This is a genomic window from Bacillus tequilensis KCTC 13622, assembly GCF_000507145.1.
Taxonomy (GTDB): Bacteria; Bacillota; Bacilli; order Bacillales; family Bacillaceae; genus Bacillus; species Bacillus tequilensis.
Map to the genome: position 1 here is coordinate 572,111 of NZ_AYTO01000034.1, position 53,664 is coordinate 625,774.

The 53,664-nt window shown below is 42.9% G+C and carries 74 protein-coding genes and 3 pseudogenes (2 of these 77 only partly in view); 55 read left to right on the forward strand and 22 right to left on the reverse strand.

From position 1 onward, the window contains the following. From dynA to exnP, 4 genes are all read left to right on the forward strand, one after another. Window positions 1–1,324 carry the final stretch of a dynamin GTPase gene (gene dynA / locus V756_RS0114590; RefSeq protein WP_024715305.1) on the forward strand. Its footprint begins 2,258 nt before the window's first position, so only the last 1,324 of its 3,582 coding nucleotides appear in the window; the start codon falls outside the window, past its left edge; it ends in the stop codon at window positions 1,322–1,324. Between the two features lie 66 nt (window positions 1,325–1,390). Next, window positions 1,391–1,648: a YpbS family protein gene (locus V756_RS0114595; protein WP_024715306.1), complete on the forward strand. Its 258-nt coding sequence runs from the start codon at window positions 1,391–1,393 to the stop codon at window positions 1,646–1,648. 73 nt (window positions 1,649–1,721) lie between these two features. After that, window positions 1,722–1,868 (forward strand): protein YpzF, encoded by a 147-nt coding sequence (gene ypzF / locus V756_RS01000000122455; RefSeq protein ID WP_081719868.1) that lies wholly within the window; start codon window positions 1,722–1,724, stop codon window positions 1,866–1,868. Window positions 1,869–1,968: 100 nt separating this feature from the next. Beyond that, the gene (gene exnP / locus V756_RS0114610) at window positions 1,969–2,859 is read left to right on the forward strand and encodes a 5'-3' exonuclease ExnP (RefSeq protein WP_024715307.1); all 891 of its coding nucleotides are present in this window, start codon (window positions 1,969–1,971) and stop codon (window positions 2,857–2,859) included. Between the two features lie 8 nt (window positions 2,860–2,867). Here exnP and sspL read toward each other — a convergent pair whose 3' ends face one another. From sspL to V756_RS0114625, 3 genes are read right to left on the reverse strand one after another with little or no spacing between them, the layout of a single operon-like run. After that, window positions 2,868–2,996: a small, acid-soluble spore protein L gene (gene sspL / locus V756_RS0114615; RefSeq protein ID WP_003218255.1), complete on the reverse strand. Its 129-nt coding sequence runs from the start codon at window positions 2,994–2,996 to the stop codon at window positions 2,868–2,870. A 39-nt stretch (window positions 2,997–3,035) separates the two neighbouring features. Further along, window positions 3,036–3,434 carry a reverse transcriptase-like protein gene (locus V756_RS0114620; protein ID WP_024715308.1) on the reverse strand — a complete coding sequence of 133 codons (399 nt, stop codon included), beginning with the start codon at window positions 3,432–3,434 and terminating at the stop codon, window positions 3,036–3,038. Further along, a complete protein-coding gene (locus V756_RS0114625; protein WP_024715309.1) occupies window positions 3,434–4,123 on the reverse strand; it encodes a queuosine precursor transporter in 690 nt (229 codons plus the stop codon). The genes V756_RS0114620 and V756_RS0114625 overlap by 1 nt, the downstream gene beginning before the upstream one ends. Window positions 4,124–4,205: 82 nt before the next feature. Here V756_RS0114625 and V756_RS0114630 point away from each other — a divergent pair, with 82 nt between their 5' ends. Together V756_RS0114630 and V756_RS0114635 are read left to right on the forward strand one after the other, a co-directional pair. After that, window positions 4,206–4,886 (forward strand): ribonuclease H family protein, encoded by a 681-nt coding sequence (locus V756_RS0114630; RefSeq protein WP_024715310.1) that lies wholly within the window; start codon window positions 4,206–4,208, stop codon window positions 4,884–4,886. After that, entirely contained in the window at window positions 4,879–5,061 is a 183-nt protein-coding gene (locus V756_RS0114635; RefSeq protein ID WP_024715311.1) for a zinc-finger domain-containing protein, read from the forward strand. The genes V756_RS0114630 and V756_RS0114635 overlap by 8 nt, the downstream gene beginning before the upstream one ends. 28 nt (window positions 5,062–5,089) lie before the next feature. Here the strand turns inward: V756_RS0114635 and V756_RS0114640 are convergent, their stop codons facing one another. Further along, window positions 5,090–5,359, reverse strand: coding sequence for a DUF2564 family protein (locus tag V756_RS0114640; RefSeq protein WP_024715312.1), 270 nt, complete (start codon window positions 5,357–5,359; stop codon window positions 5,090–5,092). 155 nt (window positions 5,360–5,514) lie between these two features. Between V756_RS0114640 and degR the strand changes: the two genes are divergently transcribed. Continuing rightward, on the forward strand, window positions 5,515–5,697 hold the full coding sequence (degR, locus tag V756_RS0114645; RefSeq protein ID WP_003218247.1) for a transcriptional regulator DegR: 183 nt from the start codon (window positions 5,515–5,517) through the stop codon (window positions 5,695–5,697). A gap of 51 nt (window positions 5,698–5,748) precedes the next feature. On the opposite strand, the gene cspD is transcribed toward degR, so the two are convergent. From cspD to metA, 4 genes are all read right to left on the reverse strand, one after another. Beyond that, window positions 5,749–5,949 carry a cold-shock protein CspD gene (cspD, locus tag V756_RS0114650; RefSeq protein WP_003153604.1) on the reverse strand — a complete coding sequence of 67 codons (201 nt, stop codon included), beginning with the start codon at window positions 5,947–5,949 and terminating at the stop codon, window positions 5,749–5,751. A gap of 15 nt (window positions 5,950–5,964) precedes the next feature. Then, on the reverse strand, window positions 5,965–6,132 hold the full coding sequence (locus V756_RS1000000123960; protein WP_142675240.1) for a hypothetical protein: 168 nt from the start codon (window positions 6,130–6,132) through the stop codon (window positions 5,965–5,967). 56 nt (window positions 6,133–6,188) lie between these two features. Then, entirely contained in the window at window positions 6,189–7,337 is a 1,149-nt protein-coding gene (locus tag V756_RS0114655; protein WP_024715313.1) for a diglucosyl diacylglycerol synthase, read from the reverse strand. 226 nt (window positions 7,338–7,563) lie between these two features. Then, complete coding sequence (gene metA, locus V756_RS0114660) at window positions 7,564–8,469, reverse strand: homoserine O-acetyltransferase MetA (RefSeq protein ID WP_024715314.1); 906 nt, start codon at window positions 8,467–8,469, stop codon at window positions 7,564–7,566. Between the two features lie 290 nt (window positions 8,470–8,759). Here metA and V756_RS0114665 point away from each other — a divergent pair, with 290 nt between their 5' ends. From V756_RS0114665 to V756_RS0114720, 11 genes are all read left to right on the forward strand, one after another. Further along, window positions 8,760–9,242 carry a glutathione peroxidase gene (locus V756_RS0114665; RefSeq protein ID WP_024715315.1) on the forward strand — a complete coding sequence of 161 codons (483 nt, stop codon included), beginning with the start codon at window positions 8,760–8,762 and terminating at the stop codon, window positions 9,240–9,242. Window positions 9,243–9,255: 13 nt separating this feature from the next. Continuing rightward, a complete protein-coding gene (gene hdhQ / locus V756_RS0114670; protein WP_024715316.1) occupies window positions 9,256–9,873 on the forward strand; it encodes an Mn(2+)-dependent (deoxy)ribonucleoside pyrophosphohydrolase in 618 nt (205 codons plus the stop codon). A gap of 59 nt (window positions 9,874–9,932) precedes the next feature. Continuing rightward, window positions 9,933–11,066: a conserved virulence factor C family protein gene (locus tag V756_RS0114675; RefSeq protein ID WP_024715317.1), complete on the forward strand. Its 1,134-nt coding sequence runs from the start codon at window positions 9,933–9,935 to the stop codon at window positions 11,064–11,066. 290 nt (window positions 11,067–11,356) lie between these two features. Continuing rightward, entirely contained in the window at window positions 11,357–13,033 is a 1,677-nt protein-coding gene (ilvD, locus tag V756_RS0114685; protein ID WP_024715318.1) for a dihydroxy-acid dehydratase, read from the forward strand. Window positions 13,034–13,139: 106 nt separating this feature from the next. Beyond that, window positions 13,140–13,574 (forward strand): bacilliredoxin BrxA, encoded by a 435-nt coding sequence (gene brxA / locus V756_RS0114690; RefSeq protein ID WP_024715319.1) that lies wholly within the window; start codon window positions 13,140–13,142, stop codon window positions 13,572–13,574. A 41-nt stretch (window positions 13,575–13,615) separates the two neighbouring features. After that, window positions 13,616–14,401 carry a class I SAM-dependent methyltransferase gene (locus tag V756_RS0114695; RefSeq protein ID WP_024715320.1) on the forward strand — a complete coding sequence of 262 codons (786 nt, stop codon included), beginning with the start codon at window positions 13,616–13,618 and terminating at the stop codon, window positions 14,399–14,401. Between the two features lie 263 nt (window positions 14,402–14,664). Then, the gene (locus V756_RS0114700) at window positions 14,665–15,279 is read left to right on the forward strand and encodes a YpjP family protein (RefSeq protein WP_024715321.1); all 615 of its coding nucleotides are present in this window, start codon (window positions 14,665–14,667) and stop codon (window positions 15,277–15,279) included. Between the two features lie 17 nt (window positions 15,280–15,296). Continuing rightward, a complete protein-coding gene (locus V756_RS0114705; RefSeq protein ID WP_024715322.1) occupies window positions 15,297–15,830 on the forward strand; it encodes a phosphatidylglycerophosphatase A family protein in 534 nt (177 codons plus the stop codon). A gap of 83 nt (window positions 15,831–15,913) precedes the next feature. Next, window positions 15,914–16,708, forward strand: a complete 795-nt coding sequence (locus tag V756_RS0114710; protein ID WP_024715323.1) for a thymidylate synthase — start codon at window positions 15,914–15,916, stop codon at window positions 16,706–16,708. Next, on the forward strand, window positions 16,705–17,211 hold the full coding sequence (gene dfrA, locus V756_RS0114715; protein WP_024715324.1) for a dihydrofolate reductase DfrA: 507 nt from the start codon (window positions 16,705–16,707) through the stop codon (window positions 17,209–17,211). Before V756_RS0114710 ends, dfrA begins: the two co-directional genes overlap by 4 nt. Then, on the forward strand, window positions 17,212–17,832 hold the full coding sequence (locus tag V756_RS0114720; protein ID WP_024715325.1) for a lysophospholipid acyltransferase family protein: 621 nt from the start codon (window positions 17,212–17,214) through the stop codon (window positions 17,830–17,832). A 32-nt stretch (window positions 17,833–17,864) separates the two neighbouring features. On the opposite strand, the gene trhA is transcribed toward V756_RS0114720, so the two are convergent. Together trhA and V756_RS0114730 are read right to left on the reverse strand one after the other, a co-directional pair. Continuing rightward, window positions 17,865–18,506, reverse strand: coding sequence for a PAQR family membrane homeostasis protein TrhA (trhA, locus tag V756_RS0114725; protein WP_024715326.1), 642 nt, complete (start codon window positions 18,504–18,506; stop codon window positions 17,865–17,867). 20 nt (window positions 18,507–18,526) lie between these two features. After that, window positions 18,527–19,522: a sigma 54-interacting transcriptional regulator gene (locus tag V756_RS0114730; protein ID WP_024715327.1), complete on the reverse strand. Its 996-nt coding sequence runs from the start codon at window positions 19,520–19,522 to the stop codon at window positions 18,527–18,529. A 246-nt stretch (window positions 19,523–19,768) separates the two neighbouring features. Between V756_RS0114730 and ilvA the strand changes: the two genes are divergently transcribed. From ilvA to V756_RS0114765, 7 genes are all read left to right on the forward strand, one after another. Beyond that, window positions 19,769–21,037: a threonine ammonia-lyase IlvA gene (ilvA, locus tag V756_RS0114735; RefSeq protein WP_024715328.1), complete on the forward strand. Its 1,269-nt coding sequence runs from the start codon at window positions 19,769–19,771 to the stop codon at window positions 21,035–21,037. Window positions 21,038–21,122: 85 nt separating this feature from the next. Next, a complete protein-coding gene (locus V756_RS0114740) occupies window positions 21,123–21,374 on the forward strand; it encodes a DUF2535 family protein (RefSeq protein WP_024715329.1) in 252 nt (83 codons plus the stop codon). Between the two features lie 152 nt (window positions 21,375–21,526). After that, window positions 21,527–22,108, forward strand: coding sequence for a cytochrome c oxidase assembly accessory protein ScuA (gene scuA / locus V756_RS0114745; protein ID WP_024715330.1), 582 nt, complete (start codon window positions 21,527–21,529; stop codon window positions 22,106–22,108). Between the two features lie 77 nt (window positions 22,109–22,185). After that, a complete protein-coding gene (locus tag V756_RS0114750; RefSeq protein ID WP_024715331.1) occupies window positions 22,186–22,953 on the forward strand; it encodes an SGNH/GDSL hydrolase family protein in 768 nt (255 codons plus the stop codon). Window positions 22,954–22,962: 9 nt separating this feature from the next. Next, window positions 22,963–23,526, forward strand: coding sequence for a YpmS family protein (locus tag V756_RS0114755; protein WP_024715332.1), 564 nt, complete (start codon window positions 22,963–22,965; stop codon window positions 23,524–23,526). 12 nt (window positions 23,527–23,538) lie between these two features. Beyond that, complete coding sequence (gene ypmT, locus V756_RS0114760) at window positions 23,539–23,733, forward strand: protein YpmT (protein WP_024715333.1); 195 nt, start codon at window positions 23,539–23,541, stop codon at window positions 23,731–23,733. 71 nt (window positions 23,734–23,804) lie between these two features. Beyond that, complete coding sequence (locus V756_RS0114765) at window positions 23,805–25,142, forward strand: MATE family efflux transporter (protein ID WP_024715334.1); 1,338 nt, start codon at window positions 23,805–23,807, stop codon at window positions 25,140–25,142. 50 nt (window positions 25,143–25,192) lie between these two features. On the opposite strand, the gene V756_RS0114770 is transcribed toward V756_RS0114765, so the two are convergent. Next, the gene (locus V756_RS0114770; RefSeq protein WP_003241533.1) at window positions 25,193–25,618 is read right to left on the reverse strand and encodes a MarR family transcriptional regulator; all 426 of its coding nucleotides are present in this window, start codon (window positions 25,616–25,618) and stop codon (window positions 25,193–25,195) included. Window positions 25,619–25,749: 131 nt separating this feature from the next. Here V756_RS0114770 and msrA point away from each other — a divergent pair, with 131 nt between their 5' ends. Beyond that, entirely contained in the window at window positions 25,750–26,283 is a 534-nt protein-coding gene (gene msrA / locus V756_RS0114775; RefSeq protein ID WP_024715335.1) for a peptide-methionine (S)-S-oxide reductase MsrA, read from the forward strand. Continuing rightward, a complete protein-coding gene (gene msrB / locus V756_RS0114780) occupies window positions 26,284–26,718 on the forward strand; it encodes a peptide-methionine (R)-S-oxide reductase MsrB (RefSeq protein ID WP_024715336.1) in 435 nt (144 codons plus the stop codon). A gap of 44 nt (window positions 26,719–26,762) precedes the next feature. Here the strand turns inward: msrB and V756_RS1000000124725 are convergent. Continuing rightward, window positions 26,763–27,637: pseudogene (locus V756_RS1000000124725) on the reverse strand (polysaccharide biosynthesis protein); the annotation flags it as partial. 124 nt (window positions 27,638–27,761) lie between these two features. Between V756_RS1000000124725 and V756_RS1000000123575 the strand changes: the two are divergent. Beyond that, window positions 27,762–28,063 (forward strand): annotated as a pseudogene (locus V756_RS1000000123575) (phytase); the annotation flags it as partial. A 3-nt stretch (window positions 28,064–28,066) separates the two neighbouring features. Here the strand turns inward: V756_RS1000000123575 and cgeB are convergent. Further along, window positions 28,067–29,020, reverse strand: a complete 954-nt coding sequence (gene cgeB, locus V756_RS0114795; RefSeq protein ID WP_024715337.1) for a spore maturation protein CgeB — start codon at window positions 29,018–29,020, stop codon at window positions 28,067–28,069. Between the two features lie 6 nt (window positions 29,021–29,026). After that, window positions 29,027–29,428 carry a spore crust protein CgeA gene (gene cgeA, locus V756_RS0114800; protein ID WP_024715338.1) on the reverse strand — a complete coding sequence of 134 codons (402 nt, stop codon included), beginning with the start codon at window positions 29,426–29,428 and terminating at the stop codon, window positions 29,027–29,029. Between the two features lie 187 nt (window positions 29,429–29,615). On the opposite strand from cgeA, the pseudogene cgeC reads away from it, so the two are divergent. From cgeC to yodN, 13 genes and pseudogenes are all read left to right on the forward strand, one after another. Next, window positions 29,616–29,937, forward strand: a pseudogene (gene cgeC, locus V756_RS01000000122480) (spore maturation protein CgeC). Between the two features lie 64 nt (window positions 29,938–30,001). Then, window positions 30,002–31,282 (forward strand): spore maturation glycosyltransferase CgeD, encoded by a 1,281-nt coding sequence (gene cgeD / locus V756_RS0114805; protein WP_024715339.1) that lies wholly within the window; start codon window positions 30,002–30,004, stop codon window positions 31,280–31,282. A gap of 28 nt (window positions 31,283–31,310) precedes the next feature. Next, window positions 31,311–32,090: a spore maturation N-acetyltransferase CgeE gene (gene cgeE, locus V756_RS0114810; protein ID WP_024715340.1), complete on the forward strand. Its 780-nt coding sequence runs from the start codon at window positions 31,311–31,313 to the stop codon at window positions 32,088–32,090. Between the two features lie 79 nt (window positions 32,091–32,169). Further along, window positions 32,170–32,283, forward strand: a complete 114-nt coding sequence (locus V756_RS1000000124830) for a YjcZ family sporulation protein (RefSeq protein WP_032682117.1) — start codon at window positions 32,170–32,172, stop codon at window positions 32,281–32,283. 130 nt (window positions 32,284–32,413) lie between these two features. Further along, complete coding sequence (locus V756_RS0114820) at window positions 32,414–33,736, forward strand: aspartate aminotransferase family protein (RefSeq protein WP_024715341.1); 1,323 nt, start codon at window positions 32,414–32,416, stop codon at window positions 33,734–33,736. Window positions 33,737–33,753: 17 nt separating this feature from the next. Further along, entirely contained in the window at window positions 33,754–34,443 is a 690-nt protein-coding gene (locus V756_RS0114825) for a CoA transferase subunit A (protein WP_024715342.1), read from the forward strand. Beyond that, on the forward strand, window positions 34,428–35,081 hold the full coding sequence (locus V756_RS0114830) for a 3-oxoacid CoA-transferase subunit B (protein ID WP_024715343.1): 654 nt from the start codon (window positions 34,428–34,430) through the stop codon (window positions 35,079–35,081). Before V756_RS0114825 ends, V756_RS0114830 begins: the two co-directional genes overlap by 16 nt. An 8-nt stretch (window positions 35,082–35,089) precedes the next feature. Next, complete coding sequence (locus V756_RS0114835; protein ID WP_081719869.1) at window positions 35,090–36,400, forward strand: peptidase; 1,311 nt, start codon at window positions 35,090–35,092, stop codon at window positions 36,398–36,400. Continuing rightward, window positions 36,378–37,205 (forward strand): putative beta-lysine N-acetyltransferase, encoded by an 828-nt coding sequence (gene ablB, locus V756_RS0114840; RefSeq protein ID WP_024715345.1) that lies wholly within the window; start codon window positions 36,378–36,380, stop codon window positions 37,203–37,205. The genes V756_RS0114835 and ablB overlap by 23 nt, the downstream gene beginning before the upstream one ends. Window positions 37,206–37,234: 29 nt before the next feature. After that, window positions 37,235–38,650, forward strand: coding sequence for a lysine 2,3-aminomutase (gene kamA, locus V756_RS0114845; RefSeq protein WP_024715346.1), 1,416 nt, complete (start codon window positions 37,235–37,237; stop codon window positions 38,648–38,650). Beyond that, window positions 38,647–38,925: a YokU family protein gene (locus V756_RS0114850; RefSeq protein ID WP_024715347.1), complete on the forward strand. Its 279-nt coding sequence runs from the start codon at window positions 38,647–38,649 to the stop codon at window positions 38,923–38,925. Before kamA ends, V756_RS0114850 begins: the two co-directional genes overlap by 4 nt. Window positions 38,926–39,011: 86 nt before the next feature. Then, on the forward strand, window positions 39,012–39,236 hold the full coding sequence (locus tag V756_RS0114855) for a YozE family protein (protein WP_010331315.1): 225 nt from the start codon (window positions 39,012–39,014) through the stop codon (window positions 39,234–39,236). Between the two features lie 149 nt (window positions 39,237–39,385). Continuing rightward, window positions 39,386–40,066, forward strand: coding sequence for a germination protein YodN (gene yodN, locus V756_RS0114860; protein ID WP_024715348.1), 681 nt, complete (start codon window positions 39,386–39,388; stop codon window positions 40,064–40,066). Here yodN and V756_RS0114865 read toward each other — a convergent pair. Next, on the reverse strand, window positions 40,063–40,206 hold the full coding sequence (locus tag V756_RS0114865; RefSeq protein ID WP_024715349.1) for a hypothetical protein: 144 nt from the start codon (window positions 40,204–40,206) through the stop codon (window positions 40,063–40,065). The two genes, yodN and V756_RS0114865, sit on opposite strands and share 4 nt — an antisense overlap. 121 nt (window positions 40,207–40,327) lie before the next feature. On the opposite strand from V756_RS0114865, the gene V756_RS01000000122500 reads away from it, so the two are divergent. The 3 genes from V756_RS01000000122500 to yodL all read left to right on the forward strand — a co-directional run bounded on the left by V756_RS01000000122500 (window position 40,328) and on the right by yodL (window position 41,566). Beyond that, the gene (locus tag V756_RS01000000122500; protein WP_032682118.1) at window positions 40,328–40,504 is read left to right on the forward strand and encodes a YozD family protein; all 177 of its coding nucleotides are present in this window, start codon (window positions 40,328–40,330) and stop codon (window positions 40,502–40,504) included. A 75-nt stretch (window positions 40,505–40,579) separates the two neighbouring features. Then, window positions 40,580–41,191: a phosphatase PAP2 family protein gene (locus V756_RS0114875; RefSeq protein ID WP_024715350.1), complete on the forward strand. Its 612-nt coding sequence runs from the start codon at window positions 40,580–40,582 to the stop codon at window positions 41,189–41,191. A gap of 60 nt (window positions 41,192–41,251) precedes the next feature. After that, window positions 41,252–41,566 carry a shape determination protein YodL gene (gene yodL / locus V756_RS0114880; protein ID WP_024715351.1) on the forward strand — a complete coding sequence of 105 codons (315 nt, stop codon included), beginning with the start codon at window positions 41,252–41,254 and terminating at the stop codon, window positions 41,564–41,566. A gap of 38 nt (window positions 41,567–41,604) precedes the next feature. On the opposite strand, the gene yoyE is transcribed toward yodL, so the two are convergent. Then, window positions 41,605–41,730 (reverse strand): protein YoyE, encoded by a 126-nt coding sequence (gene yoyE, locus V756_RS01000000122505; RefSeq protein WP_003218142.1) that lies wholly within the window; start codon window positions 41,728–41,730, stop codon window positions 41,605–41,607. A 203-nt stretch (window positions 41,731–41,933) separates the two neighbouring features. Between yoyE and deoD the strand changes: the two genes are divergently transcribed. Next, window positions 41,934–42,635: a purine-nucleoside phosphorylase gene (gene deoD, locus V756_RS0114890; protein WP_024715352.1), complete on the forward strand. Its 702-nt coding sequence runs from the start codon at window positions 41,934–41,936 to the stop codon at window positions 42,633–42,635. Between the two features lie 82 nt (window positions 42,636–42,717). Beyond that, the gene (gene ldcB, locus V756_RS0114895; RefSeq protein ID WP_024715353.1) at window positions 42,718–43,539 is read left to right on the forward strand and encodes an LD-carboxypeptidase LdcB; all 822 of its coding nucleotides are present in this window, start codon (window positions 42,718–42,720) and stop codon (window positions 43,537–43,539) included. A gap of 65 nt (window positions 43,540–43,604) precedes the next feature. Here the strand turns inward: ldcB and V756_RS0114900 are convergent, their stop codons facing one another. Both V756_RS0114900 and V756_RS0114905 read right to left on the reverse strand, forming a co-directional pair. Next, window positions 43,605–43,856: a hypothetical protein gene (locus V756_RS0114900; RefSeq protein ID WP_024715354.1), complete on the reverse strand. Its 252-nt coding sequence runs from the start codon at window positions 43,854–43,856 to the stop codon at window positions 43,605–43,607. A gap of 87 nt (window positions 43,857–43,943) precedes the next feature. Beyond that, window positions 43,944–44,645: a class I SAM-dependent methyltransferase gene (locus V756_RS0114905; protein WP_024715355.1), complete on the reverse strand. Its 702-nt coding sequence runs from the start codon at window positions 44,643–44,645 to the stop codon at window positions 43,944–43,946. Window positions 44,646–44,797: 152 nt separating this feature from the next. On the opposite strand from V756_RS0114905, the gene ctpA reads away from it, so the two are divergent. After that, window positions 44,798–46,198 (forward strand): carboxy-terminal processing protease CtpA, encoded by a 1,401-nt coding sequence (gene ctpA, locus V756_RS0114910; RefSeq protein WP_024715356.1) that lies wholly within the window; start codon window positions 44,798–44,800, stop codon window positions 46,196–46,198. Window positions 46,199–46,232: 34 nt separating this feature from the next. Here the strand turns inward: ctpA and V756_RS0114915 are convergent, their stop codons facing one another. Further along, window positions 46,233–47,723, reverse strand: coding sequence for a sodium:solute symporter family protein (locus tag V756_RS0114915; RefSeq protein ID WP_024715357.1), 1,491 nt, complete (start codon window positions 47,721–47,723; stop codon window positions 46,233–46,235). Then, window positions 47,723–47,923, reverse strand: a complete 201-nt coding sequence (locus V756_RS0114920) for a DUF3311 domain-containing protein (protein WP_024715358.1) — start codon at window positions 47,921–47,923, stop codon at window positions 47,723–47,725. Before V756_RS0114920 ends, V756_RS0114915 begins: the two co-directional genes overlap by 1 nt. A 183-nt stretch (window positions 47,924–48,106) precedes the next feature. Here V756_RS0114920 and V756_RS0114925 point away from each other — a divergent pair, with 183 nt between their 5' ends. Continuing rightward, a complete protein-coding gene (locus tag V756_RS0114925) occupies window positions 48,107–49,018 on the forward strand; it encodes a ring-cleaving dioxygenase (RefSeq protein WP_024715359.1) in 912 nt (303 codons plus the stop codon). Between the two features lie 15 nt (window positions 49,019–49,033). Further along, window positions 49,034–49,636: an alpha/beta hydrolase gene (locus tag V756_RS0114930; RefSeq protein WP_024715360.1), complete on the forward strand. Its 603-nt coding sequence runs from the start codon at window positions 49,034–49,036 to the stop codon at window positions 49,634–49,636. 45 nt (window positions 49,637–49,681) lie between these two features. On the opposite strand, the gene V756_RS0114935 is transcribed toward V756_RS0114930, so the two are convergent. Beyond that, the gene (locus V756_RS0114935) at window positions 49,682–50,290 is read right to left on the reverse strand and encodes a nitroreductase family protein (RefSeq protein WP_024715361.1); all 609 of its coding nucleotides are present in this window, start codon (window positions 50,288–50,290) and stop codon (window positions 49,682–49,684) included. Between the two features lie 129 nt (window positions 50,291–50,419). On the opposite strand from V756_RS0114935, the gene yodB reads away from it, so the two are divergent. Next, a complete protein-coding gene (gene yodB / locus V756_RS0114940; RefSeq protein ID WP_024715362.1) occupies window positions 50,420–50,758 on the forward strand; it encodes a transcriptional regulator YodB in 339 nt (112 codons plus the stop codon). A 343-nt stretch (window positions 50,759–51,101) separates the two neighbouring features. Continuing rightward, window positions 51,102–51,338: a hypothetical protein gene (locus tag V756_RS0114945; RefSeq protein WP_024715363.1), complete on the forward strand. Its 237-nt coding sequence runs from the start codon at window positions 51,102–51,104 to the stop codon at window positions 51,336–51,338. A 33-nt stretch (window positions 51,339–51,371) separates the two neighbouring features. Here V756_RS0114945 and V756_RS0114950 read toward each other — a convergent pair whose 3' ends face one another. Next, a complete protein-coding gene (locus tag V756_RS0114950; protein WP_024715364.1) occupies window positions 51,372–51,845 on the reverse strand; it encodes an Hsp20/alpha crystallin family protein in 474 nt (157 codons plus the stop codon). A gap of 97 nt (window positions 51,846–51,942) precedes the next feature. Here V756_RS0114950 and rarD point away from each other — a divergent pair, with 97 nt between their 5' ends. The 4 genes from rarD to bshB2 all read left to right on the forward strand — a co-directional run. Beyond that, window positions 51,943–52,839: an EamA family transporter RarD gene (gene rarD, locus V756_RS0114955; RefSeq protein ID WP_024715365.1), complete on the forward strand. Its 897-nt coding sequence runs from the start codon at window positions 51,943–51,945 to the stop codon at window positions 52,837–52,839. Window positions 52,840–52,914: 75 nt separating this feature from the next. Further along, a complete protein-coding gene (yoyC, locus tag V756_RS0114960) occupies window positions 52,915–53,193 on the forward strand; it encodes a protein YoyC (protein ID WP_024715366.1) in 279 nt (92 codons plus the stop codon). Next, entirely contained in the window at window positions 53,190–53,540 is a 351-nt protein-coding gene (locus V756_RS0114965; protein WP_010334594.1) for a YojF family protein, read from the forward strand. The genes yoyC and V756_RS0114965 overlap by 4 nt, the downstream gene beginning before the upstream one ends. 19 nt (window positions 53,541–53,559) lie before the next feature. Next, window positions 53,560–53,664, forward strand: partial view of a bacillithiol biosynthesis deacetylase BshB2 gene (bshB2, locus tag V756_RS0114970; RefSeq protein ID WP_024715367.1) — the beginning only. 561 nt of this gene lie beyond the right edge of the window; 105 of the gene's 666 nt are visible here — the first part of the coding sequence; its start codon is at window positions 53,560–53,562; its stop codon lies beyond the right edge, outside the window.

Below are 53,664 nucleotides of genomic sequence, written 5' to 3' on the forward strand. Positions count from 1 at the left end.
TGTGAAAGAAGTAACGGTCTATTATACATGCCCGCTCACTGAAAAAGGGATTACGATCGTTGATACACCCGGCGCCAGCAGCATGAATAAACGGCATACAGAGCTGGCGTTCCAATATATTAAGGATGCCGATGCGTTTTTTTATATGACCTATTATCAGCACTCCTTCTCGAAAGGAGATCGTTCCTTTTTGCGAAAGCTCGGGCTTGTAAAAGAATCGTTCAGCATGGATAAAATGTTTTTCGTCATTAATGCAGCAGATCTTGCGAAAGATAAAACAGAGCTGGAAACAGTGACCGATTATGTCAGCGCAGAGCTTGTAAAAGAAGGAATTCATGATCAGCAGCTCTTTACCGTATCAAGTAAGGAAGAACTGCTGGGAAAACCGGAATCATTTTATAATCAGTTCCCGAAAGTAAGAAAACATGTAGACCGTTTTATTGAAGCGGATGTAAAAAAAACGGCAGCTGCACGGCTCAGTTCGGAAGCAGACAAACTATGCGAAACTGTTATCCAGCTTTATCAATCCCAGCATCAGTCCAAGGAAGAAAAGGAAGCGCAAAAACAGCGCCTTATGCTGTCATTTGAGCGGACAGCAGCTGAAATCGAGACACGGCGGAGCTCAAACACCATCATTGAGAAAGTAAAAAAAGACACAAAAGAACAGCTTTATCACATTACACAGCGATTATCCTATTTTGCGAATGATTTATTAAAATCGGCATTCCATCCCGGCCTTCAGAACGGGGATTGGAAAAAGAACGTCGGTCAGGCGATGACAGCCGCATTACGTGAATATCAGTTTGAATATGTGCAGGAAATCAAAACGCTTGATGTTCGCATGAGCGGTTTCATCGAGCGGCATATTGCAGAAGAGTGGCTGGAAAGCTTTCAAAAAACATTAAACGAGGATGGTTATTTTTCTATTTATGCGAGTGCTCACCATTCGAATGGCATACAGTTGAAGGAAGTGGCACCTGACATAGATGAACGTGTCTTTGAACAGGAAAAAAAAGAAATCAAATCACCAAAACACTTTTTTGAACAGAAAGGAAAAGCCGCCTTCATCGAAGCAGCGCGCACGAAACTGACAAAAATCACGGGAAATTGGGTGAAAAATGAAGAAGAAAGCCTTATTTCACATTACACAGATTACCTCAGCCGCTTGCAGGAAGAGATGGCTGAAAAAGCAATGGAACAAATAAAGGATCAAAAAGATACGTATATAGAAGGATACGCGGATGGGGAACATGCGAAAGAGATTGAAATGGCGTACAAAGCTTGCATCTCTTGGCAAAGATCGGGCAATACAATAAAAATGTAAAAATTCAGTTGGCTTGTATATCAAGTCATGATAGACTAAATAGAAAAAAAGCGAGATGAACGATTCATGTCAGAGGTACATAAAGCAATTTCAGCACATTCATCAAAACAGCACGAGCATATTAAAGCATTTATGCGTCTTGAAAACATGCGTGAAATGGCCATTGAAGAAGCGGTTTTAAAATGCAAAAACGATGAACCTTTTACAACAGAACTGATTAATGAAATTACCGGGCAAATGAATCAGCTCGCCAAAAAAGGCATCGTACCGACAAGACGTCTTGTATCAGCAGAAATGGTCAGGGAATATGTAAGCCGCATGTAAGCTGGATGATCCTGTCGCGAGTGAATCTCTTGCCGGAGCATATACTATATGTATCCGACGTAAGGGGGGATTCATGTTGGGCAGAACAAAATTTGGAAACAGGAATGCACAGGCGAATAACAATGCCAAAAAGAAAAACGGATTTCAAACCCATTTTGACTCTTACGCAGGACGAGAGGCTGAAAAGCTGATCGCCAGTAACAAAAGACATAACGACTGATGATACACAAAACAGTATCTCTGATTGAAGAGATGCTGTTTTTTATTTTTGCGCGGCTTTATGCTAAAATAGAGGGAATGAAAAAAGAGGGAGTTATCTTATGAATCATAATAAACTATTGCTGGTTGACGGCATGGCTCTATTATTCCGGGCGTTTTTTGCCACGGCCGTGCACCGCAACTTTATGATAAATGAAAGCGGAGTGCCGACGAACGGCGTCAATGGGTTTTTAAAGCATTTAATCACAGCTGTGGAAACATTCCAGCCGACCCACGTCGTCTGCTGCTGGGACATGGGGAGCAAAACGTACCGGAATGACCTGTTCCAAGATTATAAGGCGAACCGCAGCGCACCGCCTGTGGAGCTGATCCCGCAGTTTGATTTAGCGAAGGAGGCGGCAGCTGAGCTTGGGATTATGAATATCGGTTTTGCCGGGTATGAAGCGGATGATTGCATCGGAACGCTTGCCGCTTTGTTTGCAAATGAAGCTGACATTACGATCGTAACAGGGGATAGAGATTTACTTCAGCTGTTAACAGATAAAGTAAGCGTAGCATTGCTCCAAAAAGGAATAGGAAATTATAAAGTCTATACAAAAGAGACGTTTTATGAAGAAACGGGAGTTCTGCCGAAGGCTTTGATTGATATTAAAGCGCTTATGGGTGACTCCAGTGATAACTATCCTGGTGTCAAAGGGATTGGAGAAAAAACAGCTTACAAACTGATTCGTGAATATGAAACAATTGAACGTTTATTAGAAAATCTTTCTCTTCTTACGAAGGGGCAGCAGGGGAAAATTCAGCAAGGTTTAAGCGATTTGGAGATGTCGAGGAAGCTTGCTGAAATTCACTGCTCTGTACCGCTGGTCTGCACATTGGGAGACGCTCTATTTACCCTGCAAATGGAACAGGCGGCTGACATGCTTCGCCGCCACCAAATCAAAGGAATTGAGCGCATGCTTGAAAAACTGAACGCTAGAGAGATCGTATAAGATCTTCTCTAGCGTTTTGTATTGCTTTTTTTGGCTCTTTCCTCAAGCTCTGTTTTAGGGTCATTGTGAGTATTGCCTTCCAGGTCGCCTTGCGGAGTAACACCGCCGGTCAGCCGGCCTTTATCTTTCTTTTTCATGTTAGTCACCTCGACATTAGGATGACCATTGATCGAGATTTAATTCTTATCATTTAGCCGAATCGCTTCTTTTGCCAGCTGATCGGCTTTTTGGTTTTGCTTCCCTGGTATCCATTTGATGAAAAAAAGAGGGAAAGCCGGTTTTAATCGGATGATTTCTTCCACATACGGATGAAATGTTTTGTTTTTAACCATTTCAAGCTCAGCGGCGCGTTCCACGATATCTGAATCGGTTCGAAAGGAAACAGATTGATACCCGCGCTTTGCACATAACCTCATCCCTTCAATTAATGCAAGGAATTCCGCTTCCTGATTTGTATGCATTCCGATTGGGATAGAGAAAGCTTCTGCTTTTCCTTCATGTTTGATAAAAATGCCGATACCGGAAGGCCCGGGATTACCGGCGCTTGCGCCGTCTACATATATTTCGGTGGGCATTATAAACTCCTTTCATCATTCGGTATCATTTTCTTTGCTGCATAAGCATAAGGCAATGAAATCAAAGATACCGCAAACTTAATCAAATATGTAGAAATAAAAATATGAAGCCACACGCCTGCCGAATAAATGCCGAAAAAGGCGACAGCAGTGAATATGAATGTATCAAACAACTGGCTGACCGCTGTACTGCCACCGTTTCTGAGCCATAAAAGCCGGTCGGAAGGAAATATCCTTCTAATTGCCGAATATACATAAACATCCAGCGTTTGGCTGAAGATAAAGGCAAGCAGACTTCCTAACGCAACTCGTGGAAGGAATCCGAAAATCGTTTCCAGCGCTGTTTGTGATATGTCGCTTGAAGCCGGTTCAAAAAGCAGCACGCCCTGCATGACGCATGTCAGCGTCAGGAGCGTTGAGAATCCCAGCCATACCGCTTTTCTGGCTTCGGTCGGTCCGTATTTTTCATTCAGCACATCTGTCGCAAAAAAGATTGTGCCATACATCACATTCCCGAGTGTTGCTGTTAGGCCAAACAGTTCCACTGTTTTGACGACTTGAAGGTTGGCGCAGACTGTCGCAAAACCGATCCAAACAAATAGTCCTGTTTTGCCAAACCCTTTATAAAATAAAAGAACAATGATAAAATGAATGATCGCAAAAATGATCCAAAACAAGTTATTAAACAAAATGTAAAAGCTTCCTTTCCGGGGTAAGATTGGTTTGATTATAGCATAAGCCCGGCAACTAATGAATGGTAAGGTGATTGTAATGAAACTCAGACCGCATATGAAAATAGAAGCAAAGGGAACGGGATCCGTCTCATTTTTGGGCGAAGACTGGCTGACAGCACAGCAGGCACGTATGCTCGCCAGAGAACTTGGCCGTTTTCCATACATGAAAGAGCTTATGTTCGAAGACGAGAAAGGCGGCAGCTGGACATTGAAGGAATTGGAAAAGCTGACAGAGGAGCTTGCTCAAGAGCCTGACGAAATTACTGTTTATTTTGATGGCAGTTTCGATAAGGAGAGCGAACTGGCCGGACTCGGAATCGTCATTTATTATTCATTGGGAGGAACACGGCATCGCTTGAGAAAAAATAAAAGCTTCCGGCTGAAAACCAATAATGAAGCTGAATACGCGGCGCTTTATGAAGCGATTAGAGAAGTAAGAGAACTTGGGGCAAGCAGAAATTCAATTACGATCAAAGGTGACTCGCTTGTTGTGCTGAACCAGCTTGACGGCAGCTGGCCTTGCTATGATCCGTCTCATAATGAATGGCTGGACAAAATAGAAGCACTCCTTGAATCGCTGAAGCTCACTCCAACCTACGAAACCATACAGCGGAAAGACAACCAGGAAGCTGACGGCCTCGCTAAAAAAATTCTATCCCATCAATTCGTAGAAAGCCACACGAAATTAGACCGTAACGGAGATGACGATATTGGATAAGAAAATGATCTTTAAAGAACTGACAGAACTGCAAGATGAATATTGCAAAGACTGTTTTATTAAGAAGCAGTTTCGGAAGGAATTTGGCAAAACCTATGCGCATTCATTTTGTATTAATAAATGTACAGTTGGTGAAAAACTGAAGGCGTACGGCGATGTTTTAACCAATCATTAAAAAATAAAAACCGCAGAAGCTGCGGTTTTTATTCTTTGAATTCATCAAGCTGATGCTGACTGTCATCCAGCAGCTGCTTTTGCTGCTGAACAAATTCAGGATCATCGAGAGCTGCCAGCTCTTCAGATTGTGACAGTTCTCTTGCATCTTCAATCGATTGGTATGCAGAATCGACTAATGTTGTGCTTTGACCTCTCGTCGCAGCTCCTGTCGTTTTCTGCGCTGTTTCCACCGCTAGCTCCAGCTGCCGCTTATCCGTAAAGCCAGTCTGATTCTTATCATGAAATTCTGATGTCACAAAAAACACCTCCGCAATTATTTTGCTGAGTTTTTTTGAAATTTATGTACCAAAATAGAAAATAAAATGAAAATAAGCCGATATAACTATTGAACCAGAATAAATAGGACTGTTTTACTATTTGAGGTATCTTGGCAGAGAAGGGGAACGTAGCTATGGACGATAAAGACTTGAAGTCGATCCTTCACAAAACATTTATAGAAATATACAGTGACTTAGAGGAACTGGCGGATATCGCGAAAAAAGGGAAGCCGTCAATGGAAAAGCATGTTGAAGAGATTGAACAGAGGTGCAAACAAAACATCTTAGCGATTGAAATCCAGATGAAAATCAAATAGGAGAGGCGTTCGCCTCTCCTATATTTGTCATCTCATCATCATGTATTCAGTTTAGAGTTTTACAACATTAGAAGCTTGAGGTCCACGATTACCTTCGACAATTTCAAAAGAAACTTCTTGTCCTTCTTCTAATGATTTGTATCCTTCTCCTTCGATAGCTGTGAAGTGAACAAATACATCGTCTCCGCCTTCAACTTCAATGAAGCCGAATCCTTTTTCGTTGTTGAACCATTTTACTTTACCGTTTTGCATATTGCTTAATTCCTCCTAGTACTGTAGCACCCGCGTGCTAAAAAAAATTTTGTCATCATTTAACTTTGATTCATTGTTAAATGATGGTTCAACTATACACCATCTGTGAGCACCCGTCAAGTTGCGAAACGGCTTATTTTTCAAAAGAAGGACAAGATCATAAAAAAATGTAACCGTTTTTATTAATAGCTGAATATAAATAAAAAGAGCACACGAATTCGTATGCTCTCACGTAGCCATTAAGATAACGCTTTGGCTTTTTGTTTGGCTGTCATCATTTCTGATTCCTTCAGGATATCCTCTAAAATCACTTCAGAGGAGTTTGCTAAATGCAGGTCCTTAATGTTTTTCTTCATGCGCTGTAAGGTATCTTCATCTGCAAGAAGGGAAGTGACTGATTCGAGAATCTCTTCATGACGGTTCACGACAATGGCCGCTCCGCGGTCTTCAAAGAAGTTTGCATTTTCTTTTTCCTGCCCAGGCACGGGTTTGTACAAAATGACTGGCACACCGATGGCAGTTGCTTCTGTCAATGTAATGCCGCCAGGTTTTGTAATCATGCAATCTGTGACCCGAAACAGCTCATCAATGCGTTCCACGTAGCCAAGAACCTTCAATTTGTCACCGTTTTCTGCTTCAAGCACACTTAAAGATTCTTTTAGCGCTGTATTTTTCCCGCACACGACAACCACTTGCACTTGGTCATCTTTGACTAGGTTTTCGCACAGTTCTTTAACGTTTTTTAATACACCGTGTGCACCTGCCATGATCAAAAGCACTTTTTTGTTTGGGGAAAGATTGTACTTTTTATATATCGGCTCCACCGGCTTGGATTCTTCAAATTGCGGCCTGATTGGAATCCCAGTGATTTTTATGTTGCTTGGATGAGTGCCGATCTCCAGCAGTTTTTCCTTCACGTAATCTGTCGCCACATAATATTTATCTACGTTTTCGTGAACCCAAATTTTATGAAGGCAAAAATCGGTCATCACGTTAAAAGTAGGGATGACTTTTCCTGTTCGTCGTCTGTATTCCGGCACGACGATCATCGGAAATGTATTAATAATAATATCGGGCTGGTGTTCATCGACAAGTTCGCCCAATCGTTTATTTCCCATTTTAAAGTAAATATTAAATTTACGTTTATTATAGATTTTGTCAACTCCGTAATAAAACAAACGATAAAACTGTTTCCCGATTGAGAAGCTTTTTAAATAGAGGTATTGAGTTACCTCTGAAACAATCGGATTTGACTCTTGGTACAAATTAGAAACTGTTACATGCTGAAAACCAAGCCGTACACATTGCTCATAAAGCGTTTTGGCTACCTGCACATGTCCATTTCCGTAATTTGCAGTCAAAATTAATACTCTTTTATTGGTATTCAAGTAAATTCACCTCAATGTAATCAACAACAAGCAAGCTTCATGCATCGTAAGGAGTTATTGTCTATACATAAACATAACACAAATACATAATTGAATTATTAATGCAGTGAAAAAGTTAAGCTAATTTTAAATGATGATTCCAGTATTTTAAATTTTTGTTATACGCAAACTGAATCAGATGTATTTTATCATATTTTTTGCTCAGCGTATCACTAAAAAAGAAAAATTAGTCCCATTCATAAGGAGTTTCTTGGTAAACGTAATAATTCAGCCAGTTCATAAACAATAATGTGGCATGGGCTTTCCAGCGATTCACTGGCTGGCTGCTGTCTTTCGCAAAATAATGTTTAGGCGCTTCGACAGTAGAAAGGTTTCGTTCCAAATCTCTTTCGTACTCTTGAAGAAGCGTATTTGTATCATATTCAGGGTGCCCTGTCAAAAAGACTTGTTTTTCGTCTTTAGACACTATTAAGCAAACCCCGGCTTCCCTTGATGCGGTAAGAATATTTAACTCAGGCACTGCTTGAAGCTGTTCCATATTTATATCTGTATGCCGGGAATGCGGCACGTAGTATAGCTCGTCAAAACCTCTGACTAATCTTTCGTGTTTTGAAAGAACTGTATGTTCAAACACACCGAAGATTTTTTTAGGCATTTGAATTTTTTCAACACCGTAATGATAATACAAGCCTGCTTGAGCACCCCAGCAAATATGCAGGGTTGAAGTGACATTTGTTTTGCTCCACTCCATAATCTCCTTGAGCTCTTCCCAATATGAAACATCTTCAAACGCCAAGTGCTCGATCGGCGCACCGGTGATAATCATGCCGTCAAATTTCTTGTGACGGATATTGGAAAAAGTCGTGTAAAATTCGTCAAGGTGTTCTCTTGCAGTATTTTTCGGCGTGTGTGTGCTTGGGATTAAAAATGTAAAATGAACCTGTAAAGGCGAATTTCCAAGCAATCTGAGAAGCTGGGTCTCTGTTTGGATTTTTTTCGGCATCAAATTCAATATAATGATTTTTTGCGGCCGGATATCCTGATGAAATGCTCTGCTTTCATCCATTACAAATATATGTTCACTCTCAAGCACCTGTTTTGCCGGCAGGTGTGTTGGTATATTAATAGGCAACGTGCCACCTCCATCATTTCCCCGTGTAATTTTCTTCATTATAGGAATTTTCACGCCAATTTTCAATCTATCTCTAAGTGTTGAGGGGAAACAACAGAAAACTCTTTAGATAAAACGAATAAATACACCTGTTGGTTTCACAGGAAAATGATTTTCAGTGATGATGGATCTCAGAAGGTATTTGTAACGTTTTATTGAATGGAAGATAAAAAATGAGCAGGCGTTTGCATTTTGAATTGGGAAATAAAAAAGGTAAAATAATCAGATGCAGGGACATAGGAGGGACTTAGATGTCTATATATCATATGAAGGTACGAACCATAACAGGAAAAGACATGACACTTCAGCCTTTTGCCGGGAAGGTATTGATGATCGTGAATACAGCAAGTAAATGCGGGTTTACTCCTCAACTAAAGCAGCTACAGGAGTTATATGATACATATCAGCAGGAGGGCTTGGAGATTCTAGGGTTTCCTTGCAATCAATTTATGAACCAAGAGCCTGGCGACGAGACAGACATACAAAATTTTTGTGAAACAAATTACGGGGTTACGTTTCCTTTGTTCTCAAAAGTGGAAGTTAATGGAAAAAACGCCCACCCGCTGTTTGTGTATTTAACAGAGCATGCGAAAGGGATGCTGGGAACTAAGGCAATCAAGTGGAATTTCACGAAGTTTATAGTGGACAGAAACGGAGAAATCGCTGGCCGTTTTTCTCCAAATACAAATCCGAAAGAGCTGGAAGACGCTATCGTGAAGCTGCTAGGGACATAAAGAGGGTGTCTTTATGAAAAAGATAAAGCAAGCAGAGCAGATCAGGACATGGGTTCAATCAGTCCTAACAGGCGAAAGCTCTGGACATGATTGGCATCATGTATCAAGAGTTGCGGATCTTGCTGTATATATTGGAGAAAAGGAAAAAGCGGATTTGTTCATTGTTGAAACGGCGGCGCTCGTTCACGATGTAATTGATATTAAACTCCCTGACACGGTCAGGCTTTCAGTGAGCGAAGTATATGAACAGCTCGTTTTTTTCGGAGTTGGAAAAGAGGATGCCGACAGAGTGATTCACATTATCACAAGGATGTCCTTTCGAGACAGAGAAAAGCTGGCGGACGAGCCGCTCTCAATTGAAGGGAAAGCCGTACAGGACGCTGACAGACTTGATGCATTAGGTGCTGTCGGTATTGCGAGAACGTTTATGTTTGCGGGCGCAAAAGGGCACAGCCTTTATGGAGATGATAAAAGCGCGTACGCTCATTTTTTTCATAAACTGCTGCGGCTGAAAGATATGATGAATACAGACACCGCACGGGAACTTGCGGAAGAAAGACATGATTTTATGCTTCAGTTTGTCCGTCAATTAGAAAAAGACGTACCAGGTATTGAAGCCAAAACGTCGTAATAGAAGGCTTGGAGCGACTATGATAGAATAATTCACAGATATGCTATAGGAGGACGATCATGAAGATAAAATCAATTGAACCTACGCCAAGCCCGAATACAATGAAGGTCATCTTAACGGAGGAGCTTCCGGCGGGGAAAAGCAATAACTATAAACCGGATCAAGCAGAAGGCGCACCGCCTGTTATAGCGGAGATCCTTAATATAGAAGGAGTCAAAGGGGTATATCACGTCGCTGATTTTCTCGCTGTTGAACGGAACGCAAGATACGACTGGAAAGACATCTTACCGCAAGTCCGCACTTCGTTTGGAATGGAAAGTGCAGAAAGCGCGGAACAAAACCGCTCTGACCAAGAGTCTTTTGGAGAAGTGAAAGTATTTGTACAGATGTTCAGCGGCATCCCAATGCAGGTCAAATTGACGGATGGGGAACGGGAAGAGCGCTTCGGCTTGCCTGAACGCTTTCAGCAGGCAATCTTAAAACTCAGATCTGAAGCTTCAAATGTTGTATTTGAGCGTGCCTGGAAAGAACAGGGCGTCCGATTCGGCGATTTTAATGAAATCGGTCATGACGTGACAGAAGAGCTTCAGGCTGCATATAGTGATGAACGGCTGAAACGGCTGACAGAAGCAGCTGCTCAAGGAACGGGCGAAGCAAAACAATTTGTACAGCGCAAAGCGTATAAAGTAACGCTCGACATGATGGATGATGAGGACTGGAAAAAGCGTTATGCACATCTGGAGCAGATGGATCCGAAAGAGGAGGATATCCCGGTTTTACAGAAGGCATTGGATGATCCGAAGGTGTCTATCAGAAGACAAGCTGTTGTGTACTTAGGAATGATTGAAACACCTGATGTCCTGCCTCTATTGTATAAAGCGCTTGAGGACAAATCTGTCTCAGTCAGAAGAACGGCCGGAGACTGCCTGTCGGATATCGGTGACCCTCAAGCCATTCCTGCTATGATCAAATCGTTAAGCGACTCCAGCAAGCTTGTTCGCTGGCGTGCGGCTATGTTCCTGTATGAAGTCGGCGATGAAAGTGCAATTGAAGCTTTGCGCGCTGCCGAAGACGATCCCGAATTCGAGGTCAGCCTTCAAGTGAAAATGGCGCTTGAACGGATTGAGCATGGAGAAGAAGCAAAAGGTTCAGTTTGGAAACAAATGACAGAAAGCAGAAAAAAAGGTGAATGAAAGAATGAAAAAGGTGCAGATCAGGCACCTTTTTTATGTGAATTCACTTTTTATAAAAATTATTGCGAATATTGTTGAAAAATATCCGAAAACTATTTATAGTAAGTAACAATATTAATAGTTGGAGGGTTCACATCGACAGAAAGCTATATAAATATAAAAACATGCAGGAAACAATCAAGGAGAGGGCAGCCGGATTGTCATCTATTCACAAAAACAGCCCAAAAATAAACTGAAAATTGTTAAAATAAAATCCAGTCTAACAATTAAAAGTATTTAGGAGGATCACCATGGCAGAATTACGCAGTAACATGATCACACAAGGAATCGATAGAGCTCCGCACCGCAGTTTGCTTCGCGCAGCAGGTGTAAAAGAAGAGGATTTTGGCAAACCATTTATCGCGGTTTGTAATTCATACATTGATATCGTTCCCGGTCATGTTCACTTGCAAGAGTTTGGAAAAATCGTAAAAGAAGCAATCAGAGAAGCAGGGGGCGTACCGTTTGAATTTAATACCATCGGAGTAGATGACGGAATCGCGATGGGGCATATCGGTATGAGATATTCGCTGCCGAGCCGTGAAATCATCGCGGACTCTGTTGAAACGGTTGTATCTGCGCACTGGTTTGACGGAATGGTCTGTATTCCGAACTGTGACAAAATCACGCCGGGAATGCTTATGGCGGCAATGCGCATCAACATTCCGACCATTTTTGTCAGCGGCGGACCGATGGCGGCAGGAAGAACAAGTGACGGGCGGAAAATCTCCCTTTCCTCTGTATTTGAAGGGGTAGGCGCTTATCAAGCCGGAAAAATCAACGAAAGCGAGCTTCAAGAATTAGAGCAGTTCGGATGCCCGACGTGCGGATCTTGCTCCGGCATGTTTACGGCGAACTCAATGAACTGTCTGTCAGAAGCACTTGGTCTTGCTTTGCCGGGGAACGGAACCATTCTCGCGACATCACCGGAACGAAGAGAGTTTGTCAGAAAATCGGCTGCTCAATTAATGGAAACCATCCGCAAAGATATCAAACCGCGTGATATCGTGACAGTAAAAGCGATTGATAACGCGTTTGCACTCGATATGGCGCTTGGCGGTTCAACAAATACCGTGCTCCATACGCTTGCCCTTGCAAACGAAGCCGGCGTTGAATACTCTTTAGAACGCATTAACGAAGTTGCTGAGCGTGTGCCGCACTTGGCCAAGCTGGCGCCCGCATCAGATGTGTATATTGAAGATCTCCATGAAGCGGGCGGTGTGTCAGCTGCGCTGAATGAGCTTTCCAAGAAAGAAGGAGCGCTTCATTTAGATGCGCTGACTGTTACAGGAAAAACACTTGGAGAAACCATCGCCGGACATGAAGTAAAGGATTATGACGTCATTCATCCGCTGGAGAAACCATTCACTGAAAAGGGCGGCCTTGCCGTTTTATTTGGCAATTTGGCTCCAGACGGCGCTATCATTAAAACAGGCGGTGTACAGAACGGAATTACGAGACACGAAGGACCGGCTGTCGTATTTGATTCTCAGGATGAGGCGCTTGACGGCATTATCAACCGGAAAGTAAAAGAAGGCGATGTCGTCATCATTCGATACGAAGGGCCAAAAGGCGGACCAGGCATGCCGGAAATGCTTGCGCCTACATCTCAAATTGTAGGAATGGGACTAGGACCAAAAGTAGCATTGATTACGGACGGGCGTTTTTCCGGAGCATCTCGGGGACTCTCAATCGGTCACGTATCACCAGAGGCCGCAGAGGGAGGACCGCTAGCCTTTGTTGAAAACGGAGACCACATCATCGTAGATATTGAAAAACGTATCTTGGATGTACAAGTGCCGGAGGAAGAATGGGAAAAACGGAAAGCGAACTGGAAAGGATTTGAACCAAAAGTGAAAACCGGCTATTTGGCACGTTATTCTAAACTTGTGACAAGCGCCAACACCGGCGGTATCATGAAAATTTAGGCAGCGGGAATTACTTTCTCCTAATGTAAGTTGTGAACATTTGAAATCCGGCCCTCTCTATAGTATCCTTTACTTCAGAAGAAGGATACTAGAGGGGGCTTTTTTTATGTCAATGGCTTATGAAGAATATATGCGCCAGCTTGTCGTACCGATGCGCCGCGAGCTGACCGGAGCTGGTTTTGAAGAATTAACAACAGCGGAAGAAGTAGAAAACTTTATGGAAAATGCTGAGGGAACAACTCTTGTAGTCGTAAACTCTGTGTGCGGCTGCGCGGCAGGTCTTGCACGTCCTGCGGCAACACAGGCAGTCCTTCAGAATGACAAAACACCTGACAATACGGTGACTGTATTTGCTGGCCAAGATAAAGATGCCACAGCAAAAATGCGTGAGTATTTTACTGGCCAGGAGCCTTCTTCACCGTCGATGGCTCTTTTAAAAGGCAAAGAAGTTGTACATTTTATTCCGCGTCATGAAATTGAAGGACACGATATGGAAGAAATCATGAAAAACCTGACTGCTGCCTTCGATGCGCACTGCTAAATGCCCGTTTTCCGGGCATTTTCTTTTTGGGAGTATAGAAGATGATAACAACAAGCTATAGACCGTCCGAACACACCATAAAAACCGCAAAGCGGCTTTCTAAAGAGCTGAATATGCCATATTGCAGCCGAAATAAACAAACGGTTGAACATCTGCTGAAGTCAGCTGAACGTGATTTGCTTGTGGTCGGAAAAGAGCGGTTTGAACTTTATACGAAACAAGGAGCCAAATTCTTTTTTCACCCGAATACAGCGATGTTCAGAGCCAAACGCTTCATTCGGGGCGAGCAGGAACCGATGCTTCGGGCAGCTGGTTTATCGGAAGGAGACACGTTTTTAGATTGCACACTCGGGCTGGGTTCTGATGCCATTATCGCAAGTATGGCAGTAGGCGAAACGGGTTCTGTCATTGGGATTGAACAGAACCATCTTGTGTCCGTTTTGGTGAGGACGGGACTTCATTCATGGGAAACGGACATAGCTGAGCTTCAAGCTGCAATGAGAAGAATCCAAGTGAAGCATGGAGATTGTTTTGAATACATTAGGCAGCTTCCTGACGACTCTGTTGATGTGGTTTATTTCGATCCAATGTTTCATGAGCCTGTAGAGACGTCTGATGGTATCGCGCCTTTACGGGATTTGGCAGAGGATTCAGTTTTGCATGAAGGGTATATCAAAGAAGCGGTGCGTGCCGCCAGAAAATGCGTGGTGTTAAAAGATCACTGGAAAAGTCCGCGATTTGAACAATTTGGTTTTCACGTTATGAAAAGAAAAACCGCACTGTTTCATTACGGCGTCATTCAAGCCGCAAACAAAACAAGCCCGTGATATTATGATATCACGGGCTTTCTGTTAATCGGTGACTTCCATGACGACAAAGTATAACAATGTTAAGAGTGAAACTGTGGCAAACAAGGCGTCAATCATGCGGAAAGCCTCCTTTCAGAGAATATTGTAAGCGTTTTTACAAAAAACGCAAAGCAACGAATCTCCTAATTTGCATATCAAAGTCATATAGTACATGACTTGCATGTTTCAGGTGTGCTAAAATAAAAGAAAGATGACAATAAAATAGAGAGGATTAAGCAGTCATGAAATTGTGGATGAGAAAGACCCTTGTGGTTTTATTTACCATCGTAACGTTCGGGCTCGTATCTCCTCCGGCTGCTCTTATGGCGGACAAGCCCTCCGGACAGCCGAGCAGTGTTGAGCAGAATGAATACACCGCTTTTTATGATGAGCATGACCTGTACGATGATTATGAGTCGGAAAACAGGCGGGACCCTGAGCTGCTGTTTCAATCGTACAAGGAACAGCTTATTGACAGTGCCGAGGATCAGTCCTTTTTGAAATTCGGCAGCAAAATCTCTCCGGTCATTGAGGATGACTACCGGAAAGAGATCCTCCCGAAAATTGAAAATGTGATTAGTGATTATTTAGCGACATTGCAAGATGATGAGGCGTATCAAGATGTGGTGATCTCAAGCACGCCTTCAGCTGGAAAAACGGAAAAGATTTTCAACGTATACAATCGGGCGACTGGAGAGGACCTCCTTAGATTCCATGTGCGGAGAGACCATCCGCCTCATGACGGCTACTGGTTTAATTTTCACTATCATACAGCAGAAGATGGATTTCAATCACATCATGAGCTTGGGAGCATTTACTGGGACCGCAACACGCCTCCCAACTGGATGAGTGCCTAAAGGAGATGCCATTAGACATGAAAAAGTACACAATGAATGAAATGGTCGATATAACAAAAGATATGCTGAACAAACGGGGCGTTATGATAGAAGATATTGCACATATTGTTCAAAAACTTCAGGAAAAATACAATCCCAACCTGCCGCTCAGTGTTTGCATGGAGAATGTGGAAAAAGTCCTGAATAAACGTGAAATTATTCATGCTGTTTTGACAGGCCTTGCGCTCGATCAGCTTGCTGAACAGAAACTTCTCCCTGAACCGCTGCAGCATCTTGTTGAAACGGATGAACCGCTTTACGGCATAGATGAAATTATCCCGCTTTCAATCGTTAATGTGTACGGGTCGATCGGTTTAACCAATTTCGGTTATTTGGATAAAGAGAAGATTGGAATTATTAAGGAACTTGATGAAAGTCCAGACGGTATTCACACTTTTTTGGATGACATTGTGGCAGCTCTTGCTGCAGCAGCGGCGAGCAGAATTGCTCATACACATCAGGATCTGCAAGATGAGGAAAAAGAACAGGGTGAAAAACCTGTCGTCAGCTAACGATAAAAAAATCATTTCTGAGTTCAGAAATGATTTTTTATTGTGTTACACTACTAGAAGACTACTTTTAAAGGATGAAAAAAATGAAACAGTATCAGGATTTATGCAGGTATGTTTTAGAGCATGGTGAGAAAAAGGGAGACCGGACAGGGACTGGAACAATCAGCACTTTCGGATATCAAATGCGATTTAATTTACAAGAGGGCTTTCCGATGCTCACCACTAAAAAACTCCACTTTAAATCGATTGCGCATGAACTGCTGTGGTTCTTAAAAGGAGATACGAATGTACGTTATCTGCAGGACAACGGAGTGCGGATCTGGAATGAGTGGGCTGATGAAAATGGTGAACTTGGACCTGTATACGGTTCACAATGGCGGTCTTGGCGGGGGGCTGACGGCGAAACTGTTGATCAAATTTCCCGTCTTATTGAAGAGATTAAGACAAATCCGAACTCCAGACGCTTAATCGTCAGCGCTTGGAATGTTGGTGAAATTGATAAAATGGCATTGCCGCCGTGCCATTGCCTGTTCCAATTCTACGTGTCTGACGGCAAGCTGTCCTGTCAGCTATATCAGCGCTCAGCCGATGTTTTCTTAGGTGTGCCGTTTAATATTGCTTCTTATGCCCTTTTAACTATGATGATTGCTCATGTGACTGGGCTAGAACCGGGCGAATTCATCCATACATTTGGTGATGTCCATATCTATCAAAATCATATTGAACAAGTCAATTTGCAGCTGGCAAGAGACGTTCGATCGCTTCCAAAGCTTCGTTTCGCCAGAGAGGTTGATTCTATTTTCAACTTTGCATTTGAGGACTTTATCATTGAGGATTATGATCCGCATCCTCATATAAAAGGAGCGGTCAGCGTATGATTTCATTCATTTTTGCAATGGATGCCAACAGGCTTATCGGCAAAGATAATGATTTGCCGTGGCATTTACCCAATGATCTGGCATACTTTAAGAAAGTAACATCGGGTCACTCAATCATTATGGGCCGGAAAACATTTGAATCGATCGGACGTCCGCTTCCAAATCGGAAAAATATTGTCGTTACATCTGCGCCTGCTTCAGAATTTCCGGGGTGCACGGTTGTCAGTTCATTGAAGGATGTACTGGACATTTGTACAGGCTCTGAAGAATGCTTTGTAATCGGAGGGGCTCAGCTCTATACAGCACTGTTCCCTTATGCAGACAGATTGTATATGACGAAAATTCATCACGAGTTTGAGGGTGACCGTCACTTCCCCGATTTTGATGAAACCAATTGGAAGCTGGTTTCTTCTGAGCAGGGGATCAAGGACGAAAAAAACCCGTACGATTACGAATTTTTAACGTATGAAAAAAAGAATTCTTCTGAAGCGGGAGGATTTTAATTGGTTCGCTGCAGCTGGTTAGTGATTTATATTGTGTATATGCTGTTAAAAAATATGAAACAATTATTTAATCAAAGGATGCTTGACCCTCGTCTGTCATACAAAAAGCAGATGACTCTTGTCTACGAGCAGCCAAAGGCGTTTTTGGAGGGCTGCATCGGCATCACCGGCTCAGTTGTGACGATCCATCAGCCTGAGCCAATCCCCGAAGGTCCTGTTTTGTATGTGCATCCACGTTTGCGTTTAGCTGAACTGGCCTTAATTGCTGGATATATTGAGGAGCCGGCCGGATTTATTGCCAATCCAACATTATTTCGCTTGCCTTTTATCGGACAGTGGCTTAAACGGATGGATGTGATTGCAGGCGGCAGTTCAGAAAAGGTGTATGAAGATCTGACGAAACAGCTGGAAAAAGGACAAAGTCTGATTCTTTCATTAGATGGTTGTATAGATCCTGTTGAACTTGCGGCCCACTGCCATCTTCCGTTGGTGTTGGTGGAAACAAAAGGAACAGATGACATGCAAAAGGGGTCGTTTTTTAAACGTTTAACACCCGCAGATGTTGAATTGTCCTTTTCAAAAGCTTATATACCTGCAAATGAAAAACAATTGCGTGCATAAAAAAGCGCAGTCTTTAAGACTGCGCTTTTCTGTTACGAAATGAACGGCACCTTCACACAATAAAACAGCACACAGAAAAACATTGCAGCGCTTCCGCCTAATACAAAACTGTGCCAAATGGCGTGGTGGAAGGGGACCTTTTTCCAAATGTAAAAGATCGTCCCGACAGAGTATAAAATGCCGCCGAGAAAAAGAAGGCTGAATCCCGCTCCGCTCAGTGAAGCGTACAAAGGTTTAACCGCGATAATCATCAGCCACCCCATGATCAAATACACCAAGGTTGACAATAGGATAAAGCGTTTCACAAAGAAAATTTTAAAAACGATTCCCCCCAGGGCAAGAGACCATACGATAGCCAGCAGAGTGAAGCCGAGCGTGCCTTTCAGCGGTCCGAGCAAAAAAGGCGTATAGGTTCCTGCGATCAGAACGTAAATGGCGCTATGATCAATAATCTCCAAAATGTCCTTCGTCTTTTTATGTGTAATGCTGTGAAGCAGTGTGGAGCTCAAATATAACAGCAGCATAGAGATACCGAATATCGTAAAGCTGACGATGTCCCATGCGGACCCGTAATCGGTCGCAAAAATGACCAGAAACACTAATGCAGGTATAGATAGAAGCACACCGATACCGTGTGTAATGGCATTGGCGATTTCTTCTTTGATTGTAAACAAGTGAATTCTCCTTTCGATCGCTAGATCATTTGATTTTTGAGCGTTTCTAAAAAGTCCAAGCCCTCTAAAGTAATTTTAGTTCCGGCCCGTCCGCGGCTTTTGGTGACATAATCTTTCTTCTCCAAATAATCGAGGCGGCTTCTAACCTGCTGAGGAGTTAACGAAGTTTGGGTATTTTTACTGTGCTCAGAAATGATCCGTCTGCTGGCAGGTTCTCCTTTTTCGTTTAATGCTTTTATTGTTTCCAAAATAAACAAAAACTCGGCTTTTTCCATTAAAGTCAGCAGCTTCGCTTTTTTCTTCGATGTTTTTCCGTCTATTGCCCCCCTAATGTATGGAGGCAGGTCATAAGGATGGATCGTTCCTCCGCTTGATACTGCCGCCATATAATCTGCGGCGTTTTTTAATTCTCTGACATTGCCTTCAAAAGTGTGCTGTTCAAGCATTGGAAAGACGGTGGGCTCGATTAACAATTGCTGACCGGAATTTGTGAGAAAAAACTGAGTCAAAAGCGGTATATCGCTTTTTCGTTCAGATAATTCGGGCAGTGTGAGTGTTAAAATGTTCAGTCTGTAAAATAAGTCTTGCCTGAATGTATGATCCGTGCATTCATCTGTGGAAGCACAGATTATTCGCGGTTTCTCCATGTCTGAATCAAGCGCTTTTAGAAGCTGAGCTTGTACAGAAGCCGGCATGTGCCATACTTCATCAAGAAAAAGGGTTCCTCGTGCCGTTTTCTGAAAAGCGCCGGAGTTTCCATTTGAGCCAAAAAGCTCTTGCATAAGGCTTTCTTCCGAATGGGTGCTGCAATTGACGCTGATAAATGGTTCGCTGCTTCTTGATGATCCCAGATGTATTGCTTGTGCGAAGTGATCTTTTCCTGTTCCAATTTTTCCTGTTATGAGGACAGGGAGCTCCGATAATGAGAACTGCTTGGCGATTCGTTTCGCTTCCAGAAAAGTTTGATGTTCTCCGATTAGATGTTGAAATGTGTTAAGTATTGGTGCGGCAATCATTAATTGGCTCCTTTTGGTTCTAATTGGTTTTATTATATCATGTCTTTTGGTTAAAAACATCTTATATTTGTGATCAATTTTTTTCTTAGGTTTGCAGAATGCCGCTGATTCAGATGTTTCAACAAGGTGCGCTAAACGTCGTCTGTATTTTTTTAATAATTAAATAAAATAATTGTCTTATTTTTTGAATATTCATGTTATAATGGCATATTAAATAGGGATTTAAAACAAGAAAGGAATCTGTACATGAAACCGTTGCTTAAAGAAAACTCTCTCATCCAAGTGAAAGACATTTTGAAGGCTCATCAAAACGTGAAGGATGTTGTCATTCACACACCTTTGCAAAGGAATGACAGACTTTCTGAGAGATATGAATGCAATATCTATTTGAAACGTGAAGACTTGCAAGTTGTCAGATCTTTTAAGCTCAGAGGGGCTTATCATAAAATCAAACAGCTTTCCAGCGAGCAGACAAAGAACGGAGTTGTGTGTGCGAGTGCCGGAAACCACGCTCAAGGCGTGGCATTCTCGTGTAAACACCTTGGCATTCATGGGAAGATTTTTATGCCGTCTACAACACCGAGACAAAAAGTATCTCAAGTTGAACTATTCGGAAAAGGATATATCGATATTATTTTGACAGGGGATACGTTTGACGACGCGTATAAAAGTGCTGTTGAATGCTGTGAGGCGGAATCTCGGACATTTATCCATCCGTTCGATGATCCGGATGTGATGGCCGGTCAGGGAACGCTGGCGGTCGAGATTTTAAACGATATTGATACAGAACCGCATTTTCTTTTTGCAAGTGTCGGGGGAGGCGGTCTTCTTTCAGGAGCAGGCACATATTTAAAAAATGTGTCACCTGATACAAAGGTAATTGCTGTTGAGCCGAAGGGAGCGGCATCCTATTTTGAATCAAACAAAGCCGGGCATGTCGTCACACTTGATAAAATTGATAAGTTTGTAGATGGAGCAGCTGTTAAAAAAATTGGAGAGAAAACGTTCCGGACACTGGAAACCGTCGTCGATGACATTCTCCTTGTGCCTGAAGGGAAAGTATGTACATCCATTCTTGAATTATATAACGAATGTGCGATTGTTGCGGAACCGGCTGGAGCTCTTTCTGTCGCAGCGCTTGATTTGTACAAGGATGAAATTAAAGGCAAAAATGTGGTGTGTGTGGTCAGCGGAGGCAATAACGATATCGGAAGAATGCAGGAAATGAAGGAGCGGTCCTTGATTTTTGAAGGACTTCAGCATTATTTTATCGTCAATTTTCCGCAAAGAGCGGGGGCGCTCCGCGAATTTCTTGACGAAGTCCTCGGGCCTAATGATGACATTACAAGATTTGAATATACGAAGAAAAATAATAAAAGCAACGGACCTGCTCTTGTCGGCATCGAGCTGCAGAACAAGGCCGACTATGGTCCCCTGATTGAACGGATGAACAGAAAACCGTTTCATTATGTAGAGGTGAATAAGGACGAGGACTTGTTCCATCTGCTGATCTAATTTTTTGACACAACCGCGTAAAATGACAGACAGCCCGGCTGGCATTGTATATAATAGAAGAAAAACAAAAAAGAGGATTGATAGCTTGTTACTCAAAAGCCTAGAGTTCAAACGCAGTGACGGGATTCAGGTGAAAGTGACAGAAATACCTGTATTAAAGGAAGATGAGCACTATTTCTTTATGTTACATCACCATTTGCAATTCTACTTAAAAGAAGTGTTTTCATCAAACAGCAGGGCAAAAGTATATTCATTCCGACAATATATGAAGCGCCGGATGAAATGGGCAGATTATCAGGCTGTTTTTCATCAAGAGGTGCTAAAGCACAACGCGTAATTGCCGTTAATACCTGTGTGTCCCCCTATTGTAACCGTTGATTGGGAGGCATGCAGGATTTTTTTTGCCCGGTATCGAATATAAACATGGGGCGCAGCGGGTAAGGGTGGTTTCAGAAAGCGTTTTTATGCTGGCGGGAAAGGGTGAATGTCATGAAGGTAATCAAGGGTTTAGCGGCAGGGCTGTTTTTTCTGCTTTTGTGTGCCTGTGGAGGACAGCAGATTAAAGATCCGCTCAATTACGAGGTGGAGCCTTTTACATTTCAGAACCAAGACGGCAAGACCGTTTCGTTAGAAAGTTTAAAAGGAGAAGTATGGCTGGCGGATTTTATCTTTACCAATTGTGAAACTGTGTGTCCGCCGATGACTGCTCATATGACCGAGCTGCAAAAAAAGCTGAAAGCTGAGAATATAGATGTCCGTATCGTTTCGTTTAGCGTTGATCCAGAAAACGATAAGCCGAAACAGCTGAAGAAATTTGCTGCAAACTATCCATTATCTTTTGATAACTGGGATTTCCTCACGGGATACAGCCAGAGGGAGATTGAGGAGTTCGCGCTAAAGAGTTTTAAAGCGATTGTGAAAAAAACGGAGGGCGAGGACCAAGTCATTCATTATTCTACTTTTTATTTAGTAGGCCCGGACGGCAAGGTGCTGAAAGATTATAATGGAGTGGAAAATACACCCTACGATGACATTATTGCCGATGTGAAATCAGCCAGTGCCCTCAAGTAAGCTGGCAGACTAGGCATTTTCAAATCTTCTAAAACATGATACACTTTCCACTAGTAGAATGGGAAGGAGCAACAAGATTGAAGCTGCGCATTTTTTCACTCATGGCCAGTATGATTTTGCTTCTTACTGCATGTACAAGCGTACGTACAGCATCTGAGGGAAAACAAAAAGCACATGAACCGAAAACGAAAGAGCACATTATCATTGCGGCTGTCGGAGATTCGCTGACAGAAGGTGTCGGAGATCCCGAAGGAAAGGGATATGTCGGCATGGTGGCGGATTCTATCCGGTCAGATAGACAAGTCAAAACGGTAGACGTAAAAAATTATGCCGTCAAAGGGAACCGTTCGGATGATTTATTAGAGAAGCTAAAAGATAAAAAGGTTCAAAAAGGCATAAAGGACGCAGATTATGTCTTTTTTACCATTGGCGGTAATGATTTAATGAAAGTTCTTCGCCAAAACTTTCTGCAATTAACCGTTGAACCGTTTCAGGAAGCGGAAAAGCCGTACGAAAAGCGTTTTGAAAAAATTATTTCTGACATTCGGAGGCTGAATGATCACGCTGAGCTGATTTATGTCAGCATGTATAATCCGTTTACGTTTACGTTATCTGAATTAAATGAAATAAACGGAGTCGTCACTGATTGGAACCATATTGCTGAAAAAGAACTCAAAAAAGATAAACAGGCAAAAATCATTCATATCGAAGACCTGTTCAATAAAAAAAGTGACAGCGGCCGAATTTCCGAAGAAGATGATTTTCATCCTAATGGTACGGGTTATTCCCTTATTGCAAAGCGTGTCTATCAAGCCATTAAAAAAGAAGGATTACCGAAAGAGTAGGGTGACATCATGAATAAGTGGAAACAACTGTTTTTTATATTGCTTGCAATCAATTTGATCCTTGCCGTTGGGGTTATGGCACTTGTTATGCTGCCGGGTAAACAAGCTCAGGTGAAGGATTCAACTGATAGCGAGTATGGATTTCAAGTGACAAGCACAAAAGAATCATTAGCAGCGTTTGTCAACTCATATTTAAACGACAAAGCATCAAACAAGCTTGATTATAAAGTAGAGATTGATGACGATGTTCATGTCGCAGGGAAAATCAAGGCATTTTCCACGTCCATTGATGCGTTTATCGCTTTTGAACCGACTGTGAAAAAAAATGGTGATGTGGAGCTGAATGTTACTCAATTTTCGTTAGGAAAATTGAGTATACCGATTAGCTTTGTGTTAAATTATATGGACAGTTTTTACGAACTGCCGTCATTTGTCCACGTTCATCCCGGCGATAAAAGCATTGAAGTGCGTCTGTCAGAAATGCCTTTAACGAATGGAATGTATGTCAAAGCGGATAAAATAAATTTGGAAAAAGATGAAATTGAGTTTTCCTATTACCATCCTAAACACTAGAGGTGACTGAAAATGAGACGGATTTACCAGTATTTCAGTTTATTATCCTTTACATTTTCCCTGTATTTCGGCTGGCTTGCTTATCATCATCTGGCCGCTGAAGATATGGATCAAATGTATTTGAACATTTCCTATTGTGCCTTGTTCCTAAGTGTGATGGTGCTTACATTCGGTATGAGAGACCGGAAAAAAACCGATAAATCATGAAAAAAGAGACATGAAACACCGTCTCTTTTTTCATGCGGTCTGACGAAAATTTGAGAACATAAGGAGAAATAATGAAAGCATACGATTTTACACAGGGAAACGTGCTGAAACAGCTTGTGCTGTTTTCAACGCCGATTATGCTCGGAAACGCTTTGCAGGTTTCCTTTCAATTGATAGACAGTATGTGGATCGGCAATTTACTGGGGGCAAAGGCCCTTGGGGCAGCGGCGGTATCAAGTACGATTGTATTAACCGTGCTGTCTTTCATTTTGGGCCTTAACAATGCGACGTTAACGATTTTGTCACAGCAAAAGGGAAAAGATGATGAAAAAGGAATGGCGTCTTATATTAACGCTTTTGTTGTTTTATTAACGGGCCTAAGCATCGGTTTCGGCGCGGCTGGTTTTTTTCTGTCAGAGCTTTTGCTCCGCCTTCTAAAAACGCCGGAGTCTATGATCCCGCTTGCTGAGTCTTATTTACAGATTCAATTTATCGGCATATTGTTTTTGTTTGGTTATAACTTTATCAGCACTGTGCTTCGGGCGCTTGGCGACAGCAGGACACCGCTTCGGTTTATAGCCTTTGCCGTTGTGCTGAACACAGTGCTGGCGCCGCTCTTTATTTCTGTGTTCCGCATGGGAATAGCGGGAGCTGCTTATTCGACGATTTTGTCACAGGGCATTGCGTTTCTGTATGGATTGTTTTATGTCATCAAACACAAGCTTGTGCCGTTCTCTATCCCCCGGCTGCCTAAATGGGAGGAATCTGCGCTGATTTTGAAACTCGGAATTCCGGCCGGTCTGCAGATGATGGTGATTACGGGCGGAATGATGGCAATTATGAGTGTTGTCAACTCCTACGGGGAGCACGTGGTGTCAGGGTTCGGCGCGGTGCAGCGGCTCGACAGCATCATCACGCTTCCCGCTATGGCTGTCGGTACGGCAGTCAACAGTATGGCGGGGCAAAATATCGGAATGGGAAATGAGAAAAGAGTGGGAAAGATTGCGAGACTGGGTGTGATGGCTGTTATTTCTTGCATGCTGGTCATTGCAGTGATGATTTGGGTATTTGGTAAATACCTCATGAGGTTATTTATCAGCGAGCCTGATGCTGTTGCATTTGGTGAACAATATTTGCGGTGGATCGCTTTTTTCTATCCTTTTATCGGAATTAATTTCGTGCTGAACGGAATCGTCAGAGCGGCGGGAGCGATGCTGCAGGTGCTCGTTTTAAACTTGATATCGTTTTGGGTTTTGAGATATCCTTTCACTGCTCTATTTTCGGCTTGGCTTGGACAGAAAGGAATCGGTCTTGGGATCGGAATGAGTTTTTTATTAAGCAGCTGTGCGGCATTTTTGTATTACAGATACGGCCGCTGGAAAACAATGAAACTGTTTACTGAAAAATAAGTGAAGCGCTGCGAAAAGCACATACCCATATGAGCGGTATGTGCTCTTTTTCATCGTTTTTTATCAAGTTTGCTGAATAGCTCGATTAATGAAGCAAGTTCGGCATCACTGTAGCAGTCGAAGCGTTTAAAGAAATATTCCGTTTTTTTCTCGTTGAAATGCTGAAGGACTTTTTCGCCTGCTTCGGTGATATGAATGCGGATGATGCGTCTGTCTTCCTTCGATCTGATTCTCGTAATCCATTCCTTTTCTACCAGCGCATCAGTCACAGCAGTAATGTGGCTTGCCGATACCTCTAAAATTGGCGCAAATTCGGTGACTTTTTTAGGACCTTGCTCGCTGAGGATCCGCAGAATGGTAAATTCATTCCGCGACAGTTCTTTATCTAGAATTTCATTGATTTCATTCCGTATTTGTTTAAAGACTTTACGAAGTAAAGTTTCCATATCATACATCATCTGTGTTCTTACTTTCAAATTTGTGAACCTCCATTACATAAGCATATTGCTTAAAACCTATAAATTTTATTGAAAAGCAGAATCATTTTCATTCTATTTTTACATGCTATAATATAATAATACCACGTATTAACAAAGGAGGCACCAGTATGTCTGAAAAAAAAGAAATCGCCACATTTGCAGGAGGCTGTTTTTGGTGTATGGTTAAACCTTTTGACGAACAGCCGGGGATTGAAAAAGTGGTGTCCGGGTATACAGGCGGCCATACTGAAAACCCTACGTATGAAGAAGTGTGCAGTGAAACGACGGGACATCGTGAAGCCGTTCAAATCACGTTTGATCCTGATGTATTCCCATATGAAAAACTGCTTGAATTATTTTGGCAGCAAATCGATCCGACAGATGCCGGCGGGCAGTTTGCTGATCGCGGCAGTTCCTACCGCGCAGCCATTTATTATCATAACGATAAACAAAAGGAGCTTGCGGAGGCTTCCAAACAGCGTCTGGCGGAAAGCGGCATCTTTAAAGATCCAATTGTAACGGACATTTTAAAGGCCGAACCTTTCTATGAAGCGGAAGGCTACCATCAGCATTTTTATAAAAAGAATCCAGCACATTATCAGCGCTACCGGACAGGTTCCGGACGTGCCGGATTTATTCATCAGCATTGGGGGGCGAAATAAATGGCGCACAATAAAGAAGAAAAAATAAAGTCACTAAACCGCATGCAATATGAGGTGACGCAAAATAACGGCACGGAGCCGCCGTTTCAAAATGATTATTGGGATCATAAGGAAGAAGGCCTGTATGTCGACATCGTGTCAGGCAAGCCATTGTTTACATCTGAGGATAAATTTGATTCCCACTGCGGCTGGCCAAGCTTTACAAAACCGATTGAGGAAGAAGAAGTAGAAGAAAAGCTAGACACAAGCCACGGTATGACTCGCACAGAAGTAAGAAGCCGTACTGCTGATTCTCACCTCGGCCATGTATTCAATGACGGGCCGGGGCCAAGCGGGCTTCGTTACTGCATAAATTCAGCAGCGCTGCGGTTTGTGCCGAAGGAAAAGCTAAAAGAAGAAGGATACGAAAGCTATCTGCATCTCTTTGATAAATAAAACACCAAAAAACAAGCCTGCCTATTGGATAGACAGGCTTGTTTTTATGCCTTTTTTTCTTGATGCAATTCTTCAATAATCTGGGCAATTCTTTCGTAATGAGAGTGGCTTGATCCGATTGATACCCTGGAAAGTTGACTTTGCGAAAATCAGGATGTTTTTCCGGCTCTGGAAGGATCGCATAAAGGTTGCCCCATTAATACCCAACTTCATGAGGAGATGTTAGTTCTTCGTGAAGCTTTTTACCTTAGCGCTTGCTGACTTCTACTGCAGCCGGCCGCGGGAGCCCGTGCTGCGAGGCATATTCTTCAAAACATGAATCAGTTCTTCAAGTTTCAATGATTCCATTTTGTAGTTTTGCAATAGCTGCTGATTGCAATGTCAGTATAGCCGCATCGACTATGCTCATAAAAAATCTGGTCATGTTCTTGTCTGTGATGGTCAGTGGTTCGCCCTCCATCATTTGTTCAAATAAAATAGGAATGACCGCCCCCTTGAGCCGAGAACATTACCGAAGCGGACAGAATAAAACATGGTTCCTCTGTTTTGAACGTGGCGGTTTGCTTGATGAAACAGCTTTTCAGATAACAGCTTGGTGGCACCCATTGTGTTCATAGGAGATACACTGTTTATCTGTACTGATATTGACGACATGATTCACATGATGTAACGGGGCAGCCTTCACCACATTCTGCCCGCGATGAGATTGGTCTCTTCACATGTCGGAACCTGTTTCAGCGCAGCCGCGTGAAAGGCGATACCTACGCTTTTCAATTACCTATTCACCCTTCTGTGATCACACACATCTCCGAGTGCCAGTAAAAGACGCTTATCCTCCGCATACTTTTGGCTCATGACAGTTTACTGTTCTTCAGCTGAATACAATCACTTGTTTGGGTGTAAGCAGCAAAAGGCATTTGTCAAAACAGAAAAATAAACAAAACTGCAGAATAATTTAACTAAATGAATAATGTACTAAATATTCATTGTAGATTTATTTCGCACAGCAAAAACAACTCTGTCAATCTCTTCTCACGTGCCATGCAGGCAAAAGTGATTTAAGAGTCAGGAAAACTATAAAAAAGGTTCATGCAATAAACGGGGATAAAGGAAAATTGAAAAGCATTACAGCTCCTAAACATCCTATTTCACTGATTTTTCTAAGGTTTACGGATTCAGCCTGTATCACAGCAAGGAAACGGGAGCTTTTAATGCATTAGTGACCGGCAAACAAGGCGAATTTGAGCAGTATGAAATTGTGATAATGGAAAGGGGGATGTGACAGGGAAAAAGAGTGCGTGAATGTAAGCTGAGAATGAAAAAATCGTTCATAACAATGAACGATTTTTTAAGAAAGCGCCAGATGAATCGCCTTTAGTTTTACAGGGAGCTCATCAAACGTATTTGCGGGTACGGTCTCTTTGTAATTGGATGCTGCTGCTTTATGCCGTTCCTCAGGATGGTTAATATAGAAAGCGGCTTTTTCCTTAAAGTCGTTGATGCTGTGATAAGAAATAAAGGATGAAAAAGGAGGGGCCGCGGGTAAATCTGTTAATTGAAATGCTTCGCATGCAGCGATATCAAATGTTCGGTTATTAAAACTGACGTTTTTGATGCGCATATGATTTTTGTTGAAAGCGAAATGATAAGGACGATGTGCATTGATCACGATGTCCGCCCCGTTATAATAATGGACAGCCTGTTCGGGCGGAACCCATGTGCTGACGACATCGATATGCGGCTGTTTGAGTACTTTTTTAGGCAGATATTTTCTCCATTCCGTACCGATTACTCGAATCGTGTAAGGCAGATGTACCGCTTCTTTCATAAGCTGAACCCGATTAGGGTAAGGATAGCCGATCAGAAGCAGATTTGAATGGAAGGAATGTTTTGTGTCCATTTTTTTAAACAGCCGATGATTAACCGGAATGGGAATGTAATAGACGTGCCGGCAGCCAAGCTCACGATAATAAAGAGCGGCATTTTGTTCAATTGTTAATATGGCGTCAGCGTGCTTCATCACCTGAAGACTGATATCAATATAAAACGGGTCTTCGGTCAGCCAAACGTATACGGGAATACCCTTACCCTTTAACCAGGTCAGCCAGTCGTGAGGAACGTGGTCTCCAACCATCATAAGTGCGAAGTCCGGCTGAAATGTTTCGATCTTCATCAAAGATTCTGCTTCAGGTTTATATGCAATCATATACTCTGTATGAGTGTTCTGAAAACACTCTTCAGCCCAGCGATCAAAATAACTGTATATTCCTCCGTATCCCGACTGGATATACAAGACTTTCATCGGGTGTTATGAAAAGAACGTTACGCTTTCTACTTTATCTACATCAATTAATGTTGTAGCTTGGCCTGCCGGAGTGACGGAGCTTTCCTGTGTGACATAAACAATACCATGAACCTGATCAAAATCAACGAAGACAACCGGTCCGATCATGTCACCAGAATCAGTCACAATGCTGAGTGTCGTGCCTGGCGTAACTCTGGCAAAAATCCATCTTGGCGGAAGGGAAGGGTCTAAAAGAGATTCTGTCGTAACCGTTTCACTTTCATCTACTTTTTGATCGATGGCAGCTTCAAGCAAGGCTTTAAGATTACTATCCATGTTTTCTCCTCCTTCTGTTGCAGTTGGAAATAAAGGACTTAAAACGGTTTTAATCAAATCCTTTTTTAACTGTGCATTTTCAGAGCTCATTACATACACCTCCTATTCAATAGTGAACTCACGTTAATCATATTCTTCTGGCTGTTATTTGGTATGAGTCGAACGCCGTACCTGATCTATTTTTCATGTATTTAAGGAAAATGCTGATTTTTTAATGGAATGGACATAGTCCTATACCATAAATCAAAGTTACTCATATTGTGAAACAGAGACAAGGATAAGGGAGAAGGATGATTTAGATTTAGAGAATCAATTGGATCAAGAAGAAAATCGAGATGAACTGCATTTTATTTTGCTTTTGCTAATTCTGCTGATACGTTAATTGTCTTCTGAAAGAAATCTATTTGATCTCAGACGCCAGCTTGTATTTGCAAAAGAACATGGTGTACCGGTTTCAGCGGTTCATCTGTCGAATGGAAATATGCTTTAAAGCGTCATCGCAAAAGAGGTTCTGACAGATGTGGTTGTTTTTCAAAACCTGTTAAATAACATGGGATCTAATCTCGCACTCTCAAGTGGTAAGCTGGGGTGCTTTTTAAATGATGTCAGATGCTCTGCTTACAGCAGAGCTGTTTTTATGTTTGACGATGGGGGGCTGTATAGGTGGGAGAGAAAGTGTCTATTATTTTAACAAGTTACAACAAACCTGATTATCTGCAAAAAGCGATTGAAAGCGTCATGAAGCAAACTCATGATCTCTGGGAGCTTTTTATTATGGATGATCATTCTAATGAAGAAACGACTGCGGTGATTCACAAGTACCTTCATGACCGGCGCATTCGTTATCAAAACAGTTTTATACATCCTGCTGAACGATTAAAAACAACCCGTTATGCCACATTAATCAATGCCGCACTCCCATTTACTGACGGCGATTACATTTCCTATCTCACTGATGACACTGTTTATCATCCAGAGAGGCTGAGCCGGATGGTGCAGACGTTTTCAGATAAGCCTGAGGCACAGGCAGTCTATTCAAAACAGAAAGTTGTACATGTAAACGAACGGGGAGAGGAAATCTCATATTTCTATAGAAATGCCAATACAGTGCTTCATCAGGCTGCATTTCAAGTCGATCACTGCTCAGTTATGCACCGTCGTTCGTTACTTGATCGTATTCACCATAAATATGGAAACTATTGGGATGATGATATGAAGCATTGGAATCATGGGGACTCAATTTTTTGGTCCAGGATCAACAACTTTGCCCCCTTTCTGCCGATAAATGAAGTATTAGATATAACCTATAAAACCCCTGATTCATTTCAAAATGCTTATCGGTTTCTGCCCGCCGATTTGATTGACGGCTCTTTTGTAAAAGGTTCAGATCAACATGTGTATTTTTTTGATCAGGGTGTCAGGCATCCTGTCGGGGAAAGATGGGGTTCATTGTATCTAAATCGGACTGTGGCAGTTCCAGATCCATATTTATTCCAATATAGGATCGGGAAAATTTTAAACATTCCGAATTATATTGTAGTGAAGGAAGCTGACCAGCCCGCAATATTTTATATCGAAGCCGGAAAAAAAAGGCGGATTGCCGGTCAGTATGCTTTTCAGTTTTATCAATTTAAAAGAAAAGACATACTGACAATTGAAAAAGAAGAACTAGCGGCGCTGCCGGAAGGGCTGCCAATTACGCGGGAACGCTCTGAATTGATTGAAAATCCGCCTGGACGAAGGCTGTTTTTCATAGAGCGTGAGCCGTTTTTATTTTTAAACGGCGTATTTCACCCGATTAGTAAACAAGTAGCAAGGAAGTTCTTTTTACATCATAAGCCAATCTCCGCTTCTTTCCGAAATATTCAGCAATTTCCAATTGGAAAGCCGTTTGATCCGGTGTACGATGAGATTATAAAGAAATTAAATATTGCAACTGAATAAAGGGATAGGTCATAAAAAGGAGACGTTCATGACAGGACATTATTCAAAAACGGAACATCAATATATATTGTTAACGTCTGAATCAGAATCGTTTGATCATTACAGTGTTTATAGAGATTCGAAGCTTCCGCAAATTTTTTCTCATAATTTTGTGCAGCTCCATGATACGTTTCCGTTGGAGCGGCTACTGGATTTTTTGCCATCCGTACCAAAGCTGCTTGATGCGAATTATCTCCATTTAAAAGCGTCGCCAAAGCATGTTTTTCCGCTCGGTTTGAAGCAATCGCTAGTGAAAAACGGGTTTGTCGTCGAGGATGAGCTGTTATATGACATGAAGCTTATTGACTGGAAGGAGCAGGTGGGTCATCCGATAACGGCATGGGGGACAGCAAAAAGCCTTAGTGATGGATCTTCTATTATGAAAATTTACGATTCGATTTATATAGGAGAAGCGATCGCTCAACAAAAATTAAAAAGAAAATATCCTTTTTACGAAGCGGGAACGATCATCCTTGTTGTTTGTTACAGCGACGAGGCCCAGAAGATTCCCATCGGGTGCGGCGAGCTGTTCATTCATCCACAAGAGAAAACAGCTAAAATCGAAGAAGTGGCCATTTTGGATCAGTTTCAAAGGAAGGGCTATGGCAGTATCTTAGTGAAAGAAATGCTGTCCATCGCCAAGTCACTAGGAATGGAAGCAGCCTATTTAGTGGCTACAAGTACTGATGGCGCTACCCATTTTTATGAAAAGCTGACGTTTAAAAAATATGAGCGGGTGCATACTGTTTTTCATTATTTCCTTACATGAAATAGGCGATTGCACAAACCATTTGGGACTTGGCCCGCATAAAATGCCGTATATCGTGATAAGAAAGGATGAAACCAGCATGTATGGATACCCTGGATACGGTTACGGGTGTGGCTGCGGGATAAATACATTTGTATTGATTGTTGTCTTGTTTATTTTGCTAATTATTGTCGGAGCCACTTTCATTTGCTAGATGATGATATTCAAAAGGAGTCTTTCTGTTCAGGAGGGCTCCTTTTTGTATGAAAAAGTTTTTGCGGGGAACGTCATGACGCAATTTGGACACTCATACAATAGATCAAAATGGTTTTTGAGGTGGGAACATGAGCAGTTATTTGATTAAGCCCGAGCTTAGTTCGGCCTATCCGGTTGTCAGTTATGCAAAGGGTTCATATGTTTATGACCAGACCGGAAAAAGATATCTTGACGGCTCATCAGGTGCGGTGACATGCAGTATCGGCCACGGGGTTCGTGATGTGACTGAGAAGCTGAAAGAACAGCTTGATCAGGTGTCTTTTGCTTATCGCTCACAGTTTACGAGCGAACCTGCCGAGCAATTAGCCGCACTCTTGGCCGAGGAGCTGCCGGGAGACGTGAATTGGTCTTTTTTTGTCAACAGCGGATCGGAAGCGATAGAAACAGCTATGAAAATCGCCATTCAGTATTGGCAGGAAAAAAAGCAGACACAAAAATCCATCTTTTTGTCACGATGGAGCAGTTACCACGGAATAACTTTGGGAGCGCTTTCATTATCAGGCTTTTATGAAAGGAGATACCGGTTCACCCATCTCATTGAGCGGTATCCAGCTATCTCAGTTCCACACATGTATCGGCTGAATCATGGGGCAGAAGAAAACCTTGTTCAGACTGCAGCTGATGAACTGGAAACTGCGATCAAAAGAATCGGGAGCCAATTTATCGCCGGCTTTGTGGCTGAACCTATTATTGGGGCAGCTGGAGCAGCGATCACTCCGCCTCCGGGATATTATGAAAGATTAAATGAAGTATGCCGCACGCATGATGTGCTCTTTATTGCAGACGAGGTGATGACAGGAGTTGGAAGAACAGGAAAAATGCTCGCGACAGAGCATTGGCACACTGTTCCTGATATTGCTGTACTGGGGAAAGGGCTAGGCGCCGGGTATGCGCCTATTGCTGCTGCCGTTGTATCTGATCCTATTATTGAAACGATCAAACAAGGTTCAGGTGTGATTATGAGCGGCCACACGTATAGTGCACATCCCTATTCGGCCAAAGCTGCTTTAGAAGTTTTGCGGTATGTGTTAAAGCACGGCTTGATCAAACAATCAGCAAAAAAAGGAGCTGTGCTGAAAAAGAAGCTTAAAGATGCGGCATCTAAAAGCGAAATCATAGGTGATGTGCGCGGAAAAGGTCTGTTATTAGGCGTTGAATTTGTTGCAGACAAGAAAACGAAGAAAGTGTTCCCGCCAGAGCGGGCGATTACCCAGTTTATTGTCGGCGAGGCGAAAAAACGCGGACTGATTGTATATCCTGCCAAAGCAGGAATCGACAGCGGGGAAGGAGATGCTGTTATAATTGCTCCTCCTTTTACGATTTCAGATGATGAAATGAAAGAACTTATATCTATTTTTTCAGAAACAGTTGCAGCGGTCGAAAAAAACTGAAAAAGGGTTGAAATGAAATGGCGCCATTTCAAAAAACGATCAGCATCGAAACAGCAATTGCGGATGTTCAGGACGGATCCGTCCTGATGTTTGGCGGTTTTGGGGGAGTCGGCTCGCCTCCTTCATTGATTGAAGCTATATTGGACAGCGGTGTAACAGATTTAACCGTCATTTGCAATGATGCCGGTTTCCCGGAAATAGGGATCGGTCCGCTTATTGTCAATCAACGGGTCAAAACCCTGATCGCATCGCATATCGGTTCTAATCCTGTAGCCGGAAAACAGATGACAGACGGAATATTAGAGGTCCAATTTTCACCGCAGGGAACGCTTGCAGAACGGATTCGCGCCGGCGGAGCGGGACTCGGCGGCATTTTAACCGATGTCGGTATTGATAATCAAATGGTCTGTGAAAAAAAGGACATCGTGACTGTGGCGGGAAAGCGATACTTGGTTGAAGAGGCGCTGACGGCAGATTTTGCCTTCATCAATGCGCGCATTGCCGATGAATTCGGCAATGTGACGTATGATAAAACAGCGCGCAATATGAATCCGCTTATGGCAATGGCCGCCAGGAGAACCTTTGCCGAAGCTGAGCGTATCGTCCCGATGGGAGAAATCTCCGAAGAAATGATTGTCACACCGGGGGTTTTTGTCGAGGGGGTTGTGAGAAGCGAAGGAGTGAAGTGGAAATGGGCTTGGGAGTAGCAGAGAGAGAACAGATCGCAAAACGGGCCGCTTCTGAAATCAAGCAGGGCATGATTGTGAATCTCGGTATCGGCATCCCATCCTTAGTGCCGAACTTTTTGCCGTCTGACATGCAGGTCATGCTTCAGGCGGAAAACGGTGTGCTCGGGATTGGCGAAAGCCCTCATAAGGGAAAAGAGGATAAACATTTATGCAACGCCGCAGGATATCCTGTCCGTGCTGTAAAAGGGGCATCTTATTTTGATACAACGATGTCTTTTGCGATGATCAGAAGAGGCAAAATCGACATTACGATTTTAGGAGCCCTGCAGGTGAGCCGCTCAGGCGATTTGGCAAATTGGCTCGTCCCAGGAAAAAAGGTGCCGGGCATGGGCGGGGCGATGGAACTGGCCCAAAAAGCGAAAAAAGTGGTTGTCGTCATGAGTCATACTGATCAAAAGGGAAGGCCTAAATTAACAGAGACATGCACGCTTCCTTTAACTGCAGCAGGCTGTGTAGATTTGATCATTACTGAAAAAGCGGTTTTTGAGGTTGACGGCTATCATTTTATTTTAAAAGAGCTGATGAACGGCTCGACAATCGACGAGGTGTTGAAGGTGACTGAAGCTGAAATCAAAATAGATATGCCTTTTTCTTAAAAGGGGGAATGAGGATGGAAGAGATTGAGAGAAAAGTAATCGGGTGGCTTGATCAGCATTCGGCCAAAGCCATTCGTCTTCTCAAAAGGCTGATCGGAGAAAAAAGCACATTGGGCTCAGAGTTTAACGCTCAAGCAGTCGTGCTTGAAAAGCTCCGGCAATTTCAGATGGACATTGACTTGTGGGAGCCAAGCCTAAAGCAATTAAAACAGCATCCCTACTTTAAATCGGATCGTTCTGATTTTCATGAAAGCCCGAACATTGTTGCCAAAAAAACGGGAGCGGGCGGGGGCAGGTCACTGATTTTAAACGGTCATATCGATGTTGTGCCTGAAGGCAGTGTAAAGGATTGGACGTATGAGCCATTTCAAGCTGTCGAAGAAAACGGTAAAATATACGGCCGCGGCTCAACGGATATGAAGGGAGGCAATACAGCCCTTCTTTTTGCTTTAGAAGCCCTGCACGCCTGCGATGTCAAATTGAAGGGAGATGTATTGTTTCAAAGTGTTATAGATGAAGAGTGCGGCGGTGCGGGAACACTGTCTGCCATCATGAGAGGCTATCGTGCTGACGGTGCGCTGATTCCGGAACCCACGAATATGAAACTTTTTATAAAGCAGCAGGGCTCGATGTGGTTTCGGATCACAGTGAAGGGATTGGCGGCACATGGAGGCACACGCTATGAGGGAGTAAGCGCGATTGAAAAAAGCATGCACGTGATCACAGCCATACAAGAGCTGGAGAAAGTCCGCAATGCGAGAATATCAGATCCGCTGTATGACAATGTCCCCATACCAGTACCGGTGAATATCGGCACCATCTCAGGCGGTGCATGGCCATCTTCCGTTGCAGACCGTGTCGTTATTGAAGGAAGATGCGGAATTGCTCCCCATGAACAACCAGAAGCCGTAAAACTTGAATTGGAAAACTGGCTGAAGGATTTAGAATACCGTGACGAATGGTTTAAACGCCACCCGGTAAAAGTGGAATGGTTCGGCGCTCAATGGCTGCCAAATGATTTACCTGATGACCATCCTTTAATTTCAGTGCTGCAATCAGCCTATCAAAAAATGAAACGGACAGCGCCAATCACCGAAGCCTCGCCATGGGGAACGGACGGAGGACTTTTATATCATGCGGGAGATACGCCAGTGATTGTATTCGGGCCTGGGGAAACAAAAACAGCCCATCAGGCAAATGAATACATTGAGGTTGAAGCCATGATAGAATCTGCTAAAATTATTGCGCTTTTTGTTATGGATTGGTGCGGGGTTCATACAGACGGGGAGGATGCGGATGCTCAAGTCGATAAAGAGTAACGGGGTTACAGCTGTTCTGGATCATGACGGCTTTAATAAACGAATCAGAGTGGTTCGTTATGACGGGGCCATTGAGAAGGCTCTGCCTGAAATCGTGGCAGCAGCAAAAGAAGAGAAGGCGGACAAAATCATCGTCTATGCGAAACAGCATGATGAGCCAGTGCTTGCCAAGCAATTGTTTGCGCCGGAGGGTTTTCTCAAGGGCTATTATCTCGGCCATCCGGCATGTGTCATGGTCCGTTATCTCACAGAAAAGCGGAGGCAAACAGATTCTTATGTAAAGGAACATGAGATGATAGAAGCTTTATATCGCACAGCACCTCGCCGCCGAAGTGAAAATAAACCCGATTTTACGATAAGAAAAGCAGAAGCAAATGACATGTACCAGCTATCGATGCTGTATAAAAAAGTATTCCGTACGTATCCGACCCCAGTATTTGATCCCGCTTATATTGAACAGACGATGAATGAAAATACGATATATTATGTCATGCTTGATCATGACAGTCTGATCTGCGCAGCAAGCGCAGATATCAATCCAGAGCTGGGTCATGCGGAAATAACTGACTGCGCTGTGCTTCCGGAATATCGCGGATGTTCACTGACGAGCTTTTTAATTGAAGCATTAGAAAAAGAAATGGCTGAGCAGGAGATCTTTCACGTATTTTCTCTCGCCCGTGCTGCGTCTTTTGGGATGAATGCTGTGTTGTACCATTCCGGTTATCAATACGGCGGAAGGCTGATCAATAATTGCTATATATCCGAAGGTCTTGAAAACATGAATATATGGTGCAAGCACCTGTAAGTGAAAACGTTGCGCGAGGAGGAATTCATTTGGAAAGCAAATGGTATAAACCGAAACGGCATTGGAAGGAGATCGAGTTATGGAAGGACGTTCCGGAAGAGAAATGGAACGATTGGCTTTGGCAGCTGACACATACGGTAAGAACGTTAGATGATTTGAAAAAAGTCATTAATTTGACCGAAGATGAAGAGGAAGGCGTCAGAATTTCAACCAAAACGATCCCCTTAAATATTACACCTTACTATGCTTCCTTAATGGACCCCGACAATCCGAGATGCCCGATCCGCATGCAGTCAGTACCGCTTTCTGAAGAAATGCACAAAACAAAATACGATCTGGAAGACCCGCTCCATGAGGATGAAGATTCACCGGTGCCAGGTTTGACGCACCGCTATCCAGACCGTGTGCTGTTTCTTGTCACGAATCAATGTTCCATGTACTGCCGCTACTGCACAAGAAGGCGTTTTTCCGGACAAATTGGAATGGGCGTCCCTAAAAAACAGCTTGATGCTGCGATTGCTTATATCCGCGAAACACCCGAAATCCGTGATTGTTTGATTTCAGGCGGTGACGGGCTGTTAATCAATGACCAAATTTTAGAATACATTTTAAAAGAGCTCCGCAGCATTCCGCATCTGGAAGTCATCAGAATCGGAACAAGGGCGCCTGTCGTCTTTCCGCAGCGCATTACCGATCAGCTGTGCGAAATACTGAAAAAATATCATCCGGTCTGGCTGAACACCCATTTCAACACAAGCATCGAAATGACAGAGGAATCCGTTGAGGCCTGTGAAAAGCTGGTGAACGCAGGAGTGCCGGTCGGAAATCAGGCCGTCGTGTTAACGGGTATTAATGATTCGGTCCCCATCATGAAAAAGCTCATGCACGACTTGGTAAAAATCAGAGTCCGCCCATATTATATTTATCAATGTGATCTGTCAGAAGGGATCGGGCATTTCAGAGCCCCTGTTTCCAAAGGTTTGGAGATTATTGAAGGGCTGAGAGGCCATACCTCAGGGTATGCGGTTCCTACCTTTGTCGTTGACGCACCGGGCGGCGGGGGAAAAATCGCCCTGCAGCCAAACTATGTCCTGTCGCAAAGTCCAGACAAAGTCATCTTGAGAAATTTTGAAGGTGTGATTACGTCATATCCGGAGCCGGAGAATTATATTCCTAACCAGGCTGACGCCTATTTTGAGTCCGTTTATCCTGAAATCGCTGACAAAAAGGAGCCGATCGGGCTAAGTGCCATTTTTGCTGACAAAGATGTCTCATTCACACCGGAAAATGTAGCCCGAATCAAAAGAAGAGAGGCATATATAGCGAATCCGGAGCATGAAACATTAAAAGACCGGCGTGAGAAAAGAGACCAGCTCAAAGAAAAGAAATATTTGGCGCAGCAAAAAAAGCAGAAAGGCGCTGAAAACGGAGGTGATTCTTCATGAGAACATGCGAATGGTGCGGCGAGCTTAAAGCGATACCCGGCAGGAACACGGTATACTGGGAGCTCCCTGATGGAACAAGAGCCATAGAACTGACAGACACCCCCGCCATGGTGTGTGCTTCCTGTGGAATGACCTATCAGGAGGAAGCCACAATAAAGGAGGTTGAGGATCAGCTGCTTTTGATTCAAACAAAAAATCTGCCCGAAAGCCTGACGTATCAGCAGCTCATGGAGACAGAAAGGATTCTGAAACGCAATTATTTTGACTTCTCCTGAATGATTGTTCGGTATTCTTTTGTTGTAATTTTACACTTGAATTGTATAATAGAACAACAAAAGACAGACACCAGGAGGGGAAACCCATGAAATCCTTTTATCACTATTTATTGAAATACAGACACCCGAAGCCGCAGGACAGCATCAGTGAATTTGCCAATCAAGCGTATGAGGATCACAGCTTCCCAAAAACCTCAACCGATTATCATGAAATCAGTTCATATTTAGAGCTGAACGCAGATTATCTTCATACGATGGCGACGTTTGATGAAGCTTGGGATCAATACGAGGCTGAAGTGCACGGCAGATAGTAGCTGGTTCATCCGCAGATCACTGCGGATTTTTTTATGCCCTCACCCATATATAATTGGATATTTCCTTTGGTTTTCATGCCCATGCGAATCGGAGTCACCCGGCATACGATAGCGTATGAGAAATGTTGCGGCGAGGGGGAGACACCATGAAGCAAAATAAACCGAAATTCCAAGTAGGGGATGTTGTAGTCGTTATAATGTATGGAACAGTCGGCACTATTACAAAAGTACACCAAATTGATAAACACTATCTTTATGAAGTGAATCATAATGAAGTCCTATACTTTGAATCGTCCATTCAGCTTTATAAAGATTATGAGGGTGTCATTGTCGACATGGAAAAACTTGATATTGAGTATGAATTCCTTATTGGAGACGTTGTTTATGTAAAAGATTATGGAAAAGAACTCTTTCGCATTATCGGCCACAGAACAGAAATTTGGAGATATTTAGAAGACGGATGGGAAGATATTATTTATGAGCTGACCCGTTTAAAGGATGGAGAGTGGCTTGAAACGGAGGAAGAGGATCTCACGCTGGTTCTAAGAAAATATGAAATGGACCAGTTTGTACATCAGCTGTTGTTTGTCCACTATGTCGGAGAAACTGGCCATGAGATCGGCGAAGATATCGCATCGTCTGCTCTTCTTCAGTTTGAAGGCGATGATGAAGATCAAGATACCCTTCACATCCTTGCTGTATCAATTGTTGATGAGCTTCTGGATATTTATAATGACTACAAAATTTTGTACGAAATGTTTCAAGATGAAGAGTATAAAGATATGATGATGTTTGTTTTGGAAAGTTTAAAAGAGCATTTCAGTTAGTTTGTGAACAAACGGATTAAAATATATAAAAAATAAGGCAGACAGCCCCATATCATGACATGCGTCATTCCTTTGAGCGTTTTTTCCATTATGATATCAAATCGTTCTCCGTCCAGTGCTTCCATCATTTTAGCAATCATTGGCGTCAGCCTCCTATGGCTTGTTTTTTATTCAATGTATATGATTGAAAGAATTGTTTAGAACACGGGGTATAATTCAGCCTGTTTTTTCATAAAACATAAAAAAGGAGGCGGTACGGAGATGAAAGAAATAGATCTTGTAATTGATACGGAAGAAATCGCTGAATTTTTTTACAGAGAGCTTGCAAAACGGGGCTACATACCGAGTGAGGATGAACTGTTTGAAATCGCTGATATTACCTTTGATTATTTGATAGAAAAATGTATGATAGATGAAGAGCTGGATGAAGAGGATTGAGGCTTAAAACCGGAGCGGTCAGCTCCGGTTTTATTATTCGTGTTCTATGACTTATGTGAAAATCGAGGTGGTTACATGTACAAGCCCATTAGTCTGTTTCTTTTCTTTCTTTTTCTCGCTGCAGCCATTCATGCAAATGCTGTTCAATCAGCAGATGAAACGATAAGCAAGGCAGCTGTTTTGATCCGTCAGCCATGGCTGAATGATGTCATGACAGGGGTCACGTATCTTGGTACTTCTTCTTTTTTGCTCCCTCTTATCGTAATGATTGGGGCTGTGCTGTTTTTTTACAGAAAAACATGGGACGGGCTTTTGATGCTCTTCGTATTCGGCGCCGATCGGCTGTTAAACAAAGTCTTAAAAGAATGGATCGAACGAGTGAGGCCTGATTTTGCTCCGCTGGTTCATGAATCATCTTTCAGCTTTCCGAGCGGCCACTCCATGAACACTGCCTGTGTCTATCCTGTCATTGCCTACTTTTTAGTGAAACACCTCCCGTTTTTCTCTAAATATAAAAAAACAGTATACACCATAGCTGGTGTCATCACAGTTTTGGTCGGCATAAGCAGAGTCTATCTGGGCGTTCATTTTGTGACCGACGTGCTGGGAGGCTTTAGTCTCGGCTTGCTTCTGTTTTTCCTGGTAAAAGGTTTTGACGAAAAGATAAAGCGGTTTCGACAAAAATAGAGAGAGGAAAACGTGGTAAAAACGCCAATATGTAAAAGAAATAAAAGGGAGGGGATCTTGATGATGTTATCCGTGTTTAAAAAGAAGTCTTGTTCCTATGACGTGACAATATTCCAAACACCCCGGTTTGGTGAAAAAAAAGGCTACAGAGCCGTCTATCGAACTGAACTGCACGGGAGCGATCATCAAGACGTGCTGAAAAGAGCATTCTCTGTGTTTAATGTATTTGACACCGTTCCAAGTGATTATGATGCGAGATTTATGGCCACTGGGGACGTGATTCTGATTGATGAAGGCAGAAAAGGGAAAACATATTACAAACTCCTTCCCGCCGGATGGAGAAAAATCAATCGCCTGATTGTACAAACGACATAACGAAAAGAAAACTGCGGATTTCCGCAGTTTTCTGCAGTTTAAGGCTTGCGTTTGGCAGCGGAATACTCTTTCCCGTGCGCCTCTTCAGCTGCAATGACATCTTTTGCGGGTATATGATTGTTCTTTTTTTGGCCGGTGATCCTGTTGCGCTGTTTTTTACCCATGTCTCATTCCTCCTTCCTGCGGTTAGGTTTTCAAATAAACACCTCGATTATCCCGTTTTTCTCCGGAAGTGCCCAAACTGCTCCGGAACATTTCTTTTTTGGCGATATTCCTTTATAATCAATGACTGAAGTTTGTCTCATTATGACTTTCGTTGTAAAATGAACGGACTGAATGATAATTTAGATTTACAGGAGGATATGAGATGAGTGTACATATAGGTGCTGAAAAAGGACAAATTGCAGATACAGTGCTTTTGCCGGGAGATCCTCTCAGAGCAAAATTTATTGCTGAAACGTATCTTGAAAATGTAGAATGCTACAATGAAGTCAGAGGCATGTATGGGTTTACGGGTACATACAAAGGCAAAAAAATCTCCGTGCAAGGCACGGGAATGGGTGTTCCGTCTATTTCGATTTATGTAAATGAATTAATACAAAGCTATGGCGTGCAAAATCTAATAAGAGTAGGTTCTTGCGGGGCTATCCGTAAAGATGTTAAAGTGAGAGACGTCATTTTGGCGATGACTTCCTCAACTGATTCACAAATGAACAGAGTTGCTTTCGGAAGCATTGATTTTGCGCCATGCGCAGATTTCGAGCTTTTAAAAAATGCCTATGATGCCGCAAAAGATAAAGGTGTGCCGGTAACGGTAGGAAGCGTATTTACAGCTGATCAGTTTTACAACGACGATTCACAAATTGAAAAGCTTGCAAATTACGGAGTGCTTGGCGTTGAGATGGAAACAACTGCATTGTATACATTAGCAGCGAAGCACGGAAGAAAAGCGCTGTCAATTCTCACCGTGAGCGATCATGTATTAACAGGAGAAGAAACGACAGCGGAAGAGCGTCAAACCACATTTCATGATATGATAGAAGTGGCTTTGCATTCTGTGTCACAATAAAATAAATTAAGAGGCGTGCTGGGTGCCGGCAGCCTCTTCTTTATGGATGCGGAAACGATTGATAAAAGGAAGGTAATGTATGATGAAAAAGTCTGGTAAATGGTTCTCACTGGCTGCCGCTCTGAGTGTAACGGCAATAGTCGGAGCCGGCTGCAGCATGTCAAATGGAGATGCTCAAAAAGATACGAAAACCACAGCAGAAACTAAGCAATCAGAACAAAAAACAACTGATGCGAAAAACACAAACACCCAGAACAGTGAGTTTTCATTGGAAAGCAAGTATTTCAATGATATTAAAAAAGTGGATGGTCTGGAAACCATTCAAAATCCAGAAAATATACTGGCGCTTGTCAATAAACAATACGCGCTGCCCGGAAACTATGAACCTAGCGATCTTGTCATACCTGATGTAGAGTTTTCTTTTGAAGAAAAGATTCAAAAACGTTACATCAGAAAGGAAGCGGCCGACGCATTAAAAACGATGTTCGATGCTGCGAAAAAGGAAGGCTATGAACTGGCAGCTGTCTCAGGCTACCGTGCGTATGACAGACAGAAAGTCATTTTTGACAATGAAGTAAGCCTTAAAGGGGAAAAGAAGGCAAAAGAAGCGGTCGCTTATCCGGGTGAAAGCGAGCACCAAACAGGCCTTGCGATGGACATTTCCAGCCGAAGCAACGGCTTTGAGCTAAATGAAGCGTTCGGAAGCACGGCAGACGGAAAATGGGTGCAGGACAATGCTTATCAATATGGCTTTATCATTCGCTATCCGAAAAATAAAGAGGATATCACGAAATATGAATATGAGCCATGGCATCTGCGCTATGTCGGCAAAAAGGCTGCAAAAGTTATCCATGATAATGATTTAACGCTGGAAGAGTATTTTGAAAAAGTGAAGAAAATTTAAAAGGAAAAGCCCGCTTACTCTAGATAAGCGGGCTTCATTGTGTCTGGTGAATCTAGTGCTGGTTCTTACCAGAAGAATAAACCAGCAAGAGCGACCCCTGTAATTAAACCGAGGGAAATACCGTAAGCTGCTCCAAATCCCCAAGAACCGCCCCAATATCCGTAACCGAAACCTCTTGGCCCTCCGCCGGTCGGAGCTATAAAAACTCTGTTTCTGGTTACATGGGTAATTCTGCCGACGTGAACTCTCCCGCCTCTTTCTGTAATTCTGACGACTTTACCTTGATGGTTTCTGCAAAGGTGGTAATATCTTTCCAATATTGTTTCCCTCCTATACTGACTTTCTATCAGCATATGATAGATGGGAGAAAAAGGTTGGACGAAAACAGGGGGCAAAACGCCGTTTTACTTATAAGCAATAAAGATACAATGACCCATGTACTCTCTATACATCTGCATGAGTTCATAATGTGTTTGAAGCGTATCGTAATACATAGGGTCAATCGTTTGCGATAAATCCATCTCTGTGGTTGGCTCAAATTCCATGTCATCAGGGAGAAGTGACATCGCTTCCGTTTTATGGAACCCGTATGATTTCAGGAGCTTATGCCACTCGGATTCTTCATGTAAACAAGTAAAACCGTAAAAATCCAGCATTTGCTTCTTTTCTGCAGGCGGCATCGGTTTTTTTAAAGCCGCTTCGATACCAATCAGCATCCCGCCGGGCTTCAATACTCTTGCAATTTCTTGAAGAGAGGATGTCAGATGGGAAAAACTGAGGACGGATTCTGACAAGACGCAGGAAAAGGACTCAGAAGAAAACGGGAGGTGTTCTAGTTCCGCCTGATATGCAGGGATGGCAAGCCCTTCATTTGCAAATCTTCTTTTCGCTTTCTCAAGCATGATAGGATCTTTATCAACGACTGTTACAGGATACAGCAAATGTCCTAAATAAGCCGCTGTTTGCCCCGTTCCGCATCCGGCATCAAGAATCGGCTGATTCGGGGAGGGCGCAGCCTTTTGCAGGACCGCTTTTGAAAAAGCCAAACCGCCAGGATGCGCTCCTGCGACACCGAATAAGGACAGCATTTCTAAATATCGGCTCAATATCAAATCCTCCTTTTTCTTTATCATATGTCGTATAAAGACATAGGTTTATGAAAAGCGAAAGAAGGGCGTTTCTCTTTCATTTCTGCTCCGAGTTGACGAATAAGAATTCGTCCATGATAATAATGTAAGAAGAAAAAGGTGGTGTTTAATTGAAACGGCAATTAAAACTGTTTTTTATTGTGCTGATCACTGCAGTTGTCGCTTCAGCGCTTACTTTATTTATTACGGGCAATTCCAGCATCCTGGGCCAAAAATCAGCAGGCGCGGGAGACAGCAAGTTCGACAAATTAAATAAAGCGTATGAGCAAATCAAAAGTGATTATTACCAAAAAACAGATGATGACAAATTAGTAGACGGAGCAATTAAAGGAATGATTCAATCTCTGGGTGATCCGTATTCCACATATATGGATCAAGAGGAAGCAAAATCATTCGACCAAACGATCTCTGCTTCCTTTGAAGGGATCGGAGCCCAAGTAGAGGAGAAAGACGGTGAAATCCTTATTGTGTCGCCGATTAAAGGTTCACCTGCTGAAAAAGCCGGAATCAAACCGAGGGACCAAATCCTTAAAGTGGACGGAAAAAGCGTCAAGGGCATGAATGTAAATGAGGCCGTCGCTTTAATCCGAGGTAAAAAGGGCACAAAAGTGAAGCTTGAGCTGAACAGAGCGGGAGTCGGAAATATTGATCTTTCCATTAAGCGCGATACCATCCCTGTAGAAACCGTCTATTCAGAAATGAAAGACAATAACATCGGTGAAATTCAAATCACTTCTTTCTCTGAAACCACTGGTAAAGAGCTGAAAGATGCGATTGACAGTTTAGAGAAAAAAGGCGCCAAAGGCTATATTTTAGACTTAAGAGGCAACCCGGGGGGCTTAATGGAGCAGGCGATTACAATGAGTAACCTGTTCATTGACAAGGGTAAAAACATCATGCAGGTTGAATACAAAAATGGTACTAAAGAAGTTATGAAAGCTGAAAAAGAACGAAAAGTCACGAAGCCGACCGTCGTTTTAGTCAATGACGGAACAGCCAGCGCCGCGGAAATTATGTCTGCTGCCCTTCATGAATCGTCAGGCATACCGTTAATCGGCGAAACGACATTTGGCAAAGGCACAGTGCAGACAGCAAAAGAATACGATGATGGTTCCAACGTCAAACTGACAGTTGCCAAATGGCTGACTGCCGATGGTGAGTGGATTCACAAAAAAGGCATCAAGCCTCAAGTGAAAGCAGAGCTGCCTGATTACGCAAAGCTGCCTTATTTGGACGCGGATAAAACGTACAAATCAGGTGATTCAGGCACAAACGTCAAAGTAGCTCAACAAATGCTCAAAGCACTTGGCTACAAGGTAAAGGTTAACAGTACGTATGACCAGAATTTTGTATCTGCCGTCAAACAATTCCAGAAAAAAGAGAAGCTGAAAGAAACAGGCGTACTGACTGGCGATACAACAACGAAATTAATGACAGAACTTCAAAAGAAGCTGTCTCATAATGATACACAGATGAAAAAGGCTATTGAAACGCTGAAAAAACAAATGTGAAAAAAACCATACGCGGCAGCCGCGTATGGTTTTTTTATGCACCCTTTTGATTCGGGTTAGCGTCTTGTTTTTTACCAAATAATCCTTCAATGACAGGATTGGATCCTGCCTTTTTGACGAACAGCGGATTCAGAATAACCACAGCAATGATGTTTGCGGCCAATCCCCAGAATCCTTCATAAATGCCATGTGCGGATTGAGTGGTATACACAATAAACGTAACCGCAAGGCCGGCTAATAATCCGATAACTGTCGCTTCTTTCGTTTGGCGCTTCCAGAATAGACTGACAGCAATCGCCGGGAAGATTTGCACCATGCCGGATACACCTAATAGCTGGAGTGTCACTAAGGCAGTCGGGAACAGCATTCCAAACAGAAGCGCGAGACCGATCACAACAAACACCATTGAGCGTGTGATAAGGGTCAGCTTGCTTTGAGACACATTTGGATGAATCAAATCCCGATATAGGTTGTTAGCAAATAAATTCGATGCCCCAATTGCCATAATGGAACAAGGTATTAATGAAGCAAGAGCGATTGTGGCATATGCAAAACCTTGTGCCACGCCGCCGTAAGATGTTTGAATCAAATGCAGCAGCGCCAATCTTGGATTTGTATCTTCCGGCAGGACAAGAAAGGCGATAAAGCCAAGAAAAATGACCAAAATTAATACAATATTATAAAGCGGCAAAAACATGCTGTTTTTTCTTATTGCATCCGCGCTTTTCGCCGTGAAAACACCTGTGGCGGCATGTGCCCACATAAAAAGTGCGAGAGCGGAAACGATAGATGCTGTAATAAACCAAGGAATGCCTTTTGGCCCTTCTGTTGGTATTGTCAGCATTTGCGGCGCTTCCTTCACTAACGTGTCAATCATCGGTGTCCAGCCGTTAAAATGAATGAGAGGGAGGGACACCACCATAAACAGCATAATCACCCAGACTAAAATGTCTTTAATGATCGCTGTAAATGTAGGACCTTTAATCCCGCTGAAGAATGTGTAAAGAGCAACTAGAAAAAATGAGATGATGACAACGAATTTTACATTAATATAGCCGGTGCCGGCAACCTGAAGCGTATCTTGAATGCCGCTCAGCTGAAGGCATATGTACGGAATCAGCATCAGCACACCGATGATGGCGACGAGGCTGGCTAAAAGTTTACTGTCAAAACGTTCCCGGGCATAATCCGCAAGTGTTGTTAATTTGTGAATTTTCGCAACTTTCCAAAGTTTCGGCAAGAAGAAGTAGGCGATAAAGTAAGCCAGCACAGAATAAGGAATGGCGAAAAATGCAACACTTCCGCCCGTATATGCGGTACTGGTTAACCCTAAGAAAGTATAAGCAGTATAGAGGTCAGCGCCTACTAAAAACCAGACGAGAAGACCGCCGAAGCGTCTGCCGCCGACTGACCATTCTTCTACTGAGGTTCGTGAGGATTTGTCCCTTCCGGCGAGAAATCCGATACAGACAACGGTTAAAACAATAATAGCTGTAATAAGAAGTGCAGTGAGATTCCCTTGCATTATTCAAATCCTCCATCTTTTTTTTGCATCTGATAAATCCCAAACGAGCATAACGGTGTAATGATAATCCACAACAGCAGCCAAAAGTGGAAAAACGGAAGACCGAACATAATCGGTTCGATTCGATTCACAAGCGGCAATAGCGCAAGCTGAGCGAATGGCAAAAGAATGAGAATAACAATAAGTGCTTTTTTAACCATTTACTTTCCTCCTGAAACATGATAATGCTCACTATAATAGCAGTTGTTAGAAAAGATCACAAGATAATTATTAGAAAAAAATGATTTTTTCAATTATTTAATGCAAACACATGGTTTGCATCCTTCTCAATAAAGGTTTAAAATAATAAACATCTTGAAATCGAGATAAATAGGAGTGGGAAAATGAAAACAGAAGGATTGCACCATGTCACAGCATTCGCCAAAAATCCGCAGGGAAACTTGCGGTTTTATACAGAAGTGCTTGGGCTCAGACTTGTCAAAAAAACTGTAAACTTTGATGATCCCGGAACGTATCATTTTTACTTTGGGAATCAAAATGGAGATCCCGGTACAATTATAACCTTTTTTCCGTTTCAAGGAAGCGGACAGGGAACGGTAGGAAAAGGCCAAGCGGGCCGGGTGTACTTTTCAGTTCCTAAGGGCTCCCTGTCTTTTTGGAAGGAACGTCTTGAGACAAACGGACTAAATCTTGAGGAGATAACGTTATTCGGTGAAAAGGCTCTAATGTTTGATGATACGGAAGACCTTCCGCTAGCGATCATGGAGGATGCAAAAAGCGGCAAAAGCGAGTGGACGCCTGAGGGCATTTCAGAACATGAAGCAATTATTGGAATGAAAGGCGTGCTGCTGTATTCCTATGATCCGCAGGCGACCATACAATTTTTAACCGAAAGCTTTGGATACGTCAAAGCGGGGGAAGAAGACCAGATTGTCAGACTGACATCCTCAGCTGCAATCGGCAGTGTCATTGACGTACATTTACACACTGAAAAAAGAGGTGTGGGAGGTTATGGAACTGTACACCACGTAGCATTTCGGACAACAAAAGAGGAACAGGCGAAATGGCTGCCGGTTATTGCGGAAAACCATCTTCCTTCGTCAGAAATCCTTGATAGAGAATACTTTACATCCGTTTATTTTAGAGAGAAAGGCGGTATCTTATTTGAAATCGCCTCAGATGAACCGGGCTTTATGACAGATGAACCGTTTGATGAGCTTGGGACTTCATTAAAACTGCCTGAATGGCTGGAGAAACATAGACGACAAATTACAGACGTTTTGCCTGAACTTTAGAAAGGGGAATTTATAATGAAGCATATTTATGAAAAAGGAACATCAGACAACGTACTTTTGCTGTTACATGGCACTGGCGGAAATGAACACGACCTGCTTTCGTTAGGGCGGTTTATAGACCCTCATGCCCATCTGCTTGGAGTCAGAGGCTCGGTGCTTGAAAATGGAATGCCGCGTTTTTTCAAACGTCTGAGTGAAGGTGTCTTTGATGAAAAGGACCTCGTGGAACGGACAAGGGAATTGAAAGATTTTATCGACGAGGCTGCAGAAACACATCAATTTGATCGCGACAGAGTCATTGCGGTCGGTTATTCAAACGGAGCAAATATTGCGGCAAGCTTGCTTTTTCACTATAAAGATGTCTTAAAAGGGGCTATCCTGCATCATCCAATGGTTCCGCTTCGCGGTCTTAAGCTGCCTGATATGTCGGGACTTCCTGTTTTTATCGGTGCCGGGAAATACGATCCTCTCTGTACGAAGGAAGAATCAGAAGAGCTTTACGGCTATTTGCGTGACAGCGGGGCAGCAGCCTCCGTATTCTGGCAGGATGGAGGCCATCAGCTGACACAGCATGAAGCTGAACAGGCTCGCGATTGGTACAAAACTGCGATTGTATAATAAAAAAACCTTAGTCCGACATACGGACTAAGGTTTTTCATATCCTTACAGCCAAGTTGACATTTTTGAAAGCGGCAAACGGTTGCTTTGGTGGGCTGGTTTTACGGCTTTTCCGATTGAAATAAGCATAACAGGAACGTAGCGCTCACTGATATCAAATTGTTTTTGGAACTGCTCTTTGTTAAATCCGCCGATTGCGCAAGTGTCATAACCTTTTGCTTTTGCGGCAATCATAAGCTGCATAGCGGCTAATGAAGCATTTAAGAAAGCGGAATCACGCGCGAATTGTTCGCTTTGGTAAGCACCGTTGATTTGGCCGAGCAATGTTTGTTTGATTTCATCTGTAACATAGCCTTGGCTTACTAATTCAGCGTAAACTTCTTCACCGTTTTCATTTGCTTTTAAATCGCCTAAAATGGCAACAACAGCAGAAGACTCAACGATTTGTTTTTGATTATACGCTACAGGGAGAAGCGACGCTTTTGATTCATCGCTGTGGAATACTGTGAAATGCCAATGCTGAAGGTTCCAAGCTGAAGGCGCTTTAGCGGCCAGGTCCAATAACTCAGTCAGTTCCTCCTTAGAGATGGGGGCATTTGTATCATATTCCTTTACAGATGCACGTGCTTTTAAAACATCCAGAGTATTCGTCATAGTGTTTCCTCCTTCGGATAAACGTGGTATGATAATAGAAAAGTTAGAAACTTACTAAATGTAACTTGAAAGATTATTGTAATGGATCATTGAATACATGTCAATCAATAGATGAAGGGATGGAGACTTGTGGGAAATACAATGTGTCCTAAAATGGAATCCGCTTTCTCATTGCTGGGAAAACGATGGAATGGTCTGATCATCCACGTGCTGATAGATGGACCGAAACGGTTTAAAGAGATAACGGAAACAATACCGATGATCAGCCAAAAAATGCTGGCGGAGCGCCTGAAGGAGCTAGAGCAAAACAAGATCGTCGAACGGCAGGTTCTCCCTGAAACGCCGGTCAAAGTCATCTATACGCTGACTGAAAAAGGAACAGCACTTCAAGCTGTTTTTCAAGAGATGCAGGCGTGGGCCGATCAATTTTGCGAGCCGGGTGAAACGATGTGTGACAAAGAGAAATAAGAACAAAGGCGTCCGGGAAAGAGCCTTTGTTTCGATGATAAAGTCATGTAAATGGTGGATCATACCGTTTACATGACTTTTTATGTTTAACAGAGTGAGCCGCCTGAGCTCGCGGTTCTTTTACGGATTTGAAGCAATATGAAGAGAAGGTTATTTGTGGAAAATAGGAAATGGTGAATCCGTGAAAAAGTGGAGGATAAATAAGAGAACCTCTGATAAAGCTCTCTTTTTTTACTGTTTTATGGTTTTATCGTTTTCTATTCCATGACTCAGTGCGTAGCCCAATCGTTTTTCGTGCTTGTTGAATACTTTACGTATAGGCAGACATAAAGGAGGAAAAATCATGTACCCTCATTTTTCATATTATCGCGGGGATCCAGGTCCAGCGGGATACCCGGCGCGCAGTCCTTTCTTGTTTGGCGCTCCTTTAGTCGGCGGTTTAATAGGCGGTTTTTTTGGGAGTGCTCTCTTTAACTATGCCCGTCCCTATGCCTTTCCGCCTGGCCCCTATGGATATGGAGGCGGGCCGTATGGCTTTGGTGCCGGCGTGCCATACGGGGGATATCCCGGCTTCTATTAATAAAAAACGGCCTGCCTCAGTGCAGGCCGTTTTTTATCGGATGATTTCTACCTCGGACATATTGTAATCTTGCTGCTTTTGAAACATGATTTCCAAAAGGCCATCCTTATAGACGGCTTTTGTTCCTTTCCGTTTGACTAAACAAGGAAGGTTTACTTTTTTGGGATGATCTGAATTCGGGAAGTTTTCTAACAATAATTCGTGCGATGTGTGTTTGATCCTCACCTGTTCGAGCTGGCCTTCGCTGATTGGCATCTTTACAAACACATGATCTGCTGTTTCGATTATATCTATATCAGGTTTAGCGTCTGGTTTTGCATCAGGTTTGGCGGGCTGTTCTTTTTGGGGAAGTGGATCTCGAAAAGGAAATTGAGCCGCATAATCACTGCCGAATACACTTTCCATCACACGATTTACATAGGTCTCTACTTCTTTTGGATCAGCTTTTTTTAACGCTTCCTTAGAAAATTGATTGTGGAAAGGAAAGTACTTGTTCCACTCAAACATCGTCGTCACACCCTTTCTTCATGGACAAAATAGTATATGCCCGCCAGATCTTTCACGTGATATAATATAAGATGCTCTAAAGAAAGGCGGGATTTACATGCAATATTCAGAAACAAAAAAAGGCGTTCTTTATACAGCCGTTTCCTTTATCTTGTGGGGGCTGTTTCCTCTTTATTGGAAGCTTCTTGAACAGCTGCCGGCTCTTGATATTTTGGCTCACCGTATTATATGGTCTTTTGTTTTTATGTGTATCGTTCTTTTTTTCTTGCGGCAATGGAAAACAGGATGGCAGGAGCTGCGATCTTTGAAACAGAAAGGCGGCATCCTTTCTTTATTTCTCGCTTCAATCCTGATTTCGGTTAACTGGTTTGTATACATATGGGCTGTCAACCATGGCTTTTTGCTTGAGGCTAGTCTTGGCTATTATATTAATCCGCTTGTATCAGTGCTCCTTGGGATATTCTTTTTAAAGGAAAAACTGAATCGCCTGCAAGTGGCGGCGGTTTCGATTGCGGCGGCCGGCGTCATCATTTCGGCGTTCCAATACGGCTCCATTCCTTATATTGCGCTTCTGCTTGCATTCAGCTTCGGGCTGTACGGGTTTAGCAAAAAAAGAACAAGCTTGCCGAGCGCTATCGGTTTAACACTGGAAACATTTATGATTACGCCGATTGCGTTGGGATATTTGCTGCTGAGCGGCCATGTTCAGCCCGCGGGTGCAGAAAGCGGAGGGACGTGGATGCTTCTCTTTTTTGCCGGTGTGTTTACGGCGCTGCCGCTATTATTGTTTGCGGAAGGAGCGAAACGGCTGCCGCTGTATCAAGTTGGTATCTTGCAATATATTGCACCGACTATTACTTTGCTGATCGGGCTCTTTGTTTATCATGAGCCATTTTCAAGCTCGAAGGCTTTTACATTCAGCTGTATATGGGCTGCATTGCTCTTGTTTACGTTTTCACAAGTGAAGTGGAAACGGGCGTCAAAAAGCCACTGAGGCCTTTGGCTTTTCAGTTGAAGCATATATTATGTATAATCATTTCATGTATGTAAGACATAAAGGAGCAAGACGATGGACAATGATAAAGAGATAGTGAAAGCCTATGCTTCACTTTGGAACAATCGATCTTTCGCAAGTGATGACGCAGAAGCGGTAGCGGAGGCGATAGATCTTGAGCTCTTGGATAAACGAACACATCCGAGGCTCCGAAAACCGATGCTGGAAAAATATTTTGCCGCGGTCCAGCGTATTGTGAATTCACAGCTCGAACCGGCAGTGAAATACCGGCTGGTCAAATTACATACAGAACGTGCAGAGCATTTAAAAGAAGAAAGAGGGGAGCAATCATGAAAGCAATCATAAAAGAAGATGTGCAAGCATCTTTAGAACGATATGCGGACCGCCCTGTATATATCCATTTAGAAACCACAACAGGTTCTTATTCAGCGCACTTAAATGAAAAAAACATGACGGTTGTTGCGTACATCCGCAATGCAAAAGTCACCTATCACCAGGCAAAAATCAAGGGCAGCGGACCTTACCGCGTCGGTTTGAAAACAGAAGAAGGCTGGATTTATGCTGAAGGCTTGACTGAATACACTGTAGACGAAGAGAACCGTTTGTTAATGGCGGGACACCTGCCGGGCGGTAAACTGGCTATTTCTCTGCAAATCAGTGAAAAACCGTTCACAGTTTAAAGAAAAGGGTGAAAATCGAATGAAAGAACATGTACTTGTAATCCTGCCTCACCCTGATGACGAATCATACGGAGTGGCAGGCCTCATTGCCTTAAACAGAAAAAAAGACATTCCCGTTACGTAC

Excerpts from the sequence above, each read along its gene's own strand:
- ypzF (WP_081719868.1), top strand. The coding sequence starts at position 1,722 with ATGTTGGGCAGAACAAAATTTGGAAACAGGAATGCACAGGCGAATAAC.
- deoD (WP_024715352.1), top strand. The coding sequence starts at position 41,934 with ATGAGTGTACATATAGGTGCTGAAAAAGGACAAATTGCAGATACAGTG.
- V756_RS0114965 (WP_010334594.1), top strand. The coding sequence starts at position 53,190 with ATGAAAGCAATCATAAAAGAAGATGTGCAAGCATCTTTAGAACGATAT.
- scuA (WP_024715330.1), top strand. The coding sequence starts at position 21,527 with ATGAAGGTAATCAAGGGTTTAGCGGCAGGGCTGTTTTTTCTGCTTTTG.
- yoyE (WP_003218142.1), bottom strand. The coding sequence starts at position 41,730 with ATGGGTAAAAAACAGCGCAACAGGATCACCGGCCAAAAAAAGAACAAT.
- cgeE (WP_024715340.1), top strand. The coding sequence starts at position 31,311 with ATGACAGGACATTATTCAAAAACGGAACATCAATATATATTGTTAACG.
- cgeA (WP_024715338.1), bottom strand. The coding sequence starts at position 29,428 with ATGAGCTCTGAAAATGCACAGTTAAAAAAGGATTTGATTAAAACCGTT.
- V756_RS0114930 (WP_024715360.1), top strand. The coding sequence starts at position 49,034 with ATGAAGCATATTTATGAAAAAGGAACATCAGACAACGTACTTTTGCTG.
- hdhQ (WP_024715316.1), top strand. The coding sequence starts at position 9,256 with ATGAAAAAGATAAAGCAAGCAGAGCAGATCAGGACATGGGTTCAATCA.
- V756_RS0114755 (WP_024715332.1), top strand. The coding sequence starts at position 22,963 with ATGAATAAGTGGAAACAACTGTTTTTTATATTGCTTGCAATCAATTTG.
- msrB (WP_024715336.1), top strand. The coding sequence starts at position 26,284 with ATGGCGCACAATAAAGAAGAAAAAATAAAGTCACTAAACCGCATGCAA.
- V756_RS0114710 (WP_024715323.1), top strand. The coding sequence starts at position 15,914 with ATGAAACAGTATCAGGATTTATGCAGGTATGTTTTAGAGCATGGTGAG.
- V756_RS0114945 (WP_024715363.1), top strand. The coding sequence starts at position 51,102 with ATGTACCCTCATTTTTCATATTATCGCGGGGATCCAGGTCCAGCGGGA.
- V756_RS0114620 (WP_024715308.1), bottom strand. The coding sequence starts at position 3,434 with ATGCCCACCGAAATATATGTAGACGGCGCAAGCGCCGGTAATCCCGGG.
- V756_RS0114665 (WP_024715315.1), top strand. The coding sequence starts at position 8,760 with ATGTCTATATATCATATGAAGGTACGAACCATAACAGGAAAAGACATG.
- exnP (WP_024715307.1), top strand. The coding sequence starts at position 1,969 with ATGAATCATAATAAACTATTGCTGGTTGACGGCATGGCTCTATTATTC.
- rarD (WP_024715365.1), top strand. The coding sequence starts at position 51,943 with ATGCAATATTCAGAAACAAAAAAAGGCGTTCTTTATACAGCCGTTTCC.
- ilvA (WP_024715328.1), top strand. The coding sequence starts at position 19,769 with ATGAAACCGTTGCTTAAAGAAAACTCTCTCATCCAAGTGAAAGACATT.
- yodN (WP_024715348.1), top strand. The coding sequence starts at position 39,386 with ATGAAGCAAAATAAACCGAAATTCCAAGTAGGGGATGTTGTAGTCGTT.
- V756_RS0114875 (WP_024715350.1), top strand. The coding sequence starts at position 40,580 with ATGTACAAGCCCATTAGTCTGTTTCTTTTCTTTCTTTTTCTCGCTGCA.
- sspL (WP_003218255.1), bottom strand. The coding sequence starts at position 2,996 with ATGAAAAAGAAAGATAAAGGCCGGCTGACCGGCGGTGTTACTCCGCAA.
- brxA (WP_024715319.1), top strand. The coding sequence starts at position 13,140 with ATGTCAATGGCTTATGAAGAATATATGCGCCAGCTTGTCGTACCGATG.
- V756_RS0114925 (WP_024715359.1), top strand. The coding sequence starts at position 48,107 with ATGAAAACAGAAGGATTGCACCATGTCACAGCATTCGCCAAAAATCCG.
- V756_RS0114820 (WP_024715341.1), top strand. The coding sequence starts at position 32,414 with ATGAGCAGTTATTTGATTAAGCCCGAGCTTAGTTCGGCCTATCCGGTT.
- ypmT (WP_024715333.1), top strand. The coding sequence starts at position 23,539 with ATGAGACGGATTTACCAGTATTTCAGTTTATTATCCTTTACATTTTCC.
- V756_RS1000000124830 (WP_032682117.1), top strand. The coding sequence starts at position 32,170 with ATGTATGGATACCCTGGATACGGTTACGGGTGTGGCTGCGGGATAAAT.
- V756_RS0114855 (WP_010331315.1), top strand. The coding sequence starts at position 39,012 with ATGAAATCCTTTTATCACTATTTATTGAAATACAGACACCCGAAGCCG.
- V756_RS0114920 (WP_024715358.1), bottom strand. The coding sequence starts at position 47,923 with ATGGTTAAAAAAGCACTTATTGTTATTCTCATTCTTTTGCCATTCGCT.
- ilvD (WP_024715318.1), top strand. The coding sequence starts at position 11,357 with ATGGCAGAATTACGCAGTAACATGATCACACAAGGAATCGATAGAGCT.
- V756_RS0114865 (WP_024715349.1), bottom strand. The coding sequence starts at position 40,206 with ATGATTGCTAAAATGATGGAAGCACTGGACGGAGAACGATTTGATATC.
- ldcB (WP_024715353.1), top strand. The coding sequence starts at position 42,718 with ATGAAAAAGTCTGGTAAATGGTTCTCACTGGCTGCCGCTCTGAGTGTA.
- yodL (WP_024715351.1), top strand. The coding sequence starts at position 41,252 with ATGATGTTATCCGTGTTTAAAAAGAAGTCTTGTTCCTATGACGTGACA.
- V756_RS0114915 (WP_024715357.1), bottom strand. The coding sequence starts at position 47,723 with ATGCAAGGGAATCTCACTGCACTTCTTATTACAGCTATTATTGTTTTA.
- V756_RS0114730 (WP_024715327.1), bottom strand. The coding sequence starts at position 19,522 with ATGATTGCCGCACCAATACTTAACACATTTCAACATCTAATCGGAGAA.
- yoyC (WP_024715366.1), top strand. The coding sequence starts at position 52,915 with ATGGACAATGATAAAGAGATAGTGAAAGCCTATGCTTCACTTTGGAAC.
- V756_RS0114935 (WP_024715361.1), bottom strand. The coding sequence starts at position 50,290 with ATGACGAATACTCTGGATGTTTTAAAAGCACGTGCATCTGTAAAGGAA.
- V756_RS0114675 (WP_024715317.1), top strand. The coding sequence starts at position 9,933 with ATGAAGATAAAATCAATTGAACCTACGCCAAGCCCGAATACAATGAAG.
- V756_RS0114830 (WP_024715343.1), top strand. The coding sequence starts at position 34,428 with ATGGGCTTGGGAGTAGCAGAGAGAGAACAGATCGCAAAACGGGCCGCT.
- V756_RS0114950 (WP_024715364.1), bottom strand. The coding sequence starts at position 51,845 with ATGTTTGAGTGGAACAAGTACTTTCCTTTCCACAATCAATTTTCTAAG.
- V756_RS0114765 (WP_024715334.1), top strand. The coding sequence starts at position 23,805 with ATGAAAGCATACGATTTTACACAGGGAAACGTGCTGAAACAGCTTGTG.
- cspD (WP_003153604.1), bottom strand. The coding sequence starts at position 5,949 with ATGCAAAACGGTAAAGTAAAATGGTTCAACAACGAAAAAGGATTCGGC.
- V756_RS0114835 (WP_081719869.1), top strand. The coding sequence starts at position 35,090 with ATGAGGATGGAAGAGATTGAGAGAAAAGTAATCGGGTGGCTTGATCAG.
- V756_RS0114700 (WP_024715321.1), top strand. The coding sequence starts at position 14,665 with ATGAAATTGTGGATGAGAAAGACCCTTGTGGTTTTATTTACCATCGTA.
- V756_RS0114850 (WP_024715347.1), top strand. The coding sequence starts at position 38,647 with ATGAGAACATGCGAATGGTGCGGCGAGCTTAAAGCGATACCCGGCAGG.
- cgeB (WP_024715337.1), bottom strand. The coding sequence starts at position 29,020 with ATGAAAGTCTTGTATATCCAGTCGGGATACGGAGGAATATACAGTTAT.
- V756_RS0114825 (WP_024715342.1), top strand. The coding sequence starts at position 33,754 with ATGGCGCCATTTCAAAAAACGATCAGCATCGAAACAGCAATTGCGGAT.
- V756_RS0114695 (WP_024715320.1), top strand. The coding sequence starts at position 13,616 with ATGATAACAACAAGCTATAGACCGTCCGAACACACCATAAAAACCGCA.
- V756_RS01000000122500 (WP_032682118.1), top strand. The coding sequence starts at position 40,328 with ATGAAAGAAATAGATCTTGTAATTGATACGGAAGAAATCGCTGAATTT.
- degR (WP_003218247.1), top strand. The coding sequence starts at position 5,515 with ATGGACGATAAAGACTTGAAGTCGATCCTTCACAAAACATTTATAGAA.
- V756_RS0114630 (WP_024715310.1), top strand. The coding sequence starts at position 4,206 with ATGAAACTCAGACCGCATATGAAAATAGAAGCAAAGGGAACGGGATCC.
- V756_RS0114705 (WP_024715322.1), top strand. The coding sequence starts at position 15,297 with ATGAAAAAGTACACAATGAATGAAATGGTCGATATAACAAAAGATATG.
- dfrA (WP_024715324.1), top strand. The coding sequence starts at position 16,705 with ATGATTTCATTCATTTTTGCAATGGATGCCAACAGGCTTATCGGCAAA.
- msrA (WP_024715335.1), top strand. The coding sequence starts at position 25,750 with ATGTCTGAAAAAAAAGAAATCGCCACATTTGCAGGAGGCTGTTTTTGG.
- V756_RS0114595 (WP_024715306.1), top strand. The coding sequence starts at position 1,391 with ATGTCAGAGGTACATAAAGCAATTTCAGCACATTCATCAAAACAGCAC.
- ablB (WP_024715345.1), top strand. The coding sequence starts at position 36,378 with ATGCTCAAGTCGATAAAGAGTAACGGGGTTACAGCTGTTCTGGATCAT.